This window comes from Streptomyces sp. NPDC029526 (assembly GCF_040637405.1).
GTDB lineage: Bacteria > Actinomycetota > Actinomycetes > Streptomycetales > Streptomycetaceae > Streptomyces.
Window position 1 is genome coordinate 229255 of sequence record NZ_JBEZWE010000003.1, and the last position, 55742, is coordinate 284996.

Sequence of the window (55742 nt, forward strand, 5' to 3'; positions counted from 1 at the left end):
GCGTGAGACGGCGGCCGGGATCAAGGAGGTCCGGCCCGGCACCCGGTTCGGCATCAGCCCCTTCGGCGTCTGGCGCAACGCCGGAACCGACCCCCTCGGCTCGGACACCACCGCCGGCGTGCAGACCTACGACGACCTGTACGCGGACACCCGCCGCTGGGCGCGGGAGAACTGGATCGACTACATCTGCCCGCAGCTGTACTGGAACATCGGCTTCACCGCCGCCGACTACGCGAAGCTGCTCCCCTGGTGGGCCGAGACCGTCCGCGGCTCCGGCACCCGGCTGTACGTGGGCGAGGCGCTGTACAAGGCCGGCGACCCGGCCCAGCCCGCCGCCTGGCAGGACCCGGCCGAACTGTCCCGGCACCTCACGCTCGCCGCCCGCCATCCGGAAGCGCGCGGCCACGTGTACTTCGCCGCGCGGGAGGTGGCGGACGACCCCGTGGGGGCCATGGCCCGGGTGGTCGCCGACCACTACGGCCGGCCGGCGGACCCCCCGGCCTGAGCTACTGCTGGTGGTGGTGCATCCTGTGCCGGATCTCGGAGTCGGGCCCGGGCGAGCACACGGTCTCGTGCCCGTCCTCGAAGCGCACCCGGTAGGGCGGGCTGCCCTCCGGACCCATCACTTCGACGATCTCGCCGACCTTGTCGTGCTGGCCGACCACCCTGCCGTGCTGGACAAGCTGGTCGCCCACGGTTGCGCGCATCGGTCTCTCCTCACCACGTGCGGGAGCAGCGGTCCGTCCTCCCGAGTCTACGGCCGGGAGCGCGGCCCGGCAGCGGACCGGACGCCACCCGCGGAACAACAGGCCGGGGCGCCTCATGTGCCCACCCGCGCACCCCGCTGGGTGACGGCGATGCCCGTCGGCGTCGCTGCGGCCGGCAGCGTCGCTTGCGCCCTCCCGGCCGTCGGGCCCGTCATGGCAGTGGGTGGCATCACGGCTGTGGCGGAACCAGGAGTCAGCCGTAGCGGAGCCAGAGGGTGACGCCCCGCCCGCAGTGATCCCTGGACGTCACAGCCGCCCGGCTGGAAGCATCCCGCCATGACCGCCACTCCACGCCTGCCCGAGGGGTACACCCTCACCACCGACCCGTCCCGCATCGACACCGGGCGCGTGCACCACTGGCTCTCCACCGACGCCTACTGGGCGCTCGGCCGCGCCCCCGCCACGCAGCGGGCGGCGATCGAGGGCTCCCTCAACTTCGCCGTCCACGAGGCCACCACGGACGAACAGGTGGCCTACGCCCGCGTGGTCACCGACCGGGCCACCTTCGCCTGGCTGTGCGACGTGTACGTCGACCCCTCCGTCCGCGGCAAGGGCATCGGCAGCGCCCTGGTCGCCGCGGCCCGGGAGGAGCTGCGGTCGTTCGGGGTGCGCCGCGTCATGCTCGCCACCCACGACGCGCACGCCGTGTACGCCCGGCTCGGCTTCCGGCCACTGGACCGGCCCGACCAGTGGATGGCGCTGGCCCTCGACTGACCGCCGACCGAGCGTCCGTCACCGCGCTCACCTGCGCCGTCGCGGCATTTGCCCGGCAGGTCCCCACCGGTGGGTGCCCCGCGTGTCACGCCGGGTGACGGGCCGAACGGGCCCCTTGACCTGCCCCCTCCCCGGGATGAACATCGCGGCATGGCACTTCGGGTCACGTTCGTCGCCGCAGCGGGGAGCTCCTCGCTGCTCGCCGAGCGTTTCCAGGACGACCGGCCTCTGGACCAGGCCGGGTGGCACGAGGTGCAGCGCGTCGCCCACGAACTGGTGCCGCTCGCCGCGGCCGACCTGCGCTACTGCTCCCCGAATCCCCGCAGCCGCGCCACGGGCGACGGCCTCGGCTACACCCCGCTGGTCCAGCTCGCCCTGCGCGACTGCGACATGGGCCGCTGGCGCGGGCTGAGCCTCGGCGAGGCGATGGCGCGGGAGCCGCAGGCCGTGGACGCCTGGCTGGCCGACCCGCGCTCCACCGCCCACGGCGGGGAGTCCCTGCTCGACTTCATCACCCGGGTCGGCGGCTGGCTCGACACCCGCCCCGCGGACGACGGCTGCCGGGTCGTCGCGGTGGCCGAGCCGTCCGTCATCCGGGCCGCCCTGGTGTACGTCCTGAAGGCGCCGCCCGCCACGTACTGGAGCATCGACGTCCGTTCGCTGTCGACGACCACCGTCGCCGGACGCGCGGGGCGCTGGAGCCTGCGGCTGGACCCGGTGTCGGCGCAGCCCACCCGCGCGTAGCCGGTGGCCGGTCCGGCCCGGATCGCCGGGGCGGGACCCGGCCCGTTCAGCGTGCCCGCGCGTAGTCGGTCCTCAGCTCCAGGTCCTTGGCCGGGCCGCGCACCCGCCAGACCGTCCGCCAGTGGTCCGCGTCCCGCACGGTGAACTCGCCCCGGTAGAGATCCGCCGCGCACGGGTGGTCGGCCACGTACCGGCCCGCCGTCAGGTCGAGATGATGGAACGGCCGGCCGTCGGCGAACCGCACGTCGGCGGTGCCGCCCGGCCCCGGCAGGAAGCGCAGCGTCCGCTCCGCGGGCCGGGCCGTGCCGCGCCAGGTGAACGTGCCCGCCTCCTCGTGCAGGAGCCCGCCCGCCGGGTCGGGACGGAAGACCGTCGTCCCGCTGAACTCGCCGGTGTCACCGCTCGCCAGGTCCCGCACGACGCGCGCCACCCGCCACCGTCCGCCGAGGAACGCCAGTACGTCCGGAACCGGCCGGAACTCCTCCATGCGTCGGCCGCTCCCTTCCTCTCGCGCCCTCGGGCACCGGGCCCCGGCAGAGAAGGTACCGCCGGGCACGCCGCCACCGGTCGCCGGCCCTCGTGGCGCCTGAGGGGTGACCGGACGGAGGTCAGGCAGGAGCCGGCACGGCGCACGCCGTCTGCGACGACAGCCGGCGCAGGGCGGCCTCCGCCAGCAGCCCCGCCGACACGACGGCCAGCAGCGGCTGCAGGGGAGCCCAGTAGCTCATGGCGCCGGACGCGCCCAGCAGGACGAGGACGAGCTTATTGCAGACCGGGCAGCCGACGGCGAAGAAGGACAGCACTCCGCCGACCGCACCCAGTCGGCTGCCGTCGCCGGCCCCCGGCTCCGGCGCGGTCGAGGGCTGCCGCACGTAGGTGCTCAGCACGATGCCCGCGAGCACGGCGGTCACCGCCAGGGCCGGATAGTTCCACCACTGGACGGGAACCGACCGTCCGAACAGCGGATTGGGCACCACGGCCGTGGGCGCGCCGACCACGATCGCCGTGACCAGGGCACCGACGCCCGCCACACCCCACTGCCCGCGCCGCCAGCCGCGCAGCGCGGCGACCGCCCGGCTCCACGAGCGCGGAGAAGGAGACATGACCGATCAACTCCGTCCAGGCATTCGGGACTCCGGCGACAACAGGGACGTCCAGGGACCCCGGAACCCTCCGCCGTGCGCCCCGCCGACGCCAGGCCACCCTAATCGGTCGGTTCCGCACCGCCCCCGGGGCACGTGCCGGGCCATCGACCTGCTGGGGCTCACGCCTCGCCCGGGGTGGGGAGAGGCCGAGGTGCCGACCGGGCGCCCCCGGGCGCGGCCGGCGGACAGCATTGCATAAACCTGCATGGGAGCGTATAGTCATGCCTCCTAAGGAGGAGGTTCCATGACGGTACGAGCCGCAGTGGCCGGGGCGAGTGGATACGCGGGCGGGGAACTGCTGCGTCTGCTGCTGGCGCACCCGGAGGTCGAGATCGGCGCCCTGACCGGCCACTCCAACGCCGGGCAGCCGCTCGGGGCGCTGCAGCCGCACCTGCGACCGCTGGCCGGGCGGATCCTGGAGCCGACCACCACCGAGGTGCTCGCCGGGCACGACGTGGTCTTCCTCGCGCTGCCGCACGGGCAGTCCGCCGCCGTCGCCGAGCAGCTCGGCCCGGAGGTGCTGGTGATCGACATGGGCGCCGACTTCCGGCTCGCCGACGCCGCCGACTGGGAACGCTTCTACGGCACCCCGCACGCCGGCACCTGGCCCTACGGCCTTCCCGAACTGCCGGGCCGCCGCGCCGCGCTGGAGGGGTCCAAGCGCATCGCGGTGCCCGGTTGCTACCCGACAGCCGTCTCGCTCGCCCTCTACCCGGCCTACGCGGCCGGACTCGCCGGGGCCGAGGCGGTGATCGTCGCCGCCTCCGGCACTTCCGGGGCGGGCAAGGCGCTCAAGCCGCACCTGCTGGGCAGCGAGGTCATGGGCTCCATGTCGCCCTACGGCGTCGGCGGCCTCCACCGGCACACCCCGGAGATGATCCAGAACCTGTCCGCGGCGGCCGGCGAGCGGGTCACCGTCTCCTTCACGCCGACCCTCGCCCCGATGCCCCGCGGAATCCTCGCCACCTGCACCGCGCAGGCGAGGCCCGGCGTCACCGCCGACGCGCTGCGCGCCGCGTACGAGAAGGCGTTCGCCGACGAACCGTTCGTGGACCTGCTCCCCGAGGGGCAGTGGCCCGCGACCGCCTCCGTGTACGGCTCCAACGCCGTGGCGGTGCAGGTCGCCCTCGACGAGGCGGCCGGGCGGATCGTCGCGATCAGCGCCATCGACAACCTGACCAAGGGCACCGCCGGCGGTGCCGTCCAGAGCATGAACATCGCCCTGGGGCTCGACGAGACCACCGGGCTGACGACGATCGGAGTGGCGCCGTGAGCGTGACGGCAGCGAAGGGGTTCACGGCGGCGGGCATCGCCGCCGGGATCAAGGAGAACGGCAACCCCGACCTGGCCCTCGTGGTCAACAACGGGCCCCGCCGCGCCGCCGCCGGAGTCTTCACCTCCAACCGCGTCAAGGCCGCCCCGGTGCTCTGGTCCGAGCAGGTCCTCAAGAGCGGGCAGTTGACCGCCGTCGTCCTCAACTCCGGCGGGGCCAACGCCTGCACGGGACCGAAGGGCTTCCAGGACACCCACGCCACCGCCGAGAAGGCCGCCGAGGTCCTCGGCACCGGCGCCGGCGAGATCGCCGTCTGCTCCACCGGGCTCATCGGCGTCCTGCTCCCCATGGACAAGCTGCTCCCCGGCGTCGAGTCCGCCGCCGCCCAGCTCACCGAGCACGGCGGCGAGAAGGCCGCCATCGCCATCAAGACCACCGACACCGTCCACAAGACGTCCGTCGTCACCCGCGACGGCTGGACCGTCGGCGGCATGGCCAAGGGCGCCGGCATGCTCGCCCCCGGCCTCGCCACCATGCTCGTCGTCCTCACCACCGACGCCGACCTCGACGCCGGGAGCCTGGACCGCGCGCTGCGCGACGCCACCCGGGTCACCTTCGACCGGGTCGACTCCGACGGCTGCATGTCCACCAACGACACCGTGCTGCTGCTCGCCTCCGGCGCCTCCGGCGTCACCCCCGAGTACGGCACCTTCGCCGAGGCCGTCCGGGCCGTCTGCGACGACCTCGGGCAGCAGCTGATCCGGGACGCCGAGGGCGCCAGCAAGGACATCAAGGTCGAGGTGGTGGGCGCCGCGACCGAGGACGACGCCGTCGAGGTGGGCCGCTCCATCGCCCGCAACAACCTCCTCAAGTGCGCCATCCACGGCGAGGACCCCAACTGGGGCCGGGTGCTCTCCGCCATCGGCACCACCCGGGCCGCCTTCGAGCCCGACGAGCTGAACGTCGCCATCAACGGCGTCTGGGTGTGCAAGAACGGCGGTGTCGGCGAGGACCGCGACAAGGTCGACATGCGCTACCGCGAGGTGCACATCGTCGCCGACCTCGGCGCCGGCGACGCCACCGCCACCATCTGGACCAACGACCTCACCGCCGACTACGTCCACGAGAACAGCGCCTACTCCTCATGAGCGACACACCCACCCGCAAGCACACCGCGCTGCCCAAGGCGCAGATCCTCATCGAGGCGCTGCCCTGGCTGACCCGGCACCACGGCAAGACCGTCGTCATCAAGTTCGGCGGCAACGCCATGGTGGACGAGGACCTCAAGGCCGCCTTCGCCCAGGACGTCGTCTTCCTGCGGCACGCCGGACTCAAGCCCGTCGTCGTGCACGGCGGCGGCCCGCAGATCAGCGCCGCCCTCGACCGGTACGGCATCGTCAGCGAGTTCAAGGCGGGCCTGCGCGTCACCACCGAGGACGCCATGGACGTCGTCCGCATGGTGCTGGCCGGCCAGGTCCAGCGCGAACTCGTCGGGCTGCTCAACCAGCACGGCCCGTTCGCCGTCGGCCTCACCGGCGAGGACGCCCACACCCTCACCGCCACCCGGCACCGGCCCGAGATCGACGGCGAGCCCGTCGACATCGGCCGCGTCGGCGAGATCACCGAGATCGACACCGGCGCCATCCAGGCGCTGCTCGCCGACGGCCGCATCCCGGTCGTCTCCTCGATCGCCCGCTCCCAGGACGACGGACATGTCTACAACGTCAATGCTGATACGGCGGCTGCGGCACTCGCTGCGGCGCTCGACGCCGAGACTCTCATGGTCCTCACCGACGTCGAGGGCCTCTACGAGGACTGGCCGCACTCCGACGAGGTGATCAGCCGCCTCACCGCGTCCCAGCTGGAGAAACTCCTGCCGGAGCTCTCCTCCGGCATGGTGCCGAAGATGGAGGGCTGCCTGCACGCCGTACGCAACGGCGTCACCACCGCCCGCGTCATCGACGGCCGGGTCCAGCACTCGATCCTGCTGGAGATCTTCACCGACGAGGGCATCGGCACCATGGTCGTGCCCGACGACACACCGGACACACCGGTCACCCAGGGGGAGTCGTGAGCAACGAGGAACTGACGGCGCGCTGGCAGGGCGCGCTGATGAACAACTACGGCACGCCGCGCCTGCCCCTGGTCCGCGGCGAGGGCGCCACCGTGTGGGACGCCGACGGCACCGCCTACACGGACTTCGTCGGCGGCATCGCCGTCAACGCGCTCGGCCACGCCCACCCCGCCGTCGTCGAGGCCGTCACCGCGCAGATCGCCACCCTCGGCCACGTCTCCAACCTGTTCGTCGCCGAGCCGCCCGTCGCCCTCGCCGAACGGCTGCTGCAGCTCTTCGGCCGCGACGGCAAGGTCTACTTCTGCAACTCCGGCGCCGAAGCCAACGAAGCCGCCTTCAAGATCGGCCGGCTGACCGGACGCGGCCACGTCGTCGCCACCGACGGCGCCTTCCACGGCCGCACCATGGGCGCCCTCGCCCTCACCGGCCAGCCCGGCAAGCGGGACCCGTTCCGGCCGCTGCCCGGCGACGTCACCCACGTCCCCTACGGCGACGCCCAGGCCCTGGCCGCCGCGGTCACCGAGGACACCGCCATGGTGATCATCGAGCCGATCCAGGGCGAGAACGGCGTCGTCGTCCCGCCGCCCGGCTACCTCAAGGCCGCCCGCGCCATCACCGCCGCCACCGGCGCGCTGCTCGTCCTTGACGAGGTGCAGACCGGCATCGGCCGCACCGGCACCTGGTTCGAGTACCAGGCCCACGACGGCGTCCTGCCCGACGTCGTCACCCTCGCCAAGGGCCTCGGCGGCGGACTGCCGCTCGGCGCCACCGTCGCCTTCGGCCGGGCCGCCGACCTCCTCGCACCCGGCGGGCACGGTACGACGTTCGGCGGCAACCCCGTCGTCTGCGCCGCCGCCCTCGCCGTCCTGGACACCATCGAACGGGACGGACTCCTGGACCACGTCAAGCGCCAGGGCGAACGCCTCCGCGCCGGCATCGAGGCGCTCGGCCACCCGCTCGTCGACCATGTCCGGGGCGCCGGGCTCCTCCTGGGTATCGTGCTCACCGAGCCGCTCGCGCCGCAGGCGCAACAGGCGGCTCAGGACGCCGGATTCCTGGTGAACGCGCCCGCCCCCGATGTCGTACGGCTCATGCCGCCGCTCACCCTCGCGGACGACGCGGTGGACGCCTTCCTCGGGGCACTCACCGGCATCCTGGACGAGGCCGGCCGGCCGGCGGGCGGGGAAGGACGATCCGGAGAATGAGACGACGATGAGCCAGGAGCAGGGTCACGCACCGCACGCCGGGCCTGCCGTACCGCAGACCCGCACCGCACGCCACCGCCGGATCGTGGACATCCTCAACCGGCAACCCGTGCGCAGCCAGAGCCAGTTGGCGAAGCTGCTCGCCGACGACGGGCTGACCGTCACCCAGGCGACGCTCAGCCGGGACCTGGACGAGCTGAACGCGGTGAAGATCCGCAACACCGACGGCGACCTCATCTACGCGGTGCCCAGCGAGGGCGGCTTCCGCACGCCGCGCGCGCCGCTGGGGGAGTCGGCGAAGGAGGAGCGGATGCGCAGGCTCTCCGCGGAGCTGCTGATCTCCGCGGAGGCCTCCGCCAACCTCGTGGTCCTGCGCACCCCGCCGGGCGCCGCCCAGTTCCTGGCCTCGGCCATCGACCAGGCCGAACTGCACGACATCCTCGGCACGATCGCCGGCGACGACACGCTGCTGCTGATCAGCCGGGAGGCGACGGGGGGCCAGGCACTGGCCGACCATCTGCTCCGGCTGGCCCAGAACGGCCACTGAGCGCTCCGCGGGTCGGCTGCGGTTTTTCGCGCAGTTCCCCGCGCCCCTGAGGAGGGGGTGGCTGTGCCGGTGGTGGCCCGCGGGTCGGCTGTGGTCTTTCGCGCAGTTCCCCGCGCCCCTGAGGAGGGGGTGGGGTGCGCGGGGTGGTGACCTGCGGGTCGGCTGTGGTGCTTCGCGCAGTTCCCCGCGCCCCTTGAACCGGGCCCAGGCACGAACGTTCCGCGCGGTCTGAAGAGAGGCCCGAGAACCGCGCAGACGCCCCGCAGACCACCACGGCCGACAGCCCCACTCCCCGGGGGCGCGGGGAACTGCGCGAGAACCCACCACGGCCGGCAGGTGGTCACGGCCGGGCAGTGCCGACTTCCCCTCGGGGGCGCGGGGAACTGCGCGAGAACCCGCGACGGCCCGCAGGTGGTCACGGCCGGGCAGTGCCGACTTCCCCTCGGGGGCGCGGGGAACTGCGCGAGAACCCGCGACGGCCCGCAGGTAGTCACGGCCGGGCAGTGCCGACTCCCTCAGGGGCGCGGGGAACTGCGCAAGAACCCCGCGACGGCCCGCAGGTAGTCACGGCCGGGCAGTGCCGACTTCCCCTCGGGGGCGCGGGGAACTGCGCGAAAACCCGCGACGGCCCGCAGGCCGTCACGGCCGGCCAGCGGGCCCACCTCCTCAGGGGCGCGGGGAACTGCGCAAAGCCGCCCACGCCCCGCAGGGCCCCTCACCCCAGCCGGTCCGCCAACCCCGCCGTGCAGCGGACCTCGTCACCCGCCGTGATGAGCAGCGCCTCCACCCCGGGCAGCGTCTCCAGCCACGCGAGCCCGGCCCGCGAACCCATCGCGAACGCCGCGGTGGCCCAGCAGTCCGCCCAGGTCAGGCTGGGCGCGACGACGGTCACCGCCACCAGGTCGGTCACCGCCGAGCGCCCCGTGCGCGGGTCGACGATGTGGTCGCCGCGCTCGGAGGTGCCCGAGGTCGCCACGGCCAGCTCGTCCGCCCCGGCGGCGGACACCACCGCCGCCAGGCCACCCGGCCGCAACGGGTCCGACACGCCCACCCGCCAGGGCCGCTCCGGCCCGGGCGCGCCTAGGAGCTGGACGTCGCCGCCGCCGTTGACGTTCACCCCCGAGGCTCCCGCTCGGGTCAGCCGCCGGGCCGCCCGTTCGGTCGCCCAGCCCTTGACGATGCCGGTGGGGTCGAGCCGGCCCCGGTAGCGGGGGCTGAACCAGCCCTCGCTGAGCCGCTCAGCCTCCTCCGCCAGGTCCAGGACCTCGGCGACCTCCGGGTCGCACTCCGCCACGGTCAGGTCTCCGCGGGTGAGCCGGGAGATCTGGCTGTCGTCCCGGTAGGTGCTGAACACCTCGTCGATCCGGTGCAGTTCGGCGACCGCGTCCGCCAACGCCGCCTGCACGGAATCGGGTTGCCCGCCGCGGACGTCGAAGGAGAAGACGGTCCCCATCGTCTCCTCCACGTGACGCACCGCGGCGGGAGCCTGTGCCGACCCGGTCACCGTCTCAGCCACCGGCCTGGTCCAGTGCCGACTGGAGCGACTTCTTGTACCCGGCGCTGGTGTAGGTGGCCCCCGAGACGGCGTCGATGTCGGCGCTCCCGGCCGTGACCGCGGCCTTGTTCAGCCGGGGCACGGACAGGTTGGTGACCTGGTCGCTCTGGCCGCCCTGGGGTGCCTGGACCGCCTCGGCCTTGGTGATCTTCCCGCCGGCGACGGTGATCCGGACCTGCACCGTGCCGTACTCGTTCTTCTCGGCGTCACCGGTGAAGGTGCCGTTCTTCAGGGTCTTCGCCCCGCCCCCGCCCCGCTGCTTCCCGGCGCCGGCGTCCGCCCCGGAGCCGGACCCGCCCGAGCCCGACGCCCCGGCGGAGCCCGCCCCGTCCGACCCCTCCGGCGCCTTCGACGCACCGGACGAGGCGGGGGGCGCCTCCGCCTTCGCCTTGTCCAGCGCGGACTGGAGGGACTTCTTGTACCCGGTGCTGGTGTAGGTGGCCCCCGAGACGGCGTCGATGTCGGCGTTCCCGGCCGCGACGGCGGCCTGGTTCAGCTTGGGGACGGCGTTGGCGGTGATCTGGTCGCTCTGGCCGCCCTTGGGTGCCTGGACCGCCTCGGCCTTGGTGATCTTCCCGCCGGCGACGGTGATCCGGACCTGGACCGCCCCGTACTGGGTCTGCGCCGCGTCGCCGGTGACCGTGCGCGCCTGCGCGTCGCCTCCGCCGCCCTGCCCGGAGCCGGCTGCCTTCGCGGCCTTGTCCAGCGCGGACTGGAGCGACTTCTTGTAGCCGGTGCTGGTGTAGGTGGCCCCGGACACGCTGTCGATGTCCGCGCTCTGCGCCGCGACGGCGGCCTGGTTCAGCTTGGGGACGGCGTTGGCGGTGATCTGGTCGCTCTGGCCGCCCTTGGGTGCCTGGACCGCCTCCGCCTTGGTGATCCTGCCGTCGCTGACGGTCAGCCGGACCTGGACCGCGCCGTACTGGGTCTGCTCGGCGTCCCCGGTGACCGTGCCGTCGCCGATGGCCCGCGCCCCGCCCTGCGGGGACTGGGCCGCCGCGGGCGGGGCCGCGCCGCCCGCCGCGTCGGCCGATCCGGGGTCGGACCCCGGCTTCAGCGACAGCAGCAGCACGATGCCCGAGACGGTGGCGGCGGTGGCCAGCACGGCACGCCGGACGGGGTGAGACTTCCTCATCGTTTTCCAAGCTCCTGAAAAGGTGTGGACGGCCCGTCGCTCACATCTCGAACGACTCGTGGTGGATGCGGCGGGCGGGGACCCCCGCGCCGCGCAGTGCCTCGTACACGGACTGCGCGAATCCGGGCGGCCCGCACATGAAGACGTCGTGCCGGTCGATGTCCGGGATCTTGCGCTGCAGGCTCTCCGCCGAGATGTCGGGCCGCTCGCCCTCCGGGCTGTTCACCGCGTACATCAGGCGTGCCCCGCGCTCGTCGGCGATCTTCGCCAGTTCGTCCCACAGGGCCAGGTCCTGTGTGGTGTTGGCCCGGTACAGCAGCGTGATGTCGCCGGCGGCGCCGGGCAGCGTCTCGAACAGCGCCCGCATCGGGGTGATGCCGACCCCGCCCGCCACCAGCAGCACCTTGCCGCGGCTGCGGCGCTGCGCGGTGAGCGCCCCGTAGGGGCCCTCGGCCCACACCCGGGTGCCGGGCTCCAGCTCGCGCAGCCGGGAGCTGTGGTCGCCGATCGCCTTGACGGTGATGCGCAGCATGTCGGGGCGGGGGGCCGCCGACAGGGAGTACGGGTGGGAGCTGAAGCGCATGCCCGGCGCGAGGAAGCGCCAGCGGAAGAACTGCCCCGCCTCCGCGCCCATCCGGTGCAGCTTGCGCCCGCTGATCAGCACCGACGTGATGCCGGGCGTCTCCTCGACGACCGCCTCGACCCGCATCCGGTGCCGCAGGTTGAGCCGGATCGGGGTGATGACCCGGTACCACAGGACGAGCGCGGTGACGGTGCCGTAGAGCCCGTACCAGAAGGTCTTCGCGGACGGTTCGACGGCGAACTCGTTGCCGGTGGTGATCTGGTGCCAGAACGTCAGGTACACCGCGGCGTAGGTGAGCAGGTGCACGTGGTACCAGCCGTCGTACGGCAGGCGGCGCCGGACCGGGCCGATGGAGATGAAGGCGATCACGAACAGCAGGCCGGTCCCGATGGCGGCCTTGCCCATGTCCGGCAGCTCGTTGACCGAGGTGATCGTCTGCTGGACGATGTCGCCGAGGGTCTTGCCCGCCTGGAGGGCGTAGCCCCACATGATGAGGAAGACGTGGGCGATGACGAGGCTCACGGTGTAGCGGCCGCTCATGGCGTGCCAGCGCGCGACCCGGTCGGAGCCGACCCGGCGTTCCAGCGCGGGCACCCGCGCCATCTGCAGCACCACGAGGGCCATCAGGTAGCCGGCGAGCAGGCCGGTGATCCGGCCCGCGGCGACCACCCGGCCGGTGGTGTCCGCGATGGACGGGGTGTTCGTCCACCACAGCCACAGCACGGCCACCCCGCCCGCCCCCACGGCGAGCAGCAGGGGCACGGCGGGGGAGCGGCGCGGGCGGATGCGGCGCATCGTCTGGCGGCGGGCGGCACGGCCGCCGGCGAGCGTGGTGGTCACGGTTCCTCCGTGGGGACTTGGCCCTTGGCCCACAGATACGTGCCGTGACGCTGCAGCGTTCAGCGGAATTCGAGGTCAGTGACGGGTGATCGCGGTGGCCCCCTCCCGGGTGCCGATCGCCAGGTGCGGCCGCCGGGCCGGCTCGGCCCAGCGCAGGATCCGCCGCATGTCCGCGGCGGGCACGGAGACGCACCCGGCCGTCGCCCCGCTGCCGTTGACGTGCAGGAAGATGCCGGCGCCCCGGCCGCGCTCCGGCGCCCGGTAGTTGAAGGCGACGACGAGGGCGTGGGCGTACTGCTCGCGGTAGGTGATCAGGTGCTCGGCCTCGGTGGCCCGGCAGTCGGCGGACAGCGGTTCGGTCCAGCGGTTGTAGTGGCGGGAGTCGTTGTCCTGGCACCACCAGGAGTCCTCGCGCACCGGCCGGTACGGGTAGGCGGTCCCGTCGGGCGCCGGCCGGATGCCGAAGGCGTACGGCAGCCGGAACAGGCCGGTCGGGGTGGTGCTGGTGCCCTGCCGGCGGGTGGCGCCGTCGGCCAGCCCGTTGGCCCCGAAGCGGGCCGGCGCGGAACCGGCCGCCACCCAGCGCCCGCCCCGGCGGTCCCACCAGGTGAGGGTGCCGGTGGTCGAGCGGGTGTCCGCCGCCACCGCGGTGATCAGCTGGGTGCCGTCCCCGGTGTCCGCCATCCGCGCGGGCAGCGGTACGGCCGTGGGCGCCGGCGGAGGCGCGGCGGACGGGGGGCCCGCGCCGAGCGCGAGGAGGGAGAGGCAGACGAGGAGGGCGGCGGGGGCGGCACCTGGGCGCATGGCTCAGACGGTAGACGGGGGCAGCGGCAACGGCAGCCCGGGTAGTCCGTCCATGCTCGTCGCGATGTGCTCCTTCTTGGTGAAGTACGCGTCGAGGGAGGCGTCGTCCTCCCGGGCGAACCGCTTGGCGTGCAGGTCGCGTTCCGCCTCGTAGGCCATGAAGGGGACGGCGTAGCCGCAGGTGTCGCGGATCAGTTCGGCCGTCACGACGATGACGGCGCGCAGGCCGTGCGAGCCGTGGTCGATGTCGGGGAAGCGGGCCAGCAGGTCGGGGAAGCGGGGGTCGTCCCGGAAGACCGGCTCCCCCCGGCCGTGGACCCGCACGATGTTCGGCGGGCCCTGGAAGGCGCACCACATGAGGGTGATCCGGCCGTTCTCGCGGAGGTGGGCGATGGTCTCGGCGTTGGAGCCGGCGAAGTCGAGGTAGGCGACGGTGTGTTCGTCGAGGACGGTGAAGGATCCGCGCAGTCCCTTGGGCGAGAGGTTGACCGTGCCGTCGGCGGACAGGGGAGCGGTGGCGGTGAAGAAGACCGGCTGTGCCTCGATGAAGGTGCGCAGCCGTCCCTCGATGCGCTCATGAGTTTTTCCCATGGTCACAAGTATGGGCGAAAATCCTTCGGCTGCCTAAGGATTTACCCGGCTTCGGCGGGCCCCGCCGGCCCGTGACCCGTCCCCGCGCCGGCCGGCCCGTGGCCGACGCCCAGGTCCGGGCCCCTGTCCGGCGCCCTGTCCTGGCCCTCTGCCCCGGCCCTCAGTCCCGGCTGGTCCGGGGCCCACCCCTGGTCGGCTCCGGTCTCATCGCCGTCCCGTCCCTTGAAGGTCCTCCGTGTCCCGCCCGGCGTCCCTGGCCGGCGTCCCCGCCCGGTCCGTGCCCACCGGTTCGTGCCCGCCCGGTTCGTGCCCGCCCGGTTCGTGCCCGCCCCGGGGTGGGCGTCGGAAGACCGTGGCCGCCCCGGCCGGCGCTCACACGGGGCGGCCACGGCGCCTGACACGTCACCGGGTGAGCGTGCAGGCGGTCCCCGCGTCCGCCGGGTGGTACGCGCGGACGGCCGCCGCCGTTCAGTTCCGCGGCCTCCGGGGTGGGGGCGGTGTGCGGCACCCCGGCCCCACGCCCCGTGTTCACCGCTCCGACCAGCCGGATTGACGAATCATGCGTGAGTCTGCATACTCATGCATATCAGCGAATGCACTGTAAGGAGAATCCCGTGACCGAGCGCGTCGTACTCGCCTACTCGGGCGGTCTGGACACCTCCGTCGCCATCGGCTGGATCGCCGAGGAGACGGGCGCCGAGGTCATCGCCGTTGCGGTCGACGTCGGCCAGGGCGGCGAGGACCTGGACGTCATCCGCAAGCGCGCCCTGGCCTGTGGCGCGGTCGAGGCCGAGGTCGCGGACGCCAAGGACGAGTTCGCCGACGAGTACTGCCTGCCGGCGATCAAGGCCAACGCCCTCTACATGGACCGCTACCCGCTGGTCTCCGCGCTGTCCCGGCCCACCATCGTCAAGCACCTCGTGGCCGCCGCGCAGAAGCACGGGGCCACCACGGTCGCCCACGGCTGCACCGGCAAGGGCAACGACCAGGTCCGCTTCGAGGCCGGCATCGTCGCCCTCGCCCCCGACCTGAAGTGCATCGCCCCGGTCCGCGACTACGCCATGACCCGCGACAAGGCCATCGCCTTCTGCGAGGACAAGGGCCTGCCCATCGCGACCACCAAGAAGTCCCCGTACTCCATCGACCAGAACGTCTTCGGCCGCGCCGTCGAGACCGGCTTCCTCGAGGACATCTGGAACGCCCCGATCGAGGACGTCTACGAGTACACCCAGAACCCGGCCCTCGCCCGCGAGCCCGACGAGGTCGTCATCACCTTCAAGCAGGGTGTCCCGGTCGCCATCGACGGCAAGCCGGTCACCGTGCTCCAGGCGATCCAGCAGCTCAACGAGCGCGCGGGCGCCCAGGGCGTCGGCCGGATCGACATGGTCGAGGACCGCCTCGTCGGCATCAAGTCCCGTGAGGTGTACGAGGCGCCCGGCGCCATCGCCCTGATCACCGCCCACCAGGAGCTGGAGAACGTCACCGTCGAGCGCGAACTGGCCCGCTACAAGCGGCAGGTCGAGCAGCGCTGGGGCGAACTGGTCTACGACGGCCAGTGGTTCTCCCCGCTCAAGCGCGCCCTGGACGGCTTCATCGACGAGGCCAACCAGCACGTCGACGGCGACATCCGGATGACCCTGCACGGCGGCCGGGCCGTCGTCACGGGCCGCCGCTCCGAGTCGTCGCTGTACGACTTCAACCTGGCCACGTACGACACCGGCGACAGCTTCGACCAGGCGGCCGCCAAGGGCTTCATCGACATCTACAGCCTGTCGTCGAAGATCGCGGCGAAGCGGGACCTGGCGTAGACACCCGGCGGGCCCTCACCCGCAGTAGCCTGACTGCCGCCTCCTCACCCACCGTGAGGGGGCGGTGGCACACCGACAGCTTCGAGGAGCAACGCAAGTGAGCAGCAACAGCGGTGACGTACGGCTCTGGGGCGGCCGTTTCGCCGACGGTCCCGCCGAGGCCCTGGCGAAACTGTCCGCGTCCGTCCACTTCGACTGGCGCCTGGCGCCGTACGACATCGCCGGCTCGCGGGCCCACGCGCGCGTGCTGCACACCGCGGGACTCCTCACCGAGGACGAGCTGACCCGGATGATCGCCGGCCTCGACCGGCTGGAGGCGGACGTCGCCGACGGCTCCTTCACCGGCACCATCGCCGACGAGGACGTGCACACCGCACTGGAACGCGGCCTGCTGGAGCGTCTCGGCCCCGACCTCGGCGGCAAGCTCCGCGCGGGCCGCTCCCGCAACGACCAGGTGGCGACCCTCTTCCGGATGTACCTGCGGGACCACGCCCGGATCATCGGCGGCCTGATCGCCGAACTCCAGGACGCGCTGATCGGCCTCGCCGAGGCCCACCCGGACGTGGCCATGCCCGGCCGCACCCACCTCCAGCACGCCCAGCCGGTGCTGTTCGCCCACCACGTCCTCGCCCACGTCCAGGCGCTGTCCCGGGACGCGGAGCGGCTGCGCCAGTGGGACGAGCGCACCGCCGTCTCCCCGTACGGCTCCGGCGCGCTGGCCGGCTCCTCCCTCGGACTGGACCCGGAGGCGGTCGCGAAGGACCTCGGCTTCGAGCACGGCAGCGCGGCCAACTCCATCGACGGCACGGCCTCCCGCGACTTCGTCGCCGAGTTCGCCTTCATCACCGCGATGATCGGCGTCAACCTCTCCCGGATCGCCGAGGAGGTCATCATCTGGAACACGAAGGAGTTCTCCTTCGTGACCCTGCACGACGCCTTCTCCACCGGGTCGTCGATCATGCCGCAGAAGAAGAACCCGGACATCGCCGAACTCGCGCGCGGCAAGTCGGGCCGCCTGATCGGCAACCTGACCGGCCTGCTGGCCACCCTCAAGGCCCTCCCGCTCGCCTACAACCGCGACCTCCAGGAGGACAAGGAGCCGGTCTTCGACTCCATCGACCAGCTGGAGATCCTGCTGCCGGCCTTCACCGGCATGATGGCCACCCTCACCGTGCACCGCGAACGCATGGAGGAACTGGCTCCGGCCGGCTTCTCGCTGGCCACCGACATCGCCGAGTGGCTGGTCCGGCAGGGAGTGCCGTTCCGCGTCGCGCACGAGGTGGCCGGCGAGTGCGTCAAGGCCGCCGAGGCCGAGGGCAAGGAGCTCGACCAGCTCACCGACGAGCAGTTCGCCAAGATCTCCTCCCACCTCACTCCCGAGGTGCGGTCGGTACTGGACGTCCCCGGAGCCCTGGCCTCCCGCAACGGCCGGGGCGGCACGGCACCCGAGGCGGTCGCCGTGCAGCTGGCGGAGGTCAGGGCGGACGTGGCGGCGCAGCACGCGTGGGCCGCCGCCAAGCGCGCGAGCTGACCACCGGGCCGCCCGGACGCGGGTCCGAGGAGCGTGGGGCACGGTACGGACGCGGGCCCGAGCCGGTGGCGACCCACCGTTCGACGCCCGCCCGGGACCCGGGCGGGGCCCGAAGCGGATGGAGCTCCGCGCGGCCTGTGCAGGGCACGTCTCCACCGCCCGGGCCGGTCGGGGGAGCGGCAGGAGCGGGACGGGGGAGCGGCCCGGGCGCTCCACGGCCGCGGGCGTCACGCTCCCGGGCGCGGGGGCGTGACGGACATGATCGCGGGCTCCGGGCGTCACGGACGTCCGGGCGGGGCGGACGCACCCCGGTACGCCCCTGACGCGCGCCGTCCGGCGGAGCCGGAGGGGCGCGCGGGTTACGTTGGGTCCGACGTCCGTACCGGAGCCGACCGACGGAGCCCGTGATGCCCTTCGCCCGCCTGGCCACAGCGACGACCCCCACCTGCCACATCGGCCTCGGCCTCGCCGCGGTCGGCCGCCCCGGCTACGTCAACCTCGGCCGGGACCGCGACCTCGGCGAGGACCGCTCGGTCGACGCCCTGCGCGCCCGTACCCACGACCTGCTCGACGCGGCCTACGCCCAGGGCGTGCGCTACATCGACACGGCCCGTTCCTACGGCCGCGCCGAGGAGTTCCTCGCCGACTGGCTCACCCGGCGCCCCGACGCCGACGACGTGGTCGTCGGCAGCAAATGGGGCTACACCTACACCGCCGACTGGTCCACGGACGCCGAGCGGCACGAGGTCAAGGACCACTCCCTCGCCGCCTACGAACGACAGCGCGCCGAGTCGGCGGCCCTGCTGGGCGACCGGCTCGACCTGTACCAGATCCACTCCCTGACCCCGGACAGCCCCGCCCTCGGCGACAAGGAACTGCACGCCCGGCTCGCCGAGGCGGCGGCCGGCGGGCTCACCGTCGGCTTCTCCACCCGTGGCCCCGCCCAGGCCGACGCCATCCGGGCCGCGCTGGCCGTCACCGTCGACGGCGAGCCCCTGTTCCGTACCGTCCAGGCGACGTACAACGTGCTGGAGACCTCCGCCGGACCGGCGCTCGCCGAGGCGCACGACGCCGGGCTCACCGTGATCGTCAAGGAGGCCGTGGCGAACGGGCGGCTGGCCGGACCGGACGCCCCCGAGCCACTGCGGGCGGTCGCCGAGGAGGCCGGCCTGGGCTGTGACGCGGTGGCCCTCGCGCACGTTCTCCGGCACCCCTGGGCGGGCGTGGTGCTGTCCGGGGCGGCGACCGTGGTCCAGCTGGCGTCCAACCTGCACGCCCCGCTGGTCGACCTCGACGACGACCGCCTCGCAGGCCTCGCGGCCCTGACCGAGACCCCGGACGCCTACTGGGAGCGGCGCGGTCAACTGCCCTGGCACTGATGGGGGGCGGTCCTTTCTCCCCGCTCGCTCCGTGACTCCGGGCCTGGTCCTCGCTCGCTCCGCGACTCCGGGCCCGGTCCTCGCTCGCTCCGCGACTCCGGGCCCGGTCCCTCCGCGCGGTTCTGATCACGTACCTGGCTCTGCCCACGCCGTCTGCTCACGGATCCGGCCCGGCCCGGCTGTCGGGCACCGTGGAGGGCCACCACGGCACCGCCGAGCTCTCGGCTCCCCTCTGCTGACGTCCGCGCGCACGCTCACGCCTCCCCGCCGACGGCCGCTGCCCTACCCGGCGGACGGGCGACCTCTGCGGCACCCCTCTCATTCTGCGACGTAGACGCCCCGTGTGAGACATGAATGTCTCACATGCGCTAATCTCGTCTCATGGCCATCGACCCTGAACAGGTGCTGCGCGCAGCCGCCTCCCTGCTGACCCGGAAACCCACCTCGACCATGGACGAGGTCGCCCGGTCGGCCGGCATCAGCCGTGCCACCCTCCACCGGTACTTCGCCGGCCGGGACGCACTGGTGCGGGCGCTGGAGGCGCTGGCCATCGAGGAGTGCGAGGCCGCGCTGGAGGACGCCCGGACGAGTGAGGGCCCCGCGAGCGACGCGGTGCGCCGGCTGGTCGAACGGATCGAACCCCACGCCGGCCTGCTGGCCTTCCTCTACACCGAGAACCAGCTGTTCGAGGGCGGGGAGCAGGACGAGGGCTGGACCAGGCTCGACGACGCGGTCGCCGCCCTGTTCCTGCGCGGCCAGGAGAGCGGCGAGTTCCGCGTCGACCTGAGCCCGGCCTGGCTCACCGAGGCGCTCTACGGCCTGCTCGCCTCCGCGGCCTGGGCCGTGGCCGAGGGCCGCGTCGCCCCCAAGGACTTCACCCACATGATCGTCGAACTCCTGCTCGGCGGCGTTCGTCGCCCCGGCACCGCATCTCCTGGGAACCCCTCATGACCAGCACTTTCCGCCCCGCCCGGACCGACGAGGTCCAGTACCGGCCGGGCCGGTGGCTGGCGCTCGGCGTGCTCGTGCTCGCCGTGCTGCTGGTGGCCGTCGACGCGACCGTCCTCGGCCTCGCCACTCCCTACATCAGCGAGGACCTGGCGCCGTCGGGCAACCAGCTGCTCTGGATCGGTGACATCTACTCCTTCGTGATCGCCGGTCTCCTCGTCTCCATGGGCAGCCTCGGCGACCGCATCGGACGCAAGCGGATCCTCCTCGTGGGCGCCACCGCCTTCGGGGCCGTCTCCGTGCTGAACGCCTACGCCACCAGCCCCGAGATGCTCATCGTCGCCCGGGCCCTGCTCGGCGTCGCCGGTGCGACGCTGATGCCGGCCACCCTCGCGCTGATCCGCAACCTCTTCCACGACCCGCGGGAACGCAGCCTCGCCATCGGCATCTGGGGCGCCACCGCCTCGGCGGGCACCGCCGTCGGGCCGATCATGGGCGGATTCCTGCTCGAACACTTCTGGTGGGGCTCGGTCTTCCTGATCAACCTCCCCGTCATGGCCGTGCTGGTCCTCGTCGGCATCAAGCTGCTCCCCGAGTCGCGCACCGCGGCCCCCGGCCCGTGGGACCTGGCCAGCGTCGTGCTGTCCCTGGTCGGCATGGTCGGCGTGGTCTACGCGGTGAAGGAGACCGCCTCGCACGGCTTCGGCTGGGCCGCCACGGGTGCCGGCCTGCTGGGCGCCGCCGCCCTGTACGGCTTCGTCCACCGTCAACTCCGGCTCCCCGTACCCCTGCTGGACATGCGGCTGTTCCGGCACCGGGGCTTCAGCGGAGCCGTGCTCGCCGACCTCCTCACCATCCTCGGGCTGTCCGGACTGGTGTTCTTCCTCTCGCAGTACCTGCAACTCGTGCAGGGCAGGAGGCCGTTGGAGGCGGGCCTCGCCGAACTCCCCGCCGCGATCGGCGCGGTGGTCGCCGGACTGGTCGCCGGACGGGCCGCCCGGCGTCTGTCGGTGCACGCGGTCGTCTCCGGCGGGCTCGCCGCCATCGGCCTGTCCCTGGCCGCCCTCACGGTCATCGGCCAGTCCACCGGCTACCCCCTGCTCGGCGCCGCGCTGCTGGTGGTCGGACTCGGTGCCGGCTTCGCCTTCACGGTGACGGCCGACGTGATCCTCTCCAGCGTGCCCAAGGACCAGGCGGGCGCCGCCTCGGCCGTGTCCGAGACGGCCTACGAACTCGGCGCCGCCCTCGGCATCGCCGTCCTGGGCTCGATCGTCACCGGCGTCTACCGCGGTTTCCCCGGCCCGGAGGGCACCCCCGCCGCCGCCCACGAGTCGCTCGGCGGTGCGGTGGAGTCCGCCGCCGCCCTGCCCGCCGACACGGCCGCGGCCATGCTGGACTCGGCCCGGCAGGCCTTCGTGGACGGTCTGACCCTGGCCGCGGGCGTGGGCGCCGTGGTGCTGCTGGCGGCAGCGGTGGCGGCCTGGTTCATGCTCCGCGGGCAGCGCCTGGAGGACGTGGCCGCGGGCTGACGGACCGACCGGTCCCGGCGCAACGGGTGTCCTGCACTGCCGGTCCCGGCGCAACGGGTGTCCTGCACTGCCGGTCCCGGCGCAACGGGTGTCCCGCACCGCCGGTCCCGGCCCAGCCGCGTCCGACCGTCCGTCCGACCGTCCGACCCGGTCGTACACAGCACTGTGCCCGGTACCCCACCGCCTGGGACGGGGTGGGGCACCGGGCACAGTGCCGCGGCGAGTGCGCTGCCGGCGAGCGGGTCCTCGGGCCCAGGCCGCCGACGCGCGGTGCTACGCGGCCTTCGCCTTGCTCGCGTACATGTCGACGTACTCCTGACCCGACAGCCGCATGACCTCGGTCATCACCGAGTCGGTCACCGCGCGCAGCACGTAGCGGTCACGGTCCATGCCCTCGTAGCGGGAGAACTCCATCGCCTCGCCGAACCGCACCGTGACCCGTCCCGGCCGGGGCAGGCCCGCGCCGCCGGGCTGGAGCTTGTCGGTGCCGATCATCGCGAACGGCACGACGGGCGCGCCGGTCATCAGGGTGAGCCGGGCGATGCCGGTGCGGCCCCGGTAGAGGCGGCCGTCGGGGGAGCGGGTGCCCTCCGGGTAGATGCCGAAGACGTTGCCCTCCTCCAGCACGCGCCGGCCGGTCATCAGCGCGGCCACACCGCCCCGGCCGCCGTCCCGGTCGACCGGGATCATGCCGACACCGGTGAAGAACCAGGCCATGAGACGGCCCTTGAGCCCTTTGCCGGTGACGTACTCGTCCTTGCCGATGAAGAAGACCTGCCGGTCGCAGACGATGGGCAGGACGATCGAGTCGATGAACGTCAGGTGGTTGCCGGCCAGGATCACCGGACCGTCGGACGGGATGTGCTCCGCGCCTTCCACCCGTGGGCGGAACATCAGGCGCATGATCGGACCGAGCACTGCCTTGATGAGCGCGAACCGGGACAACGGGCCCTCCGGTGGGAACGGTTTGGCGGTTTTCATGAGTCTGTGCAGGTGAGGACATTACTCGCGGCCCGGGGGGTTGCGCACATCGGGCCCAAGGGGGAGATCGGGGACCTCCTGGCCCTTGACACCGTTCTACCTGCGGCGCCCCCCGCGGCCCGTCGGCAACACTCCCGTCACCGTGTGACGGATTTCGCCCACACCCGCATGCCCGGACGGGTGCCCCGGTCCGCCCGGACCGAACCGGACGATTCGTCATGTCCCCGGCCGCTGCCGCGCCATGTCCCCGGCCGCCGCCCCGCGTGCCCGCGCGGCACGCGCCGCGACGCCGGACGGGCCGGCGGCCGGCCCACGCCGTCCCTACGCCGTTCCTACGGCGGAAGACGACACACCGCGTCACCCATGTGTTCGGCCCGGGGTCTCCCACCCGTCACCCGCGCCCCCCTACGATCGGCCCCGCACCGGACCAGCCGACGGCAGGAGTGAGCGCTCATGGGAACGCGGGAGTCGAACGAGCAGGCGGGCGGAACCGGACGGCGTGCGCTGCTGGGCGCGGCGGTGGTGGGCGCCGGAGCGACGGTCCTCGGCGCGGGCGGCACCGCGGCGGCGGCCCCGCGCGCGGACCGCGGCAGACGCGGAGGAGGGCTGGAGGACCTGCCCGTCCCGACCGTCATCGGGCACCGGGGCGCCAGCGGGTACCGGCCCGAACACACCCTCGCTGCCTACCAGCTGGCCCTCGACCTGGGCGCCGACATCGTGGAAGCGGGCGATCTGGTCCCCACCCGGGACGGCCACCTGGTCTGCCGTCACGAACCGGAGATCGGCGGCACCACCGACGTGGCCGACCACCCGGAGTTCGCCGGCCGCCGGACCACCAAGACCCTCGACGGCGTTCGGGTCACCGGCTGGTTCACCGAGGACTTCACCCTCGCCGAGCTGAAGCGGCTGCGCGCCGTCGAGCGCATCCCGGCCAACCGCCCGCACAACACCCTCTACGACGGGCGCTGGGAGATCCCCACCTTCGAGGAGGTGCTGCGCTGGCAGGACGAGCAGACCCGCAGGCGCGGCAAGCGGGTGTGGATCTACCCCGAGCTCAAGCACCCGACCTACTTCCGTGCGCTCGGCCTCGGCCTGGAGGAACGGGCCGCCCGGCTGCTGCGCGAGCACCGCAAGGACCGCAGGAACTCCCCGGTGATCCTCCAGTCCTTCGAGCCGACCAGCATCCAGCGCCTGAACCGGCTGGTGGACAACCCGCTCGTGGTCCTGCTGTCCGGCGCCGACACCCGCCCCTGGGACTTCGTCGAGTCCGGCGACCCGCGGACCGTCGCCGATCTGATCACCCGCCGCGGGCTGAAGGAGATCGCCTCCTACGCCCAGGGCATCGGCCCCACCCTGGACCTCGTCGTCCCGCGCGACTCCGCGGGCCGGCTGACCGAACCGACCACCCTGGTCCGTGACGCGCACCGGGCCGGACTGATCCTCCACCCGTACACGATGCGCAACGAGAACCCCTTCCTGCCGGCCGACTTCCGCAGGGGCTCCGAGCCGGACGCCTACGGTGACGTCTTCGGCGCGTACCGCGCCTACTTCGCCACCGGCATCGACGGTGTCTTCACCGACCACCCGGACACCGCGCTGCTGGCCCGCGAGGACTTCGTCAACCGCTGACAGCGCCCGCCCCGGAAGGGGTGAGGAACGGCCGCCCCGGGCAACCCCGCCCGGGGCGGCCGCGTCGTCGGTCACATGACCCACGACCTGGTCACCTCCCTGCGTCCGCTGCTCGTCGCGGAGGCGTCCGCCGAGGCGTGCGCGTTCGGTGGGGAGCCCGCGGACCTCGAACAGGCCGTCTGGCTGCGGCTGCTGGAGCGCGTCGACGCCCACGGCCCGCCTCCCGATCCCGGCCGCTGGCTGCGCCGGACCGTGCGCGCGGAGGCCCGCCGGGGCCGTCGCGCCGCCCGCCGCGAGGCGTCGCTGACCGCCGATCCCGCCGACCCGAGCGCCCCGGATCCCGAACGCCTCGCGCTGGCCGACGCTCGTGGCCGGGCCCTGCGGGACGCCGCGCGCCGGCTGCCCGGCCGGTGCCCGCGCCTGATCGGGGCGCTGCTGGCGCCGCACGACCCGACATACCGTGAAATCGCAGGCGAGTTGGGTATGTCACAGGGCAGTCTCGGGCCGGAACGTTCCCGATGTCTGGGATGTCTGCGGCGTTTGCTCGCGCCGGAGGTTGCGGTCGACGGGCGAGGGGGATAGGAGTGAGGGACAACAGGTGATCAGATGAGCGGGAGGCGTGCGCACATGGGCATGAGCGTGACCATCTCTGCGGCGACCGAGCAGGACGCGGAGCAGATCTTCAGGCTGCAGTACCTGTGCTTCCAGAGCGAGGCGGCCCTCTACGGCAACTACCGCATCGACCCGCTGGTGCAGACCCTCGAATCGGTCCGCGAGGAGGTCGCCGCCGACTGCGTCTACGTCGCCCGGCTCGGCGACGAGGTCGTCGGTTCGGTGCGCGGCACGATCACCGAGGAGGGCGCCGCCGCCATCGGCAAGCTCTGCGTGCACCCCCGGCTCCAGGGGCACGGCATCGGCGCCCGGCTGCTGCGGGCCGCCGAAGCGGCGCTCGCCGAGGAGCGGGGCGCCCGCACCTTCCGCCTGCACACCGGGCACCGCAGTGAGAGCAACCTGGGGCTGTACAGCAAGGTCGGCTACCAGCGGGTGGGCACCTCCCAGGGCGCCGACGGCGTCCCGATGATCGTCCTGGAGAAGAGGGCCGAGTCGTACGCGACGACCGCCTGACCCGTCCTTGAGCCCCCGGGCGCCCTCCCGCGCCCGGTTCCCGCGGCTCCGCCGCCCCCGGGTGCGTCCCGCGGGCGGCGGAGCCGTGTGCGCGGGGGAGGGGGCGGAGCCCCATGTACGCCGGGCGCCGTCTCCCCGCCTCCCTGTCCGGTTCCTCCGGGGAGGCCCGGCCCCTCAGCGGGCGCGGGACCGGCGCAGCCAGTACACCGCGGTGAGCGGCAGCAGGACGGGGATGAACAGGTAGCCCATGCCGTAGTCCGACCACACGGTCGCGTCGGGGAAGGCGGACGGGTCGAGCAGGGTCCAGGTGCCCACCGTGAGCACGCCCACCAACTCGGCGGCGCAGCACACCAGTGCCGCCCTGCGGGCCGTCTCGCCGCCGCGCACCAGCGTGTAGGTGATGAACCCGTAGACCACTCCGGCCAGCGCCGAGAGCGTGTAGGCGAGCGGTGCCCGGTCGAACTCGGTGGCGATCTGGTAGACCGAGCGCGACACCGCGCCGACCACCATCACCCCGTACAGCCACACCAGGAGCAGCCCGGGGCCGCCGATCAGCCGGGCCCGGGCCGGCTTTTCCCGCGTGTCACGGGTCACGGTCACCTCAGCCTCCCCAGATGTCATGGAGCCTGACCTCCAGTACGGCCAGCACGAAGCCGCTCGCCGCGACCGTCACCGAACCCCAGCGGGTGCGCTCGCCCAGCGACATGAAGCCCGCGGCCGGAACGCACGCGAAGGCGCCCAGCAGGTACGCCACGAAGATCGTCGTGCCCTGTTCCGGCTTCTCGCCCCGGGCCAGCTGGACGATCCCGACGATCAGCTGCACCAGCGCGAGCAGCGTGACCACGGCCATGCCGATGAAGTGCCAGTCCTTCGTCGGCTGGTCCCGGTAGGCGGCCCAGCCGCACCAGGCGGCGAGCAGCAGCGCGGCGACGCCGGTCACCAGCGTCAGGACAGCAAGCATGGCAGTGACCTTATTACGCCCGAAAGCCCCCGCCGTGCGCGGCCCCGGTACCGGACCGGCGAGGTGGCCCGGTACGGGACCGGCGAGGGGCCCCGGTACCGGACCGGCGAGGGGCCGTCGGTCCTTCGGGGTCCGGGGCCCCGAACCCGTAAGGTCGATGGCATGACCATTCATGCGCAAGCCCTCCTGTTCGACAACGACGGAACCCTGGTGTCCACCCTGGAGTCCGTCCGCCGCTGCTGGACCCGGTGGGCCGCGGAGTACGGGATCACGGCGCAGCGGTTCGGCCGGATCGAGCTGCACGGGCGGACGGCCGCCGAGATCGCCGCCGACCTGCTGCCCGCCGACAAGGTCGCGGAGGCCGTCGCGCGCATCGAGGACCTGGAGGTCGAGGACGTCCCGAACGGGGGAGTGCGCCTGCTGCCCGGCACCCGGGAGCTGCTCGACGCCCTGCCCGCCGAACGCTGGGCCGTGGTCACCTCCGCGACCCGCAGGCTGGCCGAGGCGCGCCTGGACGCCGTCGGCGTGCTGCCCAAGACGCTCGTCGCCGCCGACGACGTGACCCGGGGCAAGCCAGACCCCGAGCCGTACCTGCTCGCAGCCCGCACCCTCGGCGTGGACCCGGCGCACTGCGTGGTCTTCGAGGACGCGCCCGCCGGGCTGCGCGCCGGGCGGGCCGCCGGCATGCGGACCGTGGCCTTGACCACAACCCACCGGGCCGACGAGCTCACGGCCGACCTGGTGGTGCCGGACCTGTCCGCGGTGTCCGCACAGGTCACCGGCGCGGGCATCGAGATCACGGCACGCCACTGAAGTGCGCGGATGCGTGTCCACGGCGGTCCACATGCTGGACAGCGGTGGCCGGTCAGCAGCGAACGTCTGGTTTACTGCTCTCATGACCACGACGAGCGACCGCACTCCTGCGACCGAGGCGCACCAGCCGCCCGGTGCTCGTTGTATGGGTTCGCTCCGAATGTGCGCCTTCTAGAGGGCCCCCGCACCACCTGAGCCTCGCGCCCCGAAGCGAGAGCCGGCTCGTGTCCGGCCGCCTGCCCGGCATGCCCGCCCGAGCCACGCCCCCCGCGCGCACCCTCCCCCGCACCGGTCCGCCACCGGTCCGCCCGGGAGGACACCGCCGCGCCCGGCCGCCCCGATTTCCGAATGCCCCGTGCCCGGTGCTCCGACGCGCCGCGCACTCGAGAGTGACGGATACCCACGTGATCACCACCTCCGGCCTGACCAAGGTCTACCGCTCACGCGGTCGCGAGGTCACTGCCCTGGACGGCGTCGACCTGCACGTCCGCGAAGGCGAGGTCTACGGCGTCATAGGCCAGTCCGGCGCCGGCAAGTCCTCCCTGATCCGCTGCGTCAACCTGCTCGAGCGCCCCACCTCCGGCACCGTGACCGTCGCCGGCCAGGACCTCACCGCCCTCGCCGGCCGCGGCCCCCGCGCCGGCCGCGAACTGCGCCGGGCCCGCAGCCGCATCGGGATGGTCTTCCAGCACTTCAACCTGCTGTCCTCGCGCACCGTGCAGGACAACGTCGAACTGCCCCTGGAGATCCTCGGCACCTCCGGGAAGGAACGTTCCCGCAAGGCGCTGGAACTGCTCGACCTGGTCGGCCTCGCCGACAAGGCCAAGTCCTACCCGGCCCAGCTCTCCGGCGGCCAGAAGCAGCGCGTCGGCATCGCCCGCGCCCTGGCCGGCGACCCCAAGGTGCTGCTCTCCGACGAGGCGACCAGCGCCCTGGACCCGGAGACCACCCGCTCCATCCTGTCCCTGCTGCGCGACCTCAACCGCCAGCTCGGCCTGACCGTCCTGCTCATCACGCACGAGATGGACGTCGTCAAGTCGATCTGCGACTCGGCCGCCCTGATGGAACACGGCCGGATCGTGGAGTCCGGCACCGTCACCGACCTGCTCGCCACCCCCGGCTCCCAGCTCGCCGCCGCCCTCTTCCCGCTCGGCGGCGAGGCCACCGGCGAGGAGCGCACGGTCATCGACGTGACCTTCCAGGGCGAGAGCGCCACCCAGCCGGTCATCTCCCAGCTCTCCCGCACCTACAACATCGACATATCGATCCTGGGCGCGGCCATCGACACCGTCGGCGGCCTCCAGGTCGGCCGGATGCGTATCGAGCTCCCCGGCCGCTACGAGGACAACGTCGTCCCGGTCGGCTTCCTGCGCGAGCAGGGCCTCCAGATCGACGTCATCGGCCGGGAACGGCCCCAGCTCGTCAAGGAGGGCGCCCAGTGACCTGGTCCGAGATGCAGCCGCTGCTGGAGCAGGCGTCCGTCGAGACACTGATCATGGTCGGCTGGTCCACCGCGATCTCCGTCGTCGTCGGCCTGCCGATCGGCGTCCTCCTCGTCCTCACCGACAAGGGCGGCCTGATCCAGAACACCGTGGTGAACAAGGTGACCGGCCAGATCGTGAACGTCGGCCGCTCCATGCCGTTCATCATCCTGATGGTCGCCCTGATGAGCTTCACCCGCTGGGTCACCGGCACCACCATCGGCAGCGAGGCCGCCATCGTGCCCCTCGCCATCGGCGGCATCCCCTTCTTCGCCCGCCTTGTGGAGACCGCCGTGCGCGAGGTCGACCACGGGCTCGTCGAAGCGGTGCAGTCGATGGGCGGCAGCACCTGGATCATCGTCCGCAAGGTCCTGGTCCCCGAGGCGCTGCCCTCGCTGATCGCCAGCACCACCACCACGGTCATCGCCCTCATCGGCTACTCCGCCATGGCGGGCACCGTCGGCGGCGGCGGCCTCGGCGACCTCGCGGTGCGCTACGGCTACCAGCGCTTCGAGTCCGGCCTGATGTGGGTCACCGTCGCCCTGCTCGCCGTGGTCATCTCCCTGATCCAGTTCGCCGGCGACTACGCGGCCCGCTCCCTGCACCGCCGGGGCGCCCGCTCAGGACCCGGACCCAAGCTGCGCCTGCTGAAGGCCGGCGAACCCGCCGCGGCCGACATCAGCAAGGTCGCCTGACCCCCCACCCAGAACGACGGCGCCTCGCGCCGCGCCCCTTGACCCAAGGGGTCGTACCACCCAAGGAAAGGCACTTTTCGTGCGTAACACCGCAAAGATCACCACCGCCCTCCTCGCCACCGGAGCACTCGCCCTCGGCCTCACCGCCTGCGGCTCCGACCAGGACAGCGCCTCCTCCGACGGCTCGGGCCCGCTGGTCGTGGCCGCGAGCCCCGTCCCGCACGCCGAGATCCTCACCTTCGTCAAGGACAACCTGGCGAAGGAGGCCGGCCTGGAGCTGGAGGTCAAGGAGTTCACCGACTACGTCACGCCGAACACGGCGACCGAGGACGGCTCCGTCGGCGCGAACTTCTTCCAGACTCAGCCGTACCTCGACGACTTCAACAAGAAGAACGGCACCCACATCACGTCCGTCGTCGACGTGCACCTGGAGCCGCTCGGCCTGTACTCCAACAAGGTCGACAAGGCCGACGCGCTCAAGAACGGCGCCACCGTCGCCGTTCCCAACGACACCGTCAACGAGGGCCGCGCCCTGCAACTGCTCGCCGCGAACGGCCTGATCACCCTCAAGGACGGCGTCGGCACCGCCGCCACCCCCGCGGACATCACCGACAACCCCAAGAACCTCAAGTTCAAGGAGCTGGAGGCGGCCCAGACGCCGCGCTCCCTGGACGACGTCGACGCCGCGGTGGTCAACGGCAACTACGCCATCGAGGCCGACCTCAAGCCCGCCGAGGACGCCCTCGTCCTGGAGTCCGCGAAGAACAACCCCAACAGCAACCTCCTCGCCGTCAAGGAGGGCCAGGAGGACGACCCGCGCGTCAAGAAGCTGGCCGACCTCCTCACCTCGCCCGAGGTGAAGAAGTTCATCGAGGACAAGTACGCCGGCTCCGTGGTCGCCTCCTTCTGACCTCGACCGCCGTCCGGGAACACCCACGAGGGGCACTCCGCCGCACGGCGGGGTGCCCCTCGCGCCGTCCTGCGAGCGGGGGCGCACCCCGTGGTGCGGCGGAGTGCTTTCATGCTGCATGCTGGGCAGTTCAGCAGCACCCGACGGTCTCTCAGTTACGGAGCGGCGCATGACGAGCACCTTCCCCAACATCTCCATCAGCACGGAGCGGTTGGTGCTGCGTCCCCTCGACCAGGACGACGTCCCCGCCTTCACCGCCATGATGAACGACGAGCAGGTCGCCGCCTGGACCGACGTCCCCCAGCCGTTCTCCGAACAGGCCGCCCGGACCTGGATCACCGAGTCCGCGCCCGCCGAACGCGCCGCCGGACGCGGACTCGACCTCGCCGTCGCCGAGTTCCTCACCCAGCGCCTCGTCGGCGTCGTCCGGCTCTCCCGGACCAACTGGCACATCCGGTCCACCGAACTGTCCTACATCGTCGCCCCCTGGGCCCGCGGCGAGGGCTACGCCTCCGAAGCCGCCCTGGCCACCGCCCGGTGGCTGTTCGGCGACCAGCGCCTGCAGCGCATCGAACTGCGCACCGCCGCCGACAACACCGCCGCCCAGCAGGTCGCCCAGAAGATCGGCTGCATCAGCGAGGGCGTCCTGCGCAACGCCTGCATAGCCCACCTGCGCACCGAGGACGGCGGCTGGACCGACGTCCGCACCGACTTCATCGTCTGGAGCCTGCTCCCCGAGGACCTCGACACCACCTCCGAGCACCTCGCCGACACCGGCGGCTACACCTCCTTCCCCGACTGGAACTGACCCCCGCCCCCGCGGACGGCACCACCGCCGGCCCCGGCCCGCGACCGCACCGGGTACGCTCACCAAGCCCCGCCCTCCTTACCGGGCACCCCACCCCGACCTGCGCGAACCCTGGAGACTGACGACGATGGCCGACCGGGTCACGGTGATCGGCTGGGACGGCTCGCCGCTGACCGCCGCGGCGCGCTCCGCGCTGGGCGCCGCCACCCTCGTGGCCGGCGCGGCCCACCACCTGGCGCTCCCCGAGGTACCCGCCGGCGCCGAACGCATCCGGCTCGGCTCCCTCGCGCTCGCCGCCCGCCGCATCGCCGGCCACCGCGGCACCGCCGTTGTCCTCGCGGACGGCGACCCCGGCTTCTTCGGCGTCGTCCGCACCCTGCGCGCCCCCGAGTTCGGGCTCGAGGTCGAGGTCGTCCCCGCCGTCTCCTCCGTCGCCGCCGCCTTCGCCCGGGCCGGCATGCCCTGGGACGACGCCCAGGTGGTCGTCGCCCACCCCCGCACCCTGCGCCGCGCGGTGAACGTCTGCCGGGCCCACCCCAAGGTGGCCGTCCTCACCTCGCCCGGCGCCGGACCCGCCGAACTCGGCCTGCTCATGGACGGCGTCCACCGCACCTTCGTCATCTGCGAGGAACTCGGCACCGCCCGCGAACAGGTCAGCGTCGTCACCTCCGACAAGGCCGCCGACCACACCTGGCGCGACCCCAACGTGGTCATCGTCATCGGCGGTGCCGCGGGCCCCGCCGACCCCGGCTGGATCGCCGGGCGCGACCCGGCCGCCGGCCCGCGCGGCTGGACGCTGCCCGCCGAGGCCCACGGCGGCGACCTCGGCGAGGGCGAGCGGGACCTCCTGCGGATCTCCCAACTCGCCCGCCTGGGGCCCCGGGTGGGCGACCTCGTCTGGGACATCGGCTGCGGCAGCGGGACCTTCGCCACCGAGGCAGCCCGGGCCGGCGCCGCCGTCATCGCCGTCGACACCGACCCCCGGGCCTGCGCCCGCGCCGACGCCACCGCCCGCCGCTACGGCGTCCAGCTCCAGGTCGTCCACGGCACCGCCCCGCACGTCCTGGAGAACCTGCCCGAGCCGGACGTGGTCCGGGTCGGCGGCGGGGGAGCGGCCGTCGTCTCCGCCGTCGCCGACCGGCGCCCCCAGCGCATCGTCACGCACGCCGCCACCCGCGACGCCGCCGAACGCGTCGGCCGCGACCTGACCGAGCACGGCTACCGGGTCGAGTGCGCGCTGCTCCAGTCCGTCGAACTCGACACCCGGGCCTGGACGGAGACCGAGCGGAGCGTCGCGTTCCTGCTCAGCGGCGTGCTGCCCGCCCGCGACGCCTGATCCCCGGGCCCGTCCCCCTGATCGGCTTGTCGTACCGCGCGCGGTAGGCTGACCGACCGTTGTACCGCAACTCGGACGCTCGCCGGCTCGTCGGCCAATGTCCCGAAAACACGCCTGTTTTGGGGCGTGTGTGGTACGGCACAACCGGAGGACGCGCAACGTGGCGCAGTCCACAGCGGAACCGTCGCCGATCAAGCTGACGCGACGCCCGACGGCCGCGAGAATGCCAGTGAATGGCTTTGTCGCCTTTTTTGGACCGGCCGTTCGTGCCGCTGGGGACGCACGCTCGTTCTTCAGTGTGGGGCGGTCGGTGCGCCGTTCCGGGCGAGCGGGTCGTAGGAGCACTAACCGATGGGCGAGGGGTACGCATGACCGACACCGGCCAGGTTCCGGGCGAGGAACAGCCGGAGAACGCAGGCACGGTGGAGCAGCAGGGCGTCCAGGCGCCCGGCGCGTACACCTACCTCTCCGAGCAGTCCCCCGAGGAAGAGGACCTCCTGCTCCCCGGCGCCCGGGGCGCCTGGGGCAACGAGGTGGCGCCGCCCGCGCCCGAGCCGGTCGTCGAGACCGTGCACGAGCCGGAACCGCACGAGACGGACGGCCGCGACAGCGGATCGGTCGACCTCGGCGGCGTCCGCCTGCCCGACCCGGCGCAGCAGCGCACGCCCGGGCACGCCGCCCCGCACGAGCAGGCGGCGCCCGCCGCGTCGCGCCGCCCCCTGCACCTGGGCCCGCCCATCCCCACCCCGTCCGCGAGCCCGGTGCGTTCGCTCGCCGACCGCGGCCCCGCCGACGTGCCGGCCCGCCACGCCGGCCCGGCGACCGTCGGCCCCGAGTACCTGGACGTGCCCCGGTCCCCGGAGGCCGCCCCTCAGGGAGCCGCGCCCTGGCCCGCGCAGGCCGCGGTACCCGTCGGGGCCACCCCCGTGGCCCCGCCGCACCCGCAGGCCGCAGCCGCCGCCCCCACGGCCGCCGTGCCCGGCGAGACCTGGCAGCAGGGCCCGCAGACGGGCGACGGGGCCGCGACGGACCAGGCGCCCGCGCCGGTCGCCGGCGCGCCCGCCGGGTCCGTCGCGGCGCCCGCCGGGGACACGGGGCCCACGCCCGCCGGGGACACCGTCCCGGCGGCGGCCGTCCCGGAGCAGGACCCGTCGGCGGGGGACATCCCCGCACAGGACGGCCCGGAGCAGGACCTGTCGGCCGGTGGCGCCCCCGCACAGGACGGCCCGGAGGCCGTCGGGCCCGCGGTGCCGGACACCGAGCCCGGTGCGACCGCCGCCGGAGCCGACGGGACCGGCGCCGGCGAGGGCACCGACGACGACAACGGCGCCCCGGCCACCACGCAGGAGCCGGAGCCGGTGCAGGACGCGCCGGCCGACTCCACCGCCCCGGCCGGGGACGAGCAGGCCCCCGCCCCGGGGGACGTGGCCGACGCGGCTCCCGAGGCCGTGCCCGCCCCCGCCGTGCCCGCCCCCGAAGCCCCTGCCGACGGCACCCCCGCGCAGCCCCTGGACGCGGGGGACACCGCCGCCGCGGACTCCGTCCCCGCCGAGGGCGCGGCTCCCGGCGAATTCGCGGGTCCCGCCGAATCCGCGGCTCCCGGCGAGCCCGCAGCTCTCGGCGAGCCGTCCGGCCCGTCCGCAGCCGAGGATCCCTCCGTGCGTACGGAGCCCGCCCACGCCCCGGAGGCCGCGACGACCGCCCCCGAGGCAGACGTCGACGTCTCCGAGGCTCCCGTGGTCCCGGGGGCGCCGGAGGCGGCGCACCACGATCCCGCCATGCCCGACGCCGTCCCGGCGACCGATCCCGCCACGCCCGAGGCCGCCCCGGCGACCGACCCGGCCGGCCCGCCCGCCGCGACCGTCCCGGAGGGCTCCGGCACCGCCCCGGCCGACGCCGCTGCCCCGGCAGCGCCGCAGGCCCCCGGCGCCGAGGCCCCGCAGCCCGGCCCGCACGCCGGGGAGACGGCGGCCCCAACCGTCCCGGCCGACGCCTCCGCGCCGGTGGCAGCCGCGCCGGTGGAAGCCGCGCCCCTGGCCGCCCCGGCAGCCGAGGAAGCCGCCCCCGCGCCCGGGGCGACCCCGCCCGACCCGGCCGTTCCCCTCGCCCCGGACCCCGTCCCGCTCCCCGAGCCGACGGTTCCCGACGCCGACGTCCAGGACGACACCGCCCCCGCCACCGGGCAGCCGGTGACGTCCGTCCCGGCGGTCACCGACGTGCCCCTCCCGCAGGAGGACGGTGTCCCGGCCGCCGCGGACGCGGGCCAGGGCGTCCCCGTCCCCCAGGGCCCGCAGCACAGCCCGCCCGCCGCGTCGGCCGTGCCCGTGGCCGAGGCCCCCCTCGGGCAGCCCGCTCCCGCCGATCCCGCGCGGCCGGCCGCCGACGCCTGGGCGGCGCAGCCCCCGCGGGCAACCGACGCCCCGGCACCCCCGGCCCCCGGGGACCAGGCCGCCCCCGCGCCCGGCACGTCCGCCGCCCCCGCGCCCGCCGAGGGGCAGACGCCCCCGGCCCCGCCCGCGCCCCCGGCCGAGCAATCGGCACCGCCCGTGGGCGAGTTCGTCCCGGTGGAGGGAGCCGTCCCCGCCTCCCCGCACCTCGCGCCGACGGCGCCGCACGCCCCGGGCCTCACGGAGGAACAGCCGGAACAACCCGTCGCCGCCGTGCCCGCACCCCGCGTGCCGCAGGGCGCGGCCGACGGCGACGCCGCCCTGCTGCAGCAGGCCGACGACATGGACACCCGGGGCGCCGGCGCTGAAGCGGCACCGGACCACGACCCGGCCGGCGCCGGCCCCGTGCCGGACGCGTCCGCGGCGCCGCGTCCCGCCGGCCCGGCCGCCCCCGGCTACGACGACGCCGAACGGGAGGCCGTGCTGCGGGTGATGCGCGAACGGCGCGACATCCGCAACGGCTTCCGCAACGACCCCATCCCGCACGAGGTGCTGCTCCGGGTCCTGGAGGCCGCCCACACCGCGCCCTCCGTCGGCCACTCGCAGCCCTGGGACTTCGTGGTCATCCGCTCCGCCGAGACCCGGCGCGGCATGCACGACCTGGCCATGCGCCAGCGCGAGGCCTACGCCAAGTCCCTCCCCAAGGGCCGGGCGAAGCAGTTCAAGGAAATGAAGATCGAGGCCATCCTCGACACCCCGGTGAACATCGTCGTCACCGCCGACCCCACCCGCGGCGGCCGGCACACCCTCGGCCGGCACACCCAGCCGCAGATGGCCCCCTACTCCTCCGCGCTCGCGGTGGAGAACCTGTGGCTCGCCGCCCGCGCCGAGGGCCTCGGCGTCGGCTGGGTCAGCTTCTTCGACGAGCGCGAGATGGTCCGCGCGCTCGGCCTCCCGGAACACCTCGAGGTCGTCGCCTACCTGTGCGTGGGCTACGTCGACGAGTTCCCGGACGAGCCCGAGCTGATGCAGGCCGGCTGGTCCAAGCGCCGTCCGCTGTCCTGGGTCGTGCACGAGGAGACGTACGGCCGTCGCGCCCTGCCCGGAGAGGACCCCCACGACCTGCTCGCCGAGACCGTCGCCCAGATCCGCCCGTTGGACGCCAAGGCCCTCGGTGAGGCCTGGGAGCGCCAGAAGCGCATGACCAAGCCGGCCGGCGCGCTCGGCATGCTGGAGATCATCTCCGCGCAGCTGTCGGGCCTGTCCCGGCAGTGCCCGCCGCCGATCCCGGAGCCCGCCGCCGTCGCCGTCTTCGCCGGCGACCACGGGGTGCACGCCCAGGGCGTCACCCCCTGGCCGCAGGAGGTCACCGCGCAGATGGTGGCCAACTTCCTCGGCGGGGGAGCGGTCTGCAACGCCTTCGCCGCCCAGGTGGGCGCCGAGGTGTGCGTCGTCGACGTCGGCGTCGTGGCCGACCTCCCGGCCACCCCGGGCCTGCTGCCGCGCAAGATCCGCGCGGGGACCTCCGACATGACGACCGGGCCCGCGATGACCCGCGAGGAGGCCAGGCAGGCCGTCGAGGTGGGCATCGAGACCGCCCGCGACCTCGTCGCGGCCGGCAACAAGGCGCTGCTGACCGGTGAGATGGGCATCGCCAACACCACCGCGTCCGCGGCCCTGATCTCGGTGTTCACCGGCGCCGACCCGGCGGAGGTCACCGGCCGGGGCACCGGCATCAACGACGAGACCCTGGTCCGCAAGACCGACGTGGTCCGCCGCGCCCTCGAACTCCACCAGCCGGACCCGGCCGACCCGCTCGGCGTCCTCGCCGCGGTCGGCGGCTTCGAGCACGCCGCCATGGTCGGTCTGCTGCTCGGGGGCGCGTCCCTGCGGACGCCGGTCATCCTCGACGGCGTCAGCGCCGGCGCCGCCGCCCTGGTGGCCCGCGCCATCGCCCCCGAGGTGCTGGCCGCGTGCATCGCGGGACACCGCAGCGCGGAACCGGGCCACGTGGCCGCCCTCAACAAGCTGGGCCTGCGCCCGCTGGTCGACCTCGACCTGCGGCTCGGCGAGGGCACCGGCGCGCTGCTGGCCCTGCCGCTCGTGCAGAGCACGGCCCGCGCCATGCACGAGGTGGCCACCTTCGACTCGGCGGGGGTCACCGAGAAGTAGCCCGTCCCGGCCGGGCCCCGCCGGCCGGCCGACGAACGGCGACCGGGCCCGCCGGCCACCGGCGGGCCCGGCGGGCGGGACGGCCTCCGGCGTCCGGCGCCCGCGCGGCATTCCGCCGCGGTCGCCCTCCCGGGCGAGCGACCCGCCACGCCGTCCGCCCGCCGCATGCCGGGCACCCCTCCGGGCCCCGCCCGCCCGGGTCTAGAATCCGCACGTCAGGGCCGCTCCAGTGCCGTAGCGCCCACCGCACGCCGCCCGTACGAGGAGCCGACCCTCATGGCCGAACACCCCGCCTACCCCGTGGGCCTCCGTCTTGCCGGGCGCCGCGTGGTCGTCCTGGGCGGCGGCCAGGTCGCCCAGCGGCGCCTGCCCGCGCTGATCGCGGCCGGAGCCGACATCGTCCTGGTGTCGCCCTCGGCCACCCCCTCCGTGGAGGCCATGGCCCACGCCGGCGAGATCACCTGGGAGCGGCGCCGGTACGCCGAGGGCGACCTCACCGACGCCTGGTACGCCCTCATCGCCACCAGCGACCCCGACGCCAACACCCGCGCCTCCGCCGAGGGCGAGCGCCACCGCGTGTGGTGCGTGCGCGCCGACGACGCCGACGAGGCCACCGCCTGGACCCCGGCGACCGGGCACAGCGCGGGCGTCACCGTGGCCGTCCTGACCACCGAGGCCAAGGACCGCGACCCCCGCCACACCGCCGCCGTCCGCGACGCCGTGGTCGAGGGCCTGCGCGACGGCACCCTCGTCGCCCCGCAGCACCGCCGCCGCACCCCGGGCGTCGCCCTCGTCGGCGGCGGCCCCGGCGACCCCGACCTGATCACCGTGCGCGGCCGGCGCCTGCTCGCCGAGGCCGACGTCGTCATCGCCGACCGGCTCGGACCGCGCGACCTGCTCGCCGAACTGCCCCCGCACGTCGAGGTGATCGACGCCGCGAAGATCCCCTACGGGCGGTTCATGGCCCAGGAGGCCATCAACCACGCACTGATCGAGCACGCCCGGCAGGGCAAGGCCGTGGTCCGGCTCAAGGGCGGCGACCCGTACGTCTTCGGGCGGGGCATGGAGGAACTCGTGGCGCTCGCCGAGGCGGGGGTCCCGTGCACCGTCGTCCCCGGCATCTCCAGCTCCATCTCGGTCCCGGGCGCCGCCGGCATCCCGGTCACCCACCGCGGGGTGGCGCACGAGTTCACCGTGGTCAGCGGCCATGTGGCCCCCGACGACGAGCGTTCCCTGGTCGACTGGCAATCCCTGGCGAAGCTGGGCGGCACCCTGGTCGTCCTGATGGGCGTCGACAAGATCGGCCGGATCGCCGAGGCCCTGATCGCGCACGGCAAGTCCCCGGACACCCCGGTCGCCCTCGTCCAGGAGGGCACCACGGCCGCCCAGCGCCGGGTCGACGCGACCCTCGCCACCGTCGGCGAGACCGTCGTCCGCGAGGAGGTCAGGCCGCCCGCCGTCATCGTCATCGGCGATGTCGTCGGCGTCGGCCCCGCGGACCCGCAGTAGAACGCCGGCCGCACGGCCGGTCCCCGCCGTTGGCACCCCACCCAGGACAAGGCAGTATCACCCCGTGGCCGATCCCATCACCGTCTCGGACCCCGACGACCCCCGCCTGCACGACTACACGGGCCTGACCGACGTCGAACTGCGCCGCCGGCGCGAGCCCGCCGAGGGACTCTTCATCGCCGAGGGCGAGAAGGTCATCCGACGGGCCAAGGAGACCGGCTACACGATGCGGTCCATGCTGCTCACGGCCAAGTGGGTCGACGTGATGCGCGACGTCATCGACGAGCTGCCCGCCCCCGTCTACGTCGTCGCCCCCGACCTGGCGGAACGCGTCACCGGCTACCACGTGCACCGCGGCGCGCTCGCCTCCATGCGGCGCAAGCCCCTGCCCACGGCGGAGGGGCTCCTCGGCACGGCCCGCCGCGTGGTCGTCCTGGAGTCCGTCAACGACCACACCAACATCGGTGCCGTCTTCCGCTCGGCCGCCGCGCTCGGCATGGACGCGGTGCTGCTCTCCCCGGACTGCGCCGACCCGCTGTACCGCCGCAGCGTCAAGGTCTCCATGGGAGCGGTCTTCTCCGTCCCGTACGCCCGGCTCGCAGCGTGGCCCAAGGGGCTGGAGTCGGTCCGCGAGGCGGGCTTCACCCTGCTCGCCCTCACCCCCGACGCCAAGGCCCGCTCCCTCGACGAGGTCGCCCCGCACCGGATGGACCGGGTGGCGCTGATGCTGGGTGCGGAAGGCGACGGGCTGTCCACCCAGGCCCTGGTCGCGGCCGACGAGTGGGTGCGCATCCCGATGTCGCACGGCGTCGACTCCCTCAACGTCGGCGCCGCCGCCGCGGTCGCCTTCTACGCGGTCGCCACCGGACGCCCCGGCACCTGACACCCGCGGCACGGCACGGCCCTCACCGCCCGCCGCTCAGGTGCCGTCCGCCCCGTCCGGGCGGACCGGCGGCCCCGCGGACTCCGGACCGTCGGGTCAGTCGTCCCGCTCCAGCGTGGAGTGGTACCACTGGGACATCGTCGGACCCTGGTCCGCCGGGGGCTCCCACCGCTCGCCCCGGTGCAGCGTCCCGGTGGCCCCGCCGCCGGGACCGCCGTGCCCCTGCGCGGCGGCCTGGCAGCCCTGGACCAGGGCGATGCCCAGCGCCACCACCAGGGTCACCACCACGAACACGAACAGCCGTTGCCGCAGCAGCCGCGGATTGGCCGGCCGCAGCCGGGCCCCCGTCGGCCGCTGCCCCGGACGGCGCGCCCCGGTTCCCGGCCGCGTGCCGCGACCCCCGGTCCGCCCTCCGGTCCGCGACCCGGACCGCGACGGCGTACCGCCGCGCGCCGCGCCGCCCCGCGAGGCGGACCCCCCGCGTGAGGCGGGCACCCCGCCCCCGCGGCGCGGGCCGGAGCCGCCCCGGGAGGGGACGGAGCCCCGGTCGGACGGGGCCGGGCGCGGCGCGGGCGTGCCCGGCTGGTCCCCCCGGCCGCCCTGCTGCGGGCGCCGCCGTTCCTGCTCCGGGTAGGTGTCCGCCGACCGTCCCGCGGCCCGGTCCGTCTCGGCGCCGCGCGGCGCCGGGGGACGGAAGTCGGACAGACCCTGCGCCTCGCGCGCCGCGATCTCCTTGAGCCGCAACGACAGTTGGAGCGTGCTGGGCCGCTCCTCGGGGTCCTTCGCCAGACAGGCCCGCACCAGGGGCGCGAGCGCGTCCGGCACGCCGTCCAGGTGTGCCTCCTCGTGCACGACGCGGTACAGCATCACCTCGGAACTCCCGTGCCCGAAGGGCGAGTCGCCCATCGAGGCGTACGCGAGCGTGGCGCCGAGCGAGAACACGTCCGTGGCGGGCGTGACGGCCGCCCCCCGCACCTGCTCCGGAGCGAGGAACCCGGGCGAGCCCACCGCCGTGCCCACGTGGGTGAGGGTCGAGGCGCCGGTGGCCCAGGCGATGCCGAAGTCGATGATCCGCGGTCCCTTCGGGGACAGCAGGATGTTGGACGGCTTCAGGTCCCGGTGCACCACCCCGGCCTCGTGGACCGCGACCAGCCCCTCCGACAGCGCCGCCCCGATCGCCGCGACCTCGGCCGCGCCCAGCGCGCCCTCCCCGGCCACCTTGTCGTGCAGCGACGGCCCGGGCACGTACTGCGTGGCGAACCACGGGCGGTCCGCGTCCAGATCGGCGGCCACCAGCCGGGCCGTGCAGCCCCCGCGGATACGACGGGCGGCCGAGACCTCGCGCGCGAACCGGGAGCGGAACTCCTGGTCCTCCGCCAGATCCGGCCGGATGACCTTCAACGCGACCCGTTGCCCCTTCTTGTCGGAGCCCAGGTAGACCACGCCCATCCCGCCCGCGCCGAGCCGTCGGTGAAGCCTGAAAGAGCCGACGACGCGCGGGTCCTCGCGCCTCAGGCGCATCATCGCCATGTTCATCCCCGCTGCCCGGTCCTGTGACGTGCCACAGCTTACGTTTCCACACCCGCCGGTGCGCAGAGGCCGCGCCCTCCCGCGGCGGCCGTTTGTCCCTGGCGGGCGGCACGCTTGAGCGCCGGTCAGCTGCCGCGACCGCGCGCCGACGGTTCCGCCGGCCGGTGCCAACCCGCCACCGCGCCACGGACGTTGATCATCCGGGGGGCGCCCGCGACACGGCATCCGGACGGGCCGCGGGCGCGCCGGCCCAGGGCCGCTCACCGGCCGGCGGAGCGGCACGCGGACGGCGCCGGACCCCGGCCGACGACCGGAACGAGTGAGCGACGTCACTCCCCGTCCCCTCGGGGATGTCCCTGAGTCACCGCCGTCCGTCTCCACCCAGGGGAGTACACCGCGGGGTACGGCTCATCCCCTGGGAGGCCCGGCATTCGGTACGAGGGCATGACGCCCGGGAGGCCCCCCGGAGCCTAGATTCGATGGCGAAGCGGCGGGTGCAGCACTCGTCCCCCGAGGTCGGACGCCCGCCGCTGTCAAGGACAACCGAACCGGTTCAGGAGAGGGACCATCATGGCCCACACGGCACCGCGGACCCTGGTCCGCACACGGGAACGGATGGCCGGCGCCGCCGTGTCCCGGTCCCGCCGCCAGGGCCGCCGCCACCCGCTGGTGGCGACGCTGATGGCCCTTCCCCTGGCGGTCCTGCTCCTGCTCGTCTTCGACGGGTGGGAGACAGTGGCCACACAGGCGTCGTCCGTGGGGGAGATGCTGGGGCGCTGAGCGGCGACCCCCAGGCCCGGAAGAGCGGTCCGGGCGGGGACATCCACCCATGAAACCCCGTGGGGACGGGGGTGCGGCGGACGGCAGGAATGCCGGCGCAGCTGGGGAGCTGCGCCGGCATTGTCCTGTCCGGACACCGTGCGCCGCCCACCCCGTAGCCCTGGCATCCTGCCTCCGTGACCACCGTCCCCGCCGCTCCCGGTCCTCCGCCCGCCGCGCTGGCCGCGCGGGCGCGGGCCGCCGCGCACGCCCACCGCCCGCCAGGCCCCTGCACCTGCCCCGAGGACACGCTCGCCGACCGTCCCGACGGTCTCGTCGTGCGCCACGGCCACGTCGTCGCCAAGGCGCACGCCCCGGCGGCCGACCCCGCCCCCCTGGTCCGCCGACTGGCCGCCGCCGCACGGCTGTCCGACGTGTTCCTCGCCCCGCTCGACGGCACCCCCGCCACCCTGCACGGCCGCCCGGTGACCCGCTGGCCGTACGCGGAGCCCGTCGACCCGGAGGACCCCGACGCCGCACCCTGGGAGGCCGCCGCCACCCTGCTCGCGCGGCTGCACCGGGCGCCCGTGCCGGCCGCCGCCGAGGTGCCCGCGAACCGTGGCCCGGCCAAGGCGGCCCGGGCCGTCGCCCGGCTCCGGGACGCGGCGGGCGACCACCCGGCCGCCGGCCCGGTGCTGCGCGCCTGGGCGGTGCTGCCGGGGTGGGCGCGGGGCGCGGGACCGGCGCCGGACCGCCCCGCCCTCTGTCACGGCGACTTCCACCTGGGGCAGCTCGTCCGCCTGCCGGACGGTTCCTGGCGGCTGATCGACGTGGACGACGTGGGGCTCGGCGCCCCCGCCTGGGACCTCGCCCGGCCCGCCGCCTGGTTCGCCTGCGGTCTGCTGGCACCGGACGAGTGGGCGCGGTTCCTCGGCACCTACCGGGCCGCGGGCGGGCCCGCCGTGCCCGCCGCCGGCGACCCCTGGCCCGTGCTCGACGTCCCGGCGCGGGCGCTGACCGTGCAGACCGCCGCCCGCGTGCTCACCGCGTGCCTCGCGGACGGCCGCGCGCCGGACGAGGTGGAGGCGGTGTTCGTCGAGGCCTGCGCCCGGATGGCGGGACTGCCGTTGTCCGTCGCGGGGGAGTCGGCGCCGGAACCGACGCCCTGGGGTGCAACCGACCGGTGCCCGGACGGAGTCTGTCCTGGCGACAGGTGAAGCGGGATCGACCAGCAGGGAGTTGGAGCCGACATGCAGTGTCCGAAGTGCCACGCGCCGATGCACACCTACAACCGGAACGGCGTTCAGATCGAGCAGTGCAGCGGGTGCCGGGGGATCTTCCTGGACTACGGGGAGCTGGAGTCGCTGACCCGGCTGGAGGCCCAGTGGTCGCAGCCCGCCCCGCCGCCGCCCGCCGCTCCGCAGGCGTACCCGGCGGCACCGCAGCCGCCCGCCTGGGGTGCCGCGCCGCACGGCGCCCACTACGGCCACCGCCGTCAGAAGAGCTTCGGCCGCATGCTGTTCTCCAGCTGACTCCCGGCCCCGCCGTCCCCCGGGACGGCGGAACCCCCGGCCGCGACGGCGGCCGGGGGTTCCGGTGGGTGTGGACGATACTGGGATTGAACCAGTGACCTCTTCCGTGTCAGGGAAGCGCTCTCCCGCTGAGCTAATCGTCCTCGGGTCCACGGTGACCGGCGGTGGCCGGGCGTGGGCACTGCGTGCGCGATACTGGGATTGAACCAGTGACCTCTTCCGTGTCAGGGAAGCGCTCTCCCGCTGAGCTAATCGCGCGGGACGGACCGTCGATGATCTCTCGAAGATCCAGTGGACGATACTGGGATTGAACCAGTGACCTCTTCCGTGTCAGGGAAGCGCTCTCCCGCTGAGCTAATCGTCCTTGGAGGTGGAGACGGGATTTGAACCCGTGTAGACGGCTTTGCAGGCCGTTGCCTCGCCTCTCGGCCACTCCACCAGGAGTGTAGGGGACCGGGAAGACCCCTGTTCCTTCGAGCGGACGACGAGGTTCGAACTCGCGACCTCAACCTTGGCAAGGTTGCGCTCTACCAACTGAGCTACGTCCGCCTGTCGGTTCGGTCGGCTTGCGCGTCCCGGCGACGAGGTGAACTCTAGCGGATTCCGGGGCCAGCACAAAAACGCGTTTGTGCAGCGTGCTGCGCTGTGCCCGCTCACGTACCTGGTCAGCGCTCCGTGACCGAGGTGACGACGTCACCGCGACGGCGCCCGCCCTACACTCGTCGGGTGCACGACCTCCCGCCTCTCGCCCGCTTCGGTACCCGCGTCGCCACCGGTCTCCTCGACGTCACCGACGACCCCTCGGCGCTGGACTCGACGGGTTTCTGGGCCGTCTGCGCGGACTTCGAGGGCCGTCTGACCTGCGCACGCTTCCGGGACGTGCGCGAGGAGCCGGTGCCGGCCCCCGCGCCGGACGCCTGGCGCGGACCGGCCCCGGGCGACTGGACGTCGTCCCTCGACCACGCCGCGTACACGGCCGGCGTCCGCGCGATCCGCGACCGCATAGCCGCCGGCGAGGTGTACCAGGCGAACCTCTGCCGGGTGCTGTCCGCGCCCGTTCCCGCCGACGCCGACGTGGACCGGCTCACCGCCCTGCTGGCGCGCGGCAACCCCGCCCCCTACGCAGGAACGATCCGCCTCCCCGCGCACGGCGTGGAGATCGCCACCGCCTCGCCCGAACTCTTCCTCCGCCGCCACGGCCGCACCGTCGAGTCCGGCCCGATCAAGGGCACCGGCCGCACCGAGGCCGACCTGCTGGAGAAGGACTACACCGAGAACGTCATGATCGTGGACCTGGTCCGCAACGACCTCGGCCGGGTCTGCGCCACCGGCACCGTCTCCGTGCCCGACCTGTGCGCCGTCGAGAAGCACCCGGGACTGGTGCACCTGGTGTCCACGGTCCGCGGGGAGCTGGACGACGGGGCGGGCTGGCCCGAGCTGCTCGACGCCGCCTTCCCGCCCGGCTCCGTCACCGGCGCCCCCAAGTCGAGCGCCCTGCGGATCATCGAGACGCTGGAGAACGGCCCCCGCGGACCGTACTGCGGGGGCATCGGCTGGGTGGACGCCGACCGCGGAACCGCCGAACTGGCCGTGGGCATCCGCACCTTCTGGATCGAACGCCGGGCCGACGGCGGCGCGGTGCTCCGCTTCGGCACCGGCGCCGGGATCACCTGGGGGTCCGACCCCGAGGGGGAATGGCGGGAGACCGAACTGAAGGCGTCCCGGCTGCTCGCGGTAGCGTCGGGCACCCACGCGGTGAGTGAAGGGATCCGATAGGTGAAGATCTGGCTCGACGGCGGGCTGCAGGACATCGACTCCGCCCGCGTCTCCGTCCTCGACCACGGGCTGACCGTGGGCGACGGCATCTTCGAGACGGTCAAGGCCGTGGACGGCCGGCCGTTCGCGCTCACCCGCCATCTCGACCGGCTGACCCGCTCGGCCCAGGGGCTCGGCCTGCCCGCCCCCGACCTCGACGAGGTGCGCCGCGCGTGCGCCGCCGTCCTGGAGGCCAACCCGATGCCGCTCGGCCGGCTGCGGATCACCTACACCGGCGGCCACGGCCCGCTCGGCTCCGACCGGGGCGAGCACGGCACCACCCTCGTCGTCGCCCTCGGGGAGACCGCCCGCCGCCCCGACACCACCGCCGTCGTGACGGTCCCCTGGACGCGCAACGAACGCGGCGCCCTCACCGGCCTGAAGACCACCTCCTACGCCGAGAACGTCGTCGCCCTCGCTCGCGCCCGGGAACGGGGCGCGAGCGAGGCGCTGTTCGCCAACACGGTCGGACAGCTCTGCGAGGGCACCGGCTCCAACGTGTTCGTCGTCCTCGACGGGACCCTGCACACCCCGCCCGTCTCCTCCGGCTGCCTCGCCGGGATCACCCGGGCCCTGGCCGTGGAGTGGACCGGCGCCGAGGAGACCGACCTGCCGCTGGACGTCCTGGACCGGGCCGAGGAGATCTTCCTGACCTCCACCCTCCGCGACGTCCAGGCCGTGCACCGCGTCGACGACCGCGAACTGCCCGCCGCCCCAGGCCCGGTGACCGCCAAGGCGATGCGGGTCTTCGACGAGCGCTCGGCGGCCGACCTCGATCCGTGAGCGTGTCCCACGGCATCCTGATATTCGGCTGACCCGAAGCCCGGCAGCGGGTAGAACTCCCGTGATGACCACCACCCTGCGGCCGGCCGAGCCGCTTCAGCAGAACGCCGACGGGACCCGCTCGCGCCACTACCAGGTGTGCGTCAACAGCCGCCCGGTCGGGGCGATCCACCTCGGCACCGACCCCGTCTTCGGGGACGCCGTGGCCCGCATCATGACCCTGCGCATCCAGGAACCGGACCGCCGCCGGGGCCGCGCCACGGTGGCCGCGCTCGCCGCCGAGGAGGTGGCGCGCGGCTGGGGCTGCCGCCGCATCGAGGTGGCCGTCCCCGCCGGTTCCGCCGGGGGGCTGGGGCTGGCCACGGCGCTCGGCTACGTGGTGCGCAACCGGAACATGGAGAAGGCCCTCGGCGGCCCCCCGCCCGCGCTGCCCGCGGGCAGCCGGGTCCGGCCCATGACCGACGACGAGTTCGGGCCCTACCTCGAACAGGGCAAGACCGACTACGCGCACAGCTGGAGCGAGCGCGGGGTGCCGGGCGCCGAGGCCCGCGCCAAGTCGGAACGCGACCACGCCGCCCTGCTGCCCGACGGACGCGCCAGCGAGGGCATGATCTTCAGCGTGCTGGAGCACGAGGGCACCCGGGTGGGCACCCTCTGGCTCTCCGTCCGCGGGCAGGGCGCCTACGTCTTCGACGTCGAGACCGACGCCCGCCACCGCGGCCGGGGCCACGGCCGCAGCCTGATGCTGACGGCCGAGGCCCAGGCGCTCGCCGCGGGCAAGCACCTCATCGGACTCAACGTGTTCGCCGACAACACCCCGGCCGAGCGCCTCTACGACTCCCTCGGCTACACGACCACGCAGTACGCGATGTACAAGCCCTTGCTGTGACGGGGCGCCCGGGGCCGAGGCGAGCGCATGGCCCGGGGAGGAGCGCCAGGCCCGGGGAGGAGCGCCCGGGCCGCTCCCGCTCATCCCTCCGGTGTGGCTCGACCTTCCGGTGTGGCTCGGCCCTCCGGTGTGGCTCGGCCCTCCGGTCCGCCTCGGCCTTCCGGCGCGGCTCGGCTCGGTTCTCCGGCCGGTTCAGCCCTCCCGCGTGGCGAGGAGGCGGTCCGCGATCTCCTCGACGCGCTCGCGCAGGCCCTCCTGGCTCCGGCCGCCGTCCAGGCGCTCCCCGCCGATCACGTACGTCGGCGTCCCGGTCACGCCGATCGCCTTGCCCTCGGCGTGATCGGCGTCGACGATCAGGATGTGCCGCCCGTCGATCAGGGCGGTGTCGAACTCCTCGGCGTCCAGCCCCAGCTCCCGGGCGGTCTCGACCAGAACGGACTCGCCCGCCCGCTCCAGCTCCGTGACCCGCCCGAGCACGGCCTCCGCGTACTCCCAGCCCCTGCCCTGGACCAGCGCCTCCTCGGCGGCCTGGGCGGCGGCGAAGGAGTGCTTGTGCTTCTCCAGGGGGAAGTGCCGCAGGCGCACCTCCAGACGGTCGCCGTAGCGGGCGCGCAGCGCGCGCACGTCGTCCAGGGCGGTACGGCAGTCCGGGCACTGCAGCTCGCACCACACGTCGAGCACGGGCGCGGCGGGGGAGACGGGGGAGGACTCACTCATGGTCACAGTCTTCCAGCCGCCGCCCGCAGCGCCCACAAGGGCCCCTGCGGCCCGCCCGTCCCAGGAGCTCCGTGCCGGAGGCCGTGGCGGGCGGCGGCTGCGGGAAGGCCGCGGGAAGGCTGGGGGCGACGGTTCCGGGGGCCCGTGCTGTGCCCGGGTCCGTCCCCTCGCACCGCCCGGTCAGCCCGCCCGGCTCGGTCGACCCGCTCGGCCCGGTCGACCCGCCCGGCCCGGTCCGTGGCTGCGGGGCCGCCCCCCGGGACGGACCCGCCCCCGCGCTCGTTCGTGGCCCTCCTCCGGCACCGGCACCTGCGGAGGAGCCGACCCGGAGATGTCCCTGATCTCGGACCCCGGCATGGCCCGGCGGGGGCCGGAAGGTGCAGGATGGAAGGGACGAAGGGCCCACAGCGCCCCCACTCCCAGCCTGGAGGACCGGATGATTGCCGAGACCGTCTGCTCCGCCGTGTCCGCGGCCGGCCTGGGCATCGCGGTGATCACGGCCTACCGCAAGCGCTACCTGACCGCGACGCGCATCGCCGCCTACTCCCTGGTGCCCATCGGCCTCGTCATGGCGGGCGTGGTGGAGTGGCTGGCCGACACCGCCTTCAGCCCGGTGGCCTGGGCGGGCTTCGGGCTGCTCGGCCTCTCCTGGGTGATGTTCGCGACGACCCGGGCGGTGGAGCGCCGTCGCGGCGGCACGCGCAAGGAGCGCAAGGCGGCCCGGGCGGCGGCCCAGCAGGGAGCGGTGGCCCCGGCCGCCTCGGCGCCTTCCCTCGGCCAGGCCGGCCCGCGCCAGGAGACCCGGCCCGCACCGGCCGCCAAGGGCGGCGACGACGACTTCAGCGACATCGAGGCCATCCTGAAGAAGCACGGCATCTGAACGCGGCACGGCGTCCGAACCCGCACACCCCCCACCGGGCACCACCCGGGCGTCGTGCCCGGGCCCTCGGCGCCGGCCCCCGCCCGCGACACCTGAGCCAGAGCAGAAACGTCACAGGGGAACGCGGCGCGGCCGGAAACGATCACAACTCGAAGCGTTGATCACGGAATCGGCGGCCACGCGTTCACCCGGTGAACGTTGATCGCTTCACCGCCGCCGATACGTCATCATCGCGGCGAGATGCTGGACACGACACAGAGCGATGCCGCGAGGCAGCAGGACGAGCCGCGCGGATGCCTCTTCGCCCTTTCCCAGCCGCCGCTGATGATCTTCCTGGCGGTGATCGGGTGTCTGCTGCTCACGGCTGCCCTGCACGACCTGCTGTGGCTGTGAGCCGTACCCGCGGTTCCCGGCGCCACCCGTCGGGACCGCGTCGGCACCGCATCCCACCCCGCGCCGGTGACCGGCCCGGTCAGCCCGCCGCCTCCTTGCGCCGCGCCCGGTACGCGGCCACGTGCAGGCGGTTGCCGCAGGTCCGGCTGTCGCAGTAGCGCCGCGAGCGGTTGCGGGACAGGTCGACGAAGGCGTGCCGGCAGTCGGGCGCCTCGCAGCGCCGCAGCCGCTCCTGCTCCCCGGCGACCACGAAGAAGGCCAGGGCCATGCCGCAGTCGGCGGCCAGGTGGTCGGCCACGGAGGCACCGGGGGCGAAGTAGTGCACGTGCCAGTCGTAGCCGTCGTGGTCGGTGAGCCGGGGCGTGGTGCCCGCGGCGGCGATCAGCTCGTTGATCAGCCCCGCCGCCGTGCGGGCGTCGGGGGCCGCGAAGACGGCGGCGAAACGGGACCGCAGCTTGCGCACGGCCGACAGGTCGAACTCCGAGAGCGTCCCGACCTCACTGATGTCATGTTTCCGGACGAAGAGCGCGAGAGCCGCGACATCCGCCAGTCCGTCCGGCGCGGTGTCGTCCTCCGGCGCGGAGTTCACCAGATCCACCACGGTGTCGAGCGCACACCGGGTGTCGTGGGTGATCAGCACGATTCGCTCCCTGGCCTGGGGTCGGGCGGGCGCCCGCCGATTGCTGGCCGATGGTAGTGGCTCCGTCCCGTGGGAACACCCGTACCGGCCCGCACGTGGTTTCGATACAACGCCCGGCGGCGGCCGTGGGTTCCCGTCCCCCAACCCGGAGTCACCGGACGCGCACGGTCCGGCACCACTGCGGACGATCGCCCCAGACCGCGGCCGGAGCGCCACGCACGACGCGACGGCGTCGGCACCGCGGAGATCCGCGGTGCCGACGCCGTCGCGTGCCGTGGTGCACGGCCGTCCTGGCCCGAGCCGTCACCCCGAGTCGACGGCGCCGGGCTGCTGGTGGGAGCCCCGCCTAGCTTTCCGCCAGGATGTGCGAGAGCTCCTGGTCGAGGTCGAAGTGCCGGTGTTCCGTGCCGGGCGGCACGGCGGCGTCGGTGCGCTTCAGGAAGGACTCCAGGGCCCGCGCCGGGGCCTCGAGCAGGGCCTCGCCCTCGGGGGAGCTGAGAGCGATGCAGACGACGCCCTGGCCATGACTGCGCGACGGCCAGACGCGGACGTCGCCGGTGCCCGTGGGGCGGTGAAGTCCCTCGGCGAGGAGGTCGCGGGCGAACACCCACTCGACGGTTTCCTCGGCTCCGGTGTGGAAGGTGGCGTGCACGGCGTAGGGGTCGGCCGTGTCGTACCGCAGGCCTGCGGGGACAGGCAGGGAGGACTCGCTCGACACAACGAGGCGCAGGTGCAGCTCGCAGCTGACCGTGGTGTTCATAAGCGCCAGGGCCTTTCGCTCAGTGTGCGCTCGGGGATTCGCACGTCGGCGAAATCGACATGCCACCTACGGTGCCGTTGTAAACCCCTCTGCGTGTTTTGCGTGCGTTTACGTAACCCTTCCGGACGAGGGGTCGATCATCCTCTGCGCCCATTCCGGTGATGCGAATGGCTCCGGTAGGGTTTGGGCGTATGAACACGGGGAGTGACAAGGCCGGCGAGGCGACCATGACGGCTGACCGGGCGGGCGGGGCCGAGGAGGACGGGGAGCCCCAGGGGCGGCCGCTCGGCTCCCGGGCACCCGCCTTCATCCAGGCCCGCAGAACCCTGCACATCAGCTGGCAGGTCGGCGTCTTCGTCGTCGGTCTGGCCGTGGTGGCCGCGGGCGCCGCGATGCTGGTGCTGCCGGGACCCGGCTGGGTCGTGATCTTCGCGGGCATGGCGATCTGGGGGACCGAGTTCGCCTGGGCCCAGCTGGTGCTGCGCTGGACCAAGCGCAAGGTCACCGAGGCCGCCCAGCGGGCCCTGGACCCCAAGGTGCGCCGCCGGAACATCATCCTGACCTCGGTCGGCCTGGTGGTGGCGGGCGCGCTGACCGCCGTCTACCTGTGGAAGTTCGGCCTGGAGATGCCCTGGCGGATCAAGGGCCAGTGACCCCGCGGCCCGGCCCGGCCGCTCCCGTGACCGGGGGGCGGCGGCCCGGCCCCCGGTGGTCATGGGCACCCCCTGACATGGGGTAATGTTCTTCCTGCGTCCGGGCGATTAGCTCAGTGGGAGAGCGCTTCGTTCACACCGAAGAGGTCACTGGTTCGAACCCAGTATCGCCCACCGGATCACGACGGCCCGGCTCACGATCAGTGGGCCGGGCCGTCGTCGTGAGCGGCCGGACACCCGGTGCCGTTCCCACGCTGCGGTGGCGGTCCGTCACGCAGCGTGCTGGGCGCCGCGCCGCCCGCCCGTGCCCGCGGGAGCACCTCAGTCACCCGGAAGCGGAATCCGAAGACCGCACCCGGCAGCGACTTCCGGCCGTTCGCGGACTTCCGGAAGAAGCCAACACGCGCGTATCCGGCGGGAATCCACCGCAGCCGCGCAACCCTTCCGGAATACCGGCGAATTCACCGAACCGGCCGCGGATCAAATGCCGCGCAGCATCGCCCCGGACGCGCCCCGCACGCATCCGGAACGCGCCCGGAACGACCGGAGCGCGCCCAACGCCATACCCCGCCGGACGACTTCGCCCCACGCCACGCCGGGCCGCCCGCCGGCAACCTTCCCGCTCGCGCGGGCACACTCCGACCATGAACCTGCACCACTACCGCTTCCACAGCCGGTGGCCCCTGCCCGCCCCCGCACCCGTCGTCCACCGGATCCTGGAACGCGTCGAGGACTACCCCCGCTGGTGGCCCCAGGTCCGCGAGGTCACCCGGACCGACGCCACCACCGGCACCGCCCGCATCCGCTCCGTCCTGCCCTACGACCTGGTCGTCGTCCTGCGCGCCCAGCGGCGCGACCCCGCGGCCGGGATCCTGGAGGTCCGCCTCGACGGCGACATCACCGGCCGCGCCCGCTGGACCGTCACCCCCGTGGACACCGGCGGCTGCCTCGCCCGCTACGACCAGGAGGCCGAGATCCGCAAGCCGCTGCTGCGCCGCCTCGCCGTCCCCGCGCGGTGCCTCTTCCGCGCCAACCACGCCCTGATGATGCGCGCCGGACGGCGCGGCCTGACCGCGCACCTCGAAGCGGTTTGAAGGATGCCTCCCGGGACCTGTATGGTTCAGTCCGTTCCCGGGCGATTAGCTCAGTGGGAGAGCGCTTCGTTCACACCGAAGAGGTCACTGGTTCGAACCCAGTATCGCCCACCGGGAAGAGCCGGTCCGTCCCCGACGGACCGGCTTTCACGTTCCCGGACACCACCGCCCTACGCGGCCGCCGGCAGGTCCGGACGCAGGGGCCAGGCCGGGTCCACGGCCTCGTCGGAACCGTTGCGCGCGAACCACGTCTGCAACCCGCGCGCCTGCGCCGCGTGCCACACCGCCTGCAAGGTGTGCAGCTCGCGGGGGGACAGCCGCTCCAGCCGCGCGGCGAACCGCCGCCCGACCGCCCGCGTCACCTCCAGCGCCGCGACCGCGTCCGCCGCCGCCTCGTGCGCCCCGTCCAGCGGCACGCCGTAGTGCGCGCACAGGTCCGTCAGCGTGCGGCGGCCCTTGCGGTACCGGTCCAGGTGCTTGTCCAGCACCCAGGGGTCCAGCACCAGCAGCGGCGTCCGGTCGAACCACCGGCTCAGCGACGACGCCCGGTGCCGGCGCAACTCCCGGTCCAGCAGCGTCAGGTCGAACGGGGCGTTCATCACCACCAACGGCCGCCCCACCCGCGCCTGTTCCGCCAGCACCTCGGCTATCTCGTACATCACCGGAGCCGGCCAGCGCCCCCGGCGCTGCACCTGCTCGTCCGTCAGACCGTGCACCTCCGTCGCGGCGGCCGGCACCGGAACGCCCGGATTCACCAGCCAGCGGCTGATCCGCGGACGGCTGCCCGGAGCCTCCTGGATCGCGACGGCGGCCGACACGATCCGGTCCGTCTCCACGTCCACGCCCGTCGTCTCCGTGTCGAAAGCGGCCAACGGCCCCTCGTACCAACACGCCATACCCAACAACCCCTTGTTCACCTCTGGCAGTTGACGCACCGTCCGCTGCCCCGCCCGGGTGATACCCGCCCCGTTTGCGCCGTACGCCGCAAGGAGACAACAGGAGTACGGGTCCACGCAGTTCAGCGGCCCGGTACGGGGAAACACTTGTTCTGGAAGGCTGTTGGGCCATGGCCATAGCGCAGCCCGAACGGGGCGGGCTGCTGCCCGGGCGCACGGCTCCCTCCCGCGGCTCCCTCGCCACCACCGCCTGCATGGAGACCCTGCAGGTCGCCTACCTGCACGCCGTCGCCGCGGCGGCCGGCTGCTCGCTCTCCCAGCCCTTTCCCGACAACGGCATCGACTGGCACGTCAGCCACAGCGCCCCCGGCCACACCGTCGACGACGAGGTGACCATCAAGGTCCAGCTCAAGGCGACCTACCAGGTCGCGCCCGACCCGCCGGGCCGCTCCTTCTCCTTCACGCTCGACAACGCGCATCTGGTCAAGCTGGCCCGCACACCCGTCACCGTGCACAAGATCCTCGTCGTCATGCTCGTGCCGCGCTCCCCGGACGACTGGCTGCGGGCCGGCCACGACCGTCTCGAACTGCGGCACTGCTGCTACTGGACCAACCTCGCCGGTCACCCCGTCACCGGCCGCACCCGCACCACCGTGCGCATCCCCACCACGCACGTCTTCGACGACCGCGCGCTGTGCGAGATCATGACGCGCGTCGGGACCGGAGGGACACCGTGACCCACCACCCCACCGGCGAACCCCCGCGCCCGGCCCGCCCCCACCCCGCCGAACCCGCCCGGGACGTCCGGCCCGCCGCCCCCGGCGACACCGACCCCGCCGTCCTCGCGGCCCTGCTGCGCCGCCACGGATGGCTGCGCCGCGGCGGCAGCCCCGGGCGCTACGGCCGCTGGACCCCGCCCGGCCCCGCCGACCGCACGACCAGCCTGCTGGTGCCCGAGAGCCGCGCCTTCCCCGACAGCGACGACCTGCTCGCCGAGGCCCTCACCGCCCTCGCCCGCGCCGGCACCCCCGCCGCCCGCGAGATCCTCGTCTCCCTCGCCGTCCCCAGCGACGAGATCCGCTGGTGGCGCGACGCCCCGACGTCCCCCGGCGGTGCCGCCGGCTGGACCGCCGAGGAACACCTGCGCGGCGCGGCCCGCCGCACCCTGCTCGCCGCCGCCCTCGCCACCCGAGCCCGGACCGGCTACCACGGCGCCCGCCACCGCCGCCCGGCCGCCGCCGCCCTCGACGACATCCTGGTCGCCCCCGCGCCCGGCGGACGCCGCCTCACCGCCTTCGTCCCCGTCACCACCGGCCGCGCCCTCGCCGTGCGCCTCCACCACGCCCTGTACGCGGCCCGGGAGGCCGTCGACCACCGCCGTGCCACCGGCTCGCCCGACGCCTTCGACACCGCCGTCGCCGCCGGGGTGTGCCACGACCTCACCGAGGCGCTCGTCACCCTCGTCCAGGGCACCCAGGGTGCCCGCATCGGGATCGCCTGGGCCCCCGCGGCGGGCGTGCCCGACGGCTGCGGGGCCTCGGCCGACCCCGTCGAGTTCTCTCCCGGGGACCTGCCCGCCCTGCGCGAGGCCGGCGCCCGCTACCGGCGCGCCGAGCCGTCCGTGCGGGTACGGATCACCGGCACCGTGGTCCGCCTGCACCGGTCCGGGCCGCGCGGCGGCGGCACCGTCCGTCTGCGCGTCCTCGCCGGCGCCGCCCTGGGCTCCGTGCGGCTCGCCCTCGAGGAGGCGGACTACCGCACCGCCGGACGGGCACACCTCGACGGACTGCCGGTCCGGGTGCACGGCCGGCTGGAGAGCCGGGGCGGCTTCCGCCGGATGACCGGCGTCGACGAGGTCGTGCCCCTGGAGCTCGAGGAGGCCGAACGCGACCGGCTCATGAAGGCCCTGGAGGAACGCGCCGAGGCGGCGGACGGCTTCGGCGGCATCCCCGGCACCGCCCGCGACGGAGCGGGCGGAGGTTCCCGGGACGGCGGCGACGGCGGACGGCCCGGGGCTGCCGCGGCGGATTGATGTCGCTACGGGCCCGCCCGGGTCGGTACGATCGCACCCATGCGTGCGCTCCGGTATGGCGCCGCGACCACAGCCTTCAGTCAGGAGAGACCGGTGTCAGACGTCCGTGTGATCATCCAACGCGATTCCGAGCGGGAAGAACGCGTGGTGACGACGGGCACTACGGCCGCCGAGCTCTTCGCCGGCGAGCGCTCGGTCATCGCCGCCCGTGTCTCCGGCGAATTGAGGGACCTCTCCTACGAGGTGCGTGACGGCGACACCGTCGAGGGCGTCGAGATCTCCTCCGAGGACGGCCTGAACATCCTCCGGCACTCCACCGCCCACGTCATGGCCCAGGCCGTGCAGGAGCTGTTCCCCGAGGCCAAGCTGGGCATCGGCCCGCCGGTCCGGGACGGCTTCTACTACGACTTCGACGTGGACCGGCCCTTCCACCCCGATGACCTCAAGGCCATCGAGAAGAAGATGCAGGAGATCCAGAAGCGCGGCCAGCGCTTCGCCCGCCGCGTCGTCACCGACGACGAGGCCCGCGAGGAGCTCGCCGACGAGCCGTACAAGCTGGAGCTGATCGGCCTCAAGGGCGCCGCCTCGCACGACGACGGCGCGGACGTAGAGGTCGGCGCCGGCGAGCTGACGATCTACGACAACCTGGACGCCAAGACCGGCGAGCTGTGCTGGAAGGACCTCTGCCGCGGTCCCCACCTGCCCACCACCCGCAACATCCCGGCGTTCAAGCTGATGCGGAACGCCTCCGCCTACTGGCGCGGCAGCGAGAAGAACAAGCAGCTCCAGCGCATCTACGGCACCGCCTGGCCGACCAAGGACGAGCTGAAGGCCCACCTGGAGTTCCTCGCCGAGGCCGAGAAGCGCGACCACCGCAAGCTCGGCTCCGAGCTGGACCTGTTCTCCGTCCCGGAGCAGATCGGCTCCGGCCTCGCCGTCTTCCACCCCAAGGGCGGCATCGTCCGCCGGGTCATGGAGGACTACTCGCGCCGCCGCCACGAGGAGGAGGGCTACGAGTTCGTCTACACCCCGCACGCGACGAAGGGGAAGCTCTTCGAGACCTCGGGCCACCTGGACTGGTACGCCGACGGCATGTACCCGCCCATGCAGCTCGACGAGGGCGTGGACTACTACCTCAAGCCCATGAACTGCCCGATGCACAACCTGATCTTCGACGCGCGCGGCCGGTCCTACCGCGAACTGCCGCTGCGCCTCTTCGAGTTCGGGACGGTGTACCGGTACGAGAAGTCGGGTGTCGTGCACGGCCTGACCCGGGCCCGCGGCTTCACCCAGGACGACGCGCACATCTACTGCACCCGCGAGCAGATGTCGGAGGAGCTCGACAAGACCCTCACCTTCGTCCTGAACCTGCTGCGCGACTACGGCCTGACCGACTTCTACCTGGAGCTGTCCACCAAGGACCCGGAGAAGTTCGTCGGCACCGACGAGGCGTGGGAGGAAGCCACCGAGACGCTGCGCCAGGTCGCCGAGAAGCAGAACCTGGAAC

At 73.9% G+C, this 55742-nt stretch carries 54 protein-coding genes and 7 tRNA genes (2 of these 61 only partly in view); 40 read left to right on the top strand and 21 right to left on the bottom strand.

Features of this window, described 5'->3' with window-relative positions; all coding sequences use genetic code 11:
* On the top strand, window positions 1-505 hold the 3' portion of the coding sequence (locus tag AB0F01_RS11905; RefSeq protein ID WP_362093100.1) for a family 10 glycosylhydrolase. 755 nt of this gene lie to the left of the window's left edge; 505 of the gene's 1260 nt are visible here — the last part of the coding sequence; its start codon lies off the left edge, out of view; it ends in the stop codon at window positions 503-505.
* 1 nt (window position 506) lies between these two features.
* Here the strand turns inward: AB0F01_RS11905 and AB0F01_RS11910 are convergent, their stop codons facing one another.
* A complete protein-coding gene (locus tag AB0F01_RS11910) occupies window positions 507-707 on the bottom strand; it encodes a DUF1918 domain-containing protein (protein WP_362093103.1) in 201 nt (66 codons plus the stop codon).
* Between the two features lie 336 nt (window positions 708-1043).
* Between AB0F01_RS11910 and AB0F01_RS11915 the strand changes: the two genes are divergently transcribed.
* Window positions 1044-1481, top strand: a complete 438-nt coding sequence (locus AB0F01_RS11915; protein WP_362093106.1) for a GNAT family N-acetyltransferase — start codon at window positions 1044-1046, stop codon at window positions 1479-1481.
* A 150-nt stretch (window positions 1482-1631) separates the two neighbouring features.
* A complete protein-coding gene (locus AB0F01_RS11920; RefSeq protein ID WP_362093108.1) occupies window positions 1632-2225 on the top strand; it encodes a histidine phosphatase family protein in 594 nt (197 codons plus the stop codon).
* Window positions 2226-2271: 46 nt separating this feature from the next.
* Here AB0F01_RS11920 and AB0F01_RS11925 read toward each other — a convergent pair whose 3' ends face one another.
* Both AB0F01_RS11925 and AB0F01_RS11930 read right to left on the bottom strand, forming a co-directional pair.
* Window positions 2272-2712: a DUF6314 family protein gene (locus AB0F01_RS11925; protein ID WP_362093111.1), complete on the bottom strand. Its 441-nt coding sequence runs from the start codon at window positions 2710-2712 to the stop codon at window positions 2272-2274.
* 121 nt (window positions 2713-2833) lie between these two features.
* A complete protein-coding gene (locus AB0F01_RS11930; protein ID WP_362093113.1) occupies window positions 2834-3328 on the bottom strand; it encodes a hypothetical protein in 495 nt (164 codons plus the stop codon).
* A 286-nt stretch (window positions 3329-3614) separates the two neighbouring features.
* On the opposite strand from AB0F01_RS11930, the gene argC reads away from it, so the two are divergent.
* The 5 genes from argC to AB0F01_RS11955 are packed head-to-tail and all read left to right on the top strand — an operon-like array spanning window position 3615 to window position 8469.
* The gene (gene argC / locus AB0F01_RS11935; RefSeq protein WP_362093116.1) at window positions 3615-4643 is read left to right on the top strand and encodes an N-acetyl-gamma-glutamyl-phosphate reductase; all 1029 of its coding nucleotides are present in this window, start codon (window positions 3615-3617) and stop codon (window positions 4641-4643) included.
* Entirely contained in the window at window positions 4640-5791 is a 1152-nt protein-coding gene (gene argJ / locus AB0F01_RS11940; RefSeq protein WP_362093118.1) for a bifunctional glutamate N-acetyltransferase/amino-acid acetyltransferase ArgJ, read from the top strand. The genes argC and argJ overlap by 4 nt, the downstream gene beginning before the upstream one ends.
* Entirely contained in the window at window positions 5788-6717 is a 930-nt protein-coding gene (gene argB / locus AB0F01_RS11945) for an acetylglutamate kinase (protein WP_362093121.1), read from the top strand. The genes argJ and argB overlap by 4 nt, the downstream gene beginning before the upstream one ends.
* The gene (locus AB0F01_RS11950) at window positions 6714-7922 is read left to right on the top strand and encodes an acetylornithine transaminase (RefSeq protein ID WP_362093124.1); all 1209 of its coding nucleotides are present in this window, start codon (window positions 6714-6716) and stop codon (window positions 7920-7922) included. Before argB ends, AB0F01_RS11950 begins: the two co-directional genes overlap by 4 nt.
* 7 nt (window positions 7923-7929) lie before the next feature.
* Window positions 7930-8469: an arginine repressor gene (locus AB0F01_RS11955; RefSeq protein ID WP_164333049.1), complete on the top strand. Its 540-nt coding sequence runs from the start codon at window positions 7930-7932 to the stop codon at window positions 8467-8469.
* 715 nt (window positions 8470-9184) lie between these two features.
* On the opposite strand, the gene AB0F01_RS11960 is transcribed toward AB0F01_RS11955, so the two are convergent.
* The 5 genes from AB0F01_RS11960 to AB0F01_RS11980 form a co-directional block, all read right to left on the bottom strand.
* Window positions 9185-9922, bottom strand: coding sequence for an FAD:protein FMN transferase (locus AB0F01_RS11960; protein WP_362093568.1), 738 nt, complete (start codon window positions 9920-9922; stop codon window positions 9185-9187).
* A gap of 55 nt (window positions 9923-9977) precedes the next feature.
* Window positions 9978-11159, bottom strand: a complete 1182-nt coding sequence (locus AB0F01_RS11965; protein WP_362093127.1) for an FMN-binding protein — start codon at window positions 11157-11159, stop codon at window positions 9978-9980.
* Window positions 11160-11199: 40 nt separating this feature from the next.
* Window positions 11200-12582 (bottom strand): ferredoxin reductase family protein, encoded by a 1383-nt coding sequence (locus AB0F01_RS11970; RefSeq protein WP_362093130.1) that lies wholly within the window; start codon window positions 12580-12582, stop codon window positions 11200-11202.
* 75 nt (window positions 12583-12657) lie between these two features.
* Window positions 12658-13386 carry a L,D-transpeptidase family protein gene (locus AB0F01_RS11975; RefSeq protein ID WP_362093133.1) on the bottom strand — a complete coding sequence of 243 codons (729 nt, stop codon included), beginning with the start codon at window positions 13384-13386 and terminating at the stop codon, window positions 12658-12660.
* A 3-nt stretch (window positions 13387-13389) separates the two neighbouring features.
* Window positions 13390-13977: a pyridoxamine 5'-phosphate oxidase family protein gene (locus AB0F01_RS11980; protein ID WP_362093135.1), complete on the bottom strand. Its 588-nt coding sequence runs from the start codon at window positions 13975-13977 to the stop codon at window positions 13390-13392.
* Between the two features lie 614 nt (window positions 13978-14591).
* On the opposite strand from AB0F01_RS11980, the gene AB0F01_RS11985 reads away from it, so the two are divergent.
* The 5 genes from AB0F01_RS11985 to AB0F01_RS12005 all read left to right on the top strand — a co-directional run bounded on the left by AB0F01_RS11985 (window position 14592) and on the right by AB0F01_RS12005 (window position 21172).
* Complete coding sequence (locus AB0F01_RS11985; RefSeq protein ID WP_362093137.1) at window positions 14592-15785, top strand: argininosuccinate synthase; 1194 nt, start codon at window positions 14592-14594, stop codon at window positions 15783-15785.
* Between the two features lie 97 nt (window positions 15786-15882).
* Window positions 15883-17316 (top strand): argininosuccinate lyase, encoded by a 1434-nt coding sequence (argH, locus tag AB0F01_RS11990; protein WP_362093140.1) that lies wholly within the window; start codon window positions 15883-15885, stop codon window positions 17314-17316.
* Window positions 17317-17723: 407 nt separating this feature from the next.
* Window positions 17724-18695 carry an aldo/keto reductase gene (locus tag AB0F01_RS11995; protein ID WP_362093143.1) on the top strand — a complete coding sequence of 324 codons (972 nt, stop codon included), beginning with the start codon at window positions 17724-17726 and terminating at the stop codon, window positions 18693-18695.
* A gap of 381 nt (window positions 18696-19076) precedes the next feature.
* Entirely contained in the window at window positions 19077-19646 is a 570-nt protein-coding gene (locus tag AB0F01_RS12000) for a TetR/AcrR family transcriptional regulator (protein WP_362093146.1), read from the top strand.
* The gene (locus tag AB0F01_RS12005) at window positions 19643-21172 is read left to right on the top strand and encodes an MFS transporter (RefSeq protein WP_362093148.1); all 1530 of its coding nucleotides are present in this window, start codon (window positions 19643-19645) and stop codon (window positions 21170-21172) included. Before AB0F01_RS12000 ends, AB0F01_RS12005 begins: the two co-directional genes overlap by 4 nt.
* A 273-nt stretch (window positions 21173-21445) precedes the next feature.
* Here the strand turns inward: AB0F01_RS12005 and AB0F01_RS12010 are convergent, their stop codons facing one another.
* Window positions 21446-22117: a lysophospholipid acyltransferase family protein gene (locus tag AB0F01_RS12010; RefSeq protein ID WP_362093571.1), complete on the bottom strand. Its 672-nt coding sequence runs from the start codon at window positions 22115-22117 to the stop codon at window positions 21446-21448.
* A gap of 489 nt (window positions 22118-22606) precedes the next feature.
* Here AB0F01_RS12010 and AB0F01_RS12015 point away from each other — a divergent pair, with 489 nt between their 5' ends.
* The 3 genes from AB0F01_RS12015 to AB0F01_RS12025 all read left to right on the top strand — a co-directional run bounded on the left by AB0F01_RS12015 (window position 22607) and on the right by AB0F01_RS12025 (window position 24907).
* Window positions 22607-23782, top strand: a complete 1176-nt coding sequence (locus tag AB0F01_RS12015) for a glycerophosphodiester phosphodiesterase (protein WP_362093151.1) — start codon at window positions 22607-22609, stop codon at window positions 23780-23782.
* A gap of 75 nt (window positions 23783-23857) precedes the next feature.
* On the top strand, window positions 23858-24364 hold the full coding sequence (locus AB0F01_RS12020) for a sigma-70 family RNA polymerase sigma factor (RefSeq protein ID WP_362093154.1): 507 nt from the start codon (window positions 23858-23860) through the stop codon (window positions 24362-24364).
* A gap of 45 nt (window positions 24365-24409) precedes the next feature.
* Window positions 24410-24907 carry a GNAT family N-acetyltransferase gene (locus AB0F01_RS12025; RefSeq protein ID WP_362093574.1) on the top strand — a complete coding sequence of 166 codons (498 nt, stop codon included), beginning with the start codon at window positions 24410-24412 and terminating at the stop codon, window positions 24905-24907.
* A 174-nt stretch (window positions 24908-25081) separates the two neighbouring features.
* On the opposite strand, the gene AB0F01_RS12030 is transcribed toward AB0F01_RS12025, so the two are convergent.
* Together AB0F01_RS12030 and AB0F01_RS12035 are read right to left on the bottom strand one after the other, a co-directional pair.
* Window positions 25082-25528 (bottom strand): hypothetical protein, encoded by a 447-nt coding sequence (locus AB0F01_RS12030; protein ID WP_362093156.1) that lies wholly within the window; start codon window positions 25526-25528, stop codon window positions 25082-25084.
* Window positions 25509-25868 (bottom strand): hypothetical protein, encoded by a 360-nt coding sequence (locus AB0F01_RS12035; protein ID WP_362093159.1) that lies wholly within the window; start codon window positions 25866-25868, stop codon window positions 25509-25511. The genes AB0F01_RS12030 and AB0F01_RS12035 overlap by 20 nt, the downstream gene beginning before the upstream one ends.
* Before the next feature lie 162 nt (window positions 25869-26030).
* Between AB0F01_RS12035 and AB0F01_RS12040 the strand changes: the two genes are divergently transcribed.
* The 9 genes from AB0F01_RS12040 to AB0F01_RS12080 all read left to right on the top strand — a co-directional run bounded on the left by AB0F01_RS12040 (window position 26031) and on the right by AB0F01_RS12080 (window position 38862).
* Entirely contained in the window at window positions 26031-26681 is a 651-nt protein-coding gene (locus AB0F01_RS12040) for an HAD family hydrolase (protein WP_362093162.1), read from the top strand.
* A 404-nt stretch (window positions 26682-27085) separates the two neighbouring features.
* Window positions 27086-28123, top strand: coding sequence for an ATP-binding cassette domain-containing protein (locus tag AB0F01_RS12045; RefSeq protein WP_362093165.1), 1038 nt, complete (start codon window positions 27086-27088; stop codon window positions 28121-28123).
* On the top strand, window positions 28120-28857 hold the full coding sequence (locus tag AB0F01_RS12050; RefSeq protein WP_362093167.1) for a methionine ABC transporter permease: 738 nt from the start codon (window positions 28120-28122) through the stop codon (window positions 28855-28857). The genes AB0F01_RS12045 and AB0F01_RS12050 overlap by 4 nt, the downstream gene beginning before the upstream one ends.
* Window positions 28858-28936: 79 nt before the next feature.
* Window positions 28937-29767, top strand: coding sequence for a MetQ/NlpA family ABC transporter substrate-binding protein (locus tag AB0F01_RS12055; RefSeq protein ID WP_362093170.1), 831 nt, complete (start codon window positions 28937-28939; stop codon window positions 29765-29767).
* A gap of 169 nt (window positions 29768-29936) precedes the next feature.
* Window positions 29937-30575 carry a GNAT family N-acetyltransferase gene (locus AB0F01_RS12060; RefSeq protein ID WP_362093173.1) on the top strand — a complete coding sequence of 213 codons (639 nt, stop codon included), beginning with the start codon at window positions 29937-29939 and terminating at the stop codon, window positions 30573-30575.
* A gap of 127 nt (window positions 30576-30702) precedes the next feature.
* Window positions 30703-31911, top strand: coding sequence for a precorrin-6y C5,15-methyltransferase (decarboxylating) subunit CbiE (gene cbiE, locus AB0F01_RS12065; RefSeq protein WP_362093176.1), 1209 nt, complete (start codon window positions 30703-30705; stop codon window positions 31909-31911).
* A 368-nt stretch (window positions 31912-32279) separates the two neighbouring features.
* Window positions 32280-36470 (top strand): nicotinate-nucleotide--dimethylbenzimidazole phosphoribosyltransferase, encoded by a 4191-nt coding sequence (gene cobT / locus AB0F01_RS12070; protein ID WP_362093179.1) that lies wholly within the window; start codon window positions 32280-32282, stop codon window positions 36468-36470.
* Between the two features lie 276 nt (window positions 36471-36746).
* Window positions 36747-37979 carry a uroporphyrinogen-III C-methyltransferase gene (gene cobA, locus AB0F01_RS12075; protein ID WP_362093182.1) on the top strand — a complete coding sequence of 411 codons (1233 nt, stop codon included), beginning with the start codon at window positions 36747-36749 and terminating at the stop codon, window positions 37977-37979.
* A gap of 64 nt (window positions 37980-38043) precedes the next feature.
* Window positions 38044-38862, top strand: coding sequence for an RNA methyltransferase (locus AB0F01_RS12080; RefSeq protein WP_362093185.1), 819 nt, complete (start codon window positions 38044-38046; stop codon window positions 38860-38862).
* 96 nt (window positions 38863-38958) lie between these two features.
* Here the strand turns inward: AB0F01_RS12080 and AB0F01_RS12085 are convergent, their stop codons facing one another.
* Complete coding sequence (locus AB0F01_RS12085) at window positions 38959-40398, bottom strand: serine/threonine-protein kinase (RefSeq protein WP_362093187.1); 1440 nt, start codon at window positions 40396-40398, stop codon at window positions 38959-38961.
* A gap of 564 nt (window positions 40399-40962) precedes the next feature.
* Between AB0F01_RS12085 and AB0F01_RS12090 the strand changes: the two genes are divergently transcribed.
* From AB0F01_RS12090 to AB0F01_RS12100, 3 genes are all read left to right on the top strand, one after another.
* Window positions 40963-41172, top strand: coding sequence for a hypothetical protein (locus tag AB0F01_RS12090; RefSeq protein ID WP_362093190.1), 210 nt, complete (start codon window positions 40963-40965; stop codon window positions 41170-41172).
* Between the two features lie 176 nt (window positions 41173-41348).
* Window positions 41349-42368, top strand: a complete 1020-nt coding sequence (locus tag AB0F01_RS12095) for an aminoglycoside phosphotransferase family protein (protein WP_362093193.1) — start codon at window positions 41349-41351, stop codon at window positions 42366-42368.
* A 33-nt stretch (window positions 42369-42401) separates the two neighbouring features.
* Window positions 42402-42683 (top strand): zf-TFIIB domain-containing protein, encoded by a 282-nt coding sequence (locus AB0F01_RS12100; RefSeq protein ID WP_362093196.1) that lies wholly within the window; start codon window positions 42402-42404, stop codon window positions 42681-42683.
* A gap of 71 nt (window positions 42684-42754) precedes the next feature.
* Here AB0F01_RS12100 and AB0F01_RS12105 read toward each other — a convergent pair.
* From AB0F01_RS12105 to AB0F01_RS12125, 5 genes are all read right to left on the bottom strand, one after another.
* Window positions 42755-42826, bottom strand: a tRNA-Val gene (locus AB0F01_RS12105).
* Between the two features lie 43 nt (window positions 42827-42869).
* Window positions 42870-42941, bottom strand: a tRNA-Val gene (locus tag AB0F01_RS12110).
* A 34-nt stretch (window positions 42942-42975) separates the two neighbouring features.
* Window positions 42976-43047 (bottom strand) — tRNA-Val (locus AB0F01_RS12115).
* A 1-nt stretch (window position 43048) separates the two neighbouring features.
* Window positions 43049-43122: transfer RNA gene (locus AB0F01_RS12120), tRNA-Cys, on the bottom strand.
* A 37-nt stretch (window positions 43123-43159) separates the two neighbouring features.
* Window positions 43160-43232: transfer RNA gene (locus AB0F01_RS12125), tRNA-Gly, on the bottom strand.
* Window positions 43233-43409: 177 nt separating this feature from the next.
* Between AB0F01_RS12125 and AB0F01_RS12130 the strand changes: the two genes are divergently transcribed.
* The 3 genes from AB0F01_RS12130 to AB0F01_RS12140 all read left to right on the top strand — a co-directional run bounded on the left by AB0F01_RS12130 (window position 43410) and on the right by AB0F01_RS12140 (window position 46170).
* Entirely contained in the window at window positions 43410-44459 is a 1050-nt protein-coding gene (locus tag AB0F01_RS12130; RefSeq protein ID WP_362093199.1) for a chorismate-binding protein, read from the top strand.
* Window positions 44460-45281, top strand: coding sequence for an aminodeoxychorismate lyase (locus AB0F01_RS12135; RefSeq protein ID WP_362093201.1), 822 nt, complete (start codon window positions 44460-44462; stop codon window positions 45279-45281). It abuts the gene before it with no gap.
* 64 nt (window positions 45282-45345) lie between these two features.
* On the top strand, window positions 45346-46170 hold the full coding sequence (locus tag AB0F01_RS12140; protein ID WP_362093204.1) for a GNAT family N-acetyltransferase: 825 nt from the start codon (window positions 45346-45348) through the stop codon (window positions 46168-46170).
* A gap of 192 nt (window positions 46171-46362) precedes the next feature.
* On the opposite strand, the gene AB0F01_RS12145 is transcribed toward AB0F01_RS12140, so the two are convergent.
* Window positions 46363-46887 (bottom strand): DsbA family protein, encoded by a 525-nt coding sequence (locus AB0F01_RS12145; protein ID WP_362093206.1) that lies wholly within the window; start codon window positions 46885-46887, stop codon window positions 46363-46365.
* Between the two features lie 436 nt (window positions 46888-47323).
* On the opposite strand from AB0F01_RS12145, the gene AB0F01_RS12150 reads away from it, so the two are divergent.
* A complete protein-coding gene (locus tag AB0F01_RS12150) occupies window positions 47324-47767 on the top strand; it encodes a hypothetical protein (RefSeq protein WP_362093209.1) in 444 nt (147 codons plus the stop codon).
* Between the two features lie 240 nt (window positions 47768-48007).
* The gene (locus AB0F01_RS12155) at window positions 48008-48160 is read left to right on the top strand and encodes a hypothetical protein (protein WP_362093212.1); all 153 of its coding nucleotides are present in this window, start codon (window positions 48008-48010) and stop codon (window positions 48158-48160) included.
* 79 nt (window positions 48161-48239) lie between these two features.
* Here AB0F01_RS12155 and AB0F01_RS12160 read toward each other — a convergent pair whose 3' ends face one another.
* Window positions 48240-48800 (bottom strand): CGNR zinc finger domain-containing protein, encoded by a 561-nt coding sequence (locus tag AB0F01_RS12160; RefSeq protein WP_362093215.1) that lies wholly within the window; start codon window positions 48798-48800, stop codon window positions 48240-48242.
* A 346-nt stretch (window positions 48801-49146) separates the two neighbouring features.
* Window positions 49147-49560 (bottom strand): SsgA family sporulation/cell division regulator, encoded by a 414-nt coding sequence (locus AB0F01_RS12165; RefSeq protein ID WP_004002642.1) that lies wholly within the window; start codon window positions 49558-49560, stop codon window positions 49147-49149.
* Between the two features lie 191 nt (window positions 49561-49751).
* On the opposite strand from AB0F01_RS12165, the gene AB0F01_RS12170 reads away from it, so the two are divergent.
* The 4 genes from AB0F01_RS12170 (at window position 49752) to AB0F01_RS12185 (ending at window position 51418) form a co-directional block, all read left to right on the top strand.
* On the top strand, window positions 49752-50213 hold the full coding sequence (locus AB0F01_RS12170) for a TIGR02611 family protein (RefSeq protein ID WP_362093218.1): 462 nt from the start codon (window positions 49752-49754) through the stop codon (window positions 50211-50213).
* A 102-nt stretch (window positions 50214-50315) separates the two neighbouring features.
* A tRNA-Val gene (locus tag AB0F01_RS12175) sits at window positions 50316-50387 on the top strand.
* A gap of 470 nt (window positions 50388-50857) precedes the next feature.
* Window positions 50858-51307, top strand: a complete 450-nt coding sequence (locus tag AB0F01_RS12180) for an SRPBCC family protein (protein ID WP_362093220.1) — start codon at window positions 50858-50860, stop codon at window positions 51305-51307.
* Window positions 51308-51346: 39 nt separating this feature from the next.
* Window positions 51347-51418, top strand: a tRNA-Val gene (locus AB0F01_RS12185).
* A 59-nt stretch (window positions 51419-51477) separates the two neighbouring features.
* Here AB0F01_RS12185 and AB0F01_RS12190 read toward each other — a convergent pair.
* Window positions 51478-52203 carry a 3'-5' exonuclease gene (locus tag AB0F01_RS12190; protein WP_362093222.1) on the bottom strand — a complete coding sequence of 242 codons (726 nt, stop codon included), beginning with the start codon at window positions 52201-52203 and terminating at the stop codon, window positions 51478-51480.
* Window positions 52204-52373: 170 nt separating this feature from the next.
* Here AB0F01_RS12190 and AB0F01_RS12195 point away from each other — a divergent pair, with 170 nt between their 5' ends.
* The 3 genes from AB0F01_RS12195 to thrS all read left to right on the top strand — a co-directional run.
* The gene (locus AB0F01_RS12195) at window positions 52374-52940 is read left to right on the top strand and encodes a DUF4365 domain-containing protein (RefSeq protein WP_362093225.1); all 567 of its coding nucleotides are present in this window, start codon (window positions 52374-52376) and stop codon (window positions 52938-52940) included.
* Window positions 52937-54235 carry a hypothetical protein gene (locus AB0F01_RS12200; protein ID WP_362093228.1) on the top strand — a complete coding sequence of 433 codons (1299 nt, stop codon included), beginning with the start codon at window positions 52937-52939 and terminating at the stop codon, window positions 54233-54235. The genes AB0F01_RS12195 and AB0F01_RS12200 overlap by 4 nt, the downstream gene beginning before the upstream one ends.
* Before the next feature lie 93 nt (window positions 54236-54328).
* A protein-coding gene (thrS, locus tag AB0F01_RS12205) for a threonine--tRNA ligase (RefSeq protein ID WP_362093230.1) crosses the window boundary here: on the top strand, window positions 54329-55742 show its 5' portion. The gene runs 563 nt beyond the window's last position; 1414 of the gene's 1977 nt are visible here — the first part of the coding sequence; its start codon is at window positions 54329-54331; its stop codon lies off the right edge, out of view.

Bases quoted from the DNA above. Each gene is read 5' to 3' on its own strand.
- AB0F01_RS12140 (WP_362093204.1), top strand. From the start codon at position 45,346: ATGACCACCACCCTGCGGCCGGCCGAGCCGCTTCAGCAGAACGCCGAC.
- AB0F01_RS11925 (WP_362093111.1), bottom strand. From the start codon at position 2,712: ATGGAGGAGTTCCGGCCGGTTCCGGACGTACTGGCGTTCCTCGGCGGA.
- AB0F01_RS12150 (WP_362093209.1), top strand. From the start codon at position 47,324: ATGATTGCCGAGACCGTCTGCTCCGCCGTGTCCGCGGCCGGCCTGGGC.
- argB (WP_362093121.1), top strand. From the start codon at position 5,788: ATGAGCGACACACCCACCCGCAAGCACACCGCGCTGCCCAAGGCGCAG.
- AB0F01_RS12040 (WP_362093162.1), top strand. From the start codon at position 26,031: ATGACCATTCATGCGCAAGCCCTCCTGTTCGACAACGACGGAACCCTG.
- AB0F01_RS11975 (WP_362093133.1), bottom strand. From the start codon at position 13,386: ATGCGCCCAGGTGCCGCCCCCGCCGCCCTCCTCGTCTGCCTCTCCCTC.
- AB0F01_RS12060 (WP_362093173.1), top strand. From the start codon at position 29,937: ATGACGAGCACCTTCCCCAACATCTCCATCAGCACGGAGCGGTTGGTG.
- AB0F01_RS11920 (WP_362093108.1), top strand. From the start codon at position 1,632: ATGGCACTTCGGGTCACGTTCGTCGCCGCAGCGGGGAGCTCCTCGCTG.
- AB0F01_RS11915 (WP_362093106.1), top strand. From the start codon at position 1,044: ATGACCGCCACTCCACGCCTGCCCGAGGGGTACACCCTCACCACCGAC.
- AB0F01_RS12000 (WP_362093146.1), top strand. From the start codon at position 19,077: ATGGCCATCGACCCTGAACAGGTGCTGCGCGCAGCCGCCTCCCTGCTG.
- AB0F01_RS12035 (WP_362093159.1), bottom strand. From the start codon at position 25,868: ATGCTTGCTGTCCTGACGCTGGTGACCGGCGTCGCCGCGCTGCTGCTC.
- AB0F01_RS11995 (WP_362093143.1), top strand. From the start codon at position 17,724: ATGCCCTTCGCCCGCCTGGCCACAGCGACGACCCCCACCTGCCACATC.
- AB0F01_RS12025 (WP_362093574.1), top strand. From the start codon at position 24,410: ATGGGCATGAGCGTGACCATCTCTGCGGCGACCGAGCAGGACGCGGAG.
- AB0F01_RS12090 (WP_362093190.1), top strand. From the start codon at position 40,963: ATGGCCCACACGGCACCGCGGACCCTGGTCCGCACACGGGAACGGATG.
- AB0F01_RS12165 (WP_004002642.1), bottom strand. From the start codon at position 49,560: ATGAACACCACGGTCAGCTGCGAGCTGCACCTGCGCCTCGTTGTGTCG.
- AB0F01_RS11965 (WP_362093127.1), bottom strand. From the start codon at position 11,159: ATGAGGAAGTCTCACCCCGTCCGGCGTGCCGTGCTGGCCACCGCCGCC.
- AB0F01_RS12015 (WP_362093151.1), top strand. From the start codon at position 22,607: ATGGGAACGCGGGAGTCGAACGAGCAGGCGGGCGGAACCGGACGGCGT.
- argC (WP_362093116.1), top strand. From the start codon at position 3,615: ATGACGGTACGAGCCGCAGTGGCCGGGGCGAGTGGATACGCGGGCGGG.
- AB0F01_RS11980 (WP_362093135.1), bottom strand. From the start codon at position 13,977: ATGGGAAAAACTCATGAGCGCATCGAGGGACGGCTGCGCACCTTCATC.
- cbiE (WP_362093176.1), top strand. From the start codon at position 30,703: ATGGCCGACCGGGTCACGGTGATCGGCTGGGACGGCTCGCCGCTGACC.
- cobA (WP_362093182.1), top strand. From the start codon at position 36,747: ATGGCCGAACACCCCGCCTACCCCGTGGGCCTCCGTCTTGCCGGGCGC.
- AB0F01_RS12170 (WP_362093218.1), top strand. From the start codon at position 49,752: ATGAACACGGGGAGTGACAAGGCCGGCGAGGCGACCATGACGGCTGAC.
- AB0F01_RS11930 (WP_362093113.1), bottom strand. From the start codon at position 3,328: ATGTCTCCTTCTCCGCGCTCGTGGAGCCGGGCGGTCGCCGCGCTGCGC.
- AB0F01_RS12030 (WP_362093156.1), bottom strand. From the start codon at position 25,528: ATGACATCTGGGGAGGCTGAGGTGACCGTGACCCGTGACACGCGGGAA.
- AB0F01_RS12155 (WP_362093212.1), top strand. From the start codon at position 48,008: ATGCTGGACACGACACAGAGCGATGCCGCGAGGCAGCAGGACGAGCCG.
- AB0F01_RS11960 (WP_362093568.1), bottom strand. From the start codon at position 9,922: ATGGGGACCGTCTTCTCCTTCGACGTCCGCGGCGGGCAACCCGATTCC.
- AB0F01_RS12085 (WP_362093187.1), bottom strand. From the start codon at position 40,398: ATGAACATGGCGATGATGCGCCTGAGGCGCGAGGACCCGCGCGTCGTC.
- AB0F01_RS12180 (WP_362093220.1), top strand. From the start codon at position 50,858: ATGAACCTGCACCACTACCGCTTCCACAGCCGGTGGCCCCTGCCCGCC.
- AB0F01_RS12190 (WP_362093222.1), bottom strand. From the start codon at position 52,203: ATGGCGTGTTGGTACGAGGGGCCGTTGGCCGCTTTCGACACGGAGACG.
- AB0F01_RS12005 (WP_362093148.1), top strand. From the start codon at position 19,643: ATGACCAGCACTTTCCGCCCCGCCCGGACCGACGAGGTCCAGTACCGG.
- AB0F01_RS12020 (WP_362093154.1), top strand. From the start codon at position 23,858: ATGACCCACGACCTGGTCACCTCCCTGCGTCCGCTGCTCGTCGCGGAG.
- AB0F01_RS12100 (WP_362093196.1), top strand. From the start codon at position 42,402: ATGCAGTGTCCGAAGTGCCACGCGCCGATGCACACCTACAACCGGAAC.
- AB0F01_RS12145 (WP_362093206.1), bottom strand. From the start codon at position 46,887: ATGAGTGAGTCCTCCCCCGTCTCCCCCGCCGCGCCCGTGCTCGACGTG.
- cobT (WP_362093179.1), top strand. From the start codon at position 32,280: ATGACCGACACCGGCCAGGTTCCGGGCGAGGAACAGCCGGAGAACGCA.
- AB0F01_RS11910 (WP_362093103.1), bottom strand. From the start codon at position 707: ATGCGCGCAACCGTGGGCGACCAGCTTGTCCAGCACGGCAGGGTGGTC.
- AB0F01_RS12195 (WP_362093225.1), top strand. From the start codon at position 52,374: ATGGCCATAGCGCAGCCCGAACGGGGCGGGCTGCTGCCCGGGCGCACG.
- AB0F01_RS11955 (WP_164333049.1), top strand. From the start codon at position 7,930: ATGAGCCAGGAGCAGGGTCACGCACCGCACGCCGGGCCTGCCGTACCG.